This is a genomic window from Pseudomonas sp. GG8 (genome assembly GCF_052976945.1).
Window position 1 is genome coordinate 3,135,715 of record NZ_JBRIIP010000001.1, and the last position, 51,995, is coordinate 3,187,709.

Annotated in this window: 69 protein-coding genes, 3 tRNA genes and 3 pseudogenes (1 of these 75 running past the window's edge); 36 read left to right on the plus strand and 39 right to left on the minus strand. The window is 54.7% G+C overall.

What is annotated here, in order from left to right:
* From ACVBEG_RS15070 to ACVBEG_RS15080, 3 genes are all read right to left on the minus strand, one after another.
* Window positions 1–209: the 5' portion of a type II toxin-antitoxin system Phd/YefM family antitoxin gene (locus ACVBEG_RS15070; RefSeq protein WP_447107970.1), read on the minus strand. Its footprint begins 79 nt before the window's first position; 209 of the gene's 288 nt are visible here — the first part of the coding sequence; it begins with the start codon at window positions 207–209; the stop codon falls past the left edge of the window.
* 114 nt (window positions 210–323) lie between these two features.
* A complete protein-coding gene (locus tag ACVBEG_RS15075) occupies window positions 324–635 on the minus strand; it encodes a DUF1654 domain-containing protein (RefSeq protein WP_447107971.1) in 312 nt (103 codons plus the stop codon).
* Window positions 636–1,164: 529 nt separating this feature from the next.
* Window positions 1,165–1,347 (minus strand): hypothetical protein, encoded by a 183-nt coding sequence (locus tag ACVBEG_RS15080; RefSeq protein WP_447107972.1) that lies wholly within the window; start codon window positions 1,345–1,347, stop codon window positions 1,165–1,167.
* On the opposite strand from ACVBEG_RS15080, the gene csrA reads away from it, so the two are divergent.
* From csrA to ACVBEG_RS15115, 7 genes and pseudogenes are all read left to right on the plus strand, one after another.
* A complete protein-coding gene (gene csrA / locus ACVBEG_RS15085) occupies window positions 1,346–1,534 on the plus strand; it encodes a carbon storage regulator CsrA (protein ID WP_322217335.1) in 189 nt (62 codons plus the stop codon). The genes ACVBEG_RS15080 and csrA overlap by 2 nt on opposite strands.
* Before the next feature lie 69 nt (window positions 1,535–1,603).
* Window positions 1,604–2,038, plus strand: coding sequence for a tellurite resistance TerB family protein (locus tag ACVBEG_RS15090; RefSeq protein WP_322217337.1), 435 nt, complete (start codon window positions 1,604–1,606; stop codon window positions 2,036–2,038).
* A gap of 2 nt (window positions 2,039–2,040) precedes the next feature.
* Window positions 2,041–2,211 carry a hypothetical protein gene (locus ACVBEG_RS15095; protein ID WP_447107973.1) on the plus strand — a complete coding sequence of 57 codons (171 nt, stop codon included), beginning with the start codon at window positions 2,041–2,043 and terminating at the stop codon, window positions 2,209–2,211.
* A gap of 828 nt (window positions 2,212–3,039) precedes the next feature.
* Window positions 3,040–3,327 carry a hypothetical protein gene (locus ACVBEG_RS15100; RefSeq protein ID WP_447107974.1) on the plus strand — a complete coding sequence of 96 codons (288 nt, stop codon included), beginning with the start codon at window positions 3,040–3,042 and terminating at the stop codon, window positions 3,325–3,327.
* A complete protein-coding gene (locus ACVBEG_RS15105; protein WP_447107975.1) occupies window positions 3,324–3,638 on the plus strand; it encodes a hypothetical protein in 315 nt (104 codons plus the stop codon). Before ACVBEG_RS15100 ends, ACVBEG_RS15105 begins: the two co-directional genes overlap by 4 nt.
* A gap of 94 nt (window positions 3,639–3,732) precedes the next feature.
* Window positions 3,733–4,073 (plus strand): annotated as a pseudogene (locus ACVBEG_RS15110) (hypothetical protein).
* Window positions 4,074–4,110: 37 nt separating this feature from the next.
* Window positions 4,111–4,926, plus strand: a complete 816-nt coding sequence (locus ACVBEG_RS15115; RefSeq protein WP_447107976.1) for a YfdQ family protein — start codon at window positions 4,111–4,113, stop codon at window positions 4,924–4,926.
* A 207-nt stretch (window positions 4,927–5,133) separates the two neighbouring features.
* Here ACVBEG_RS15115 and ACVBEG_RS15120 read toward each other — a convergent pair whose 3' ends face one another.
* Window positions 5,134–5,886 carry a hypothetical protein gene (locus tag ACVBEG_RS15120; protein ID WP_447107977.1) on the minus strand — a complete coding sequence of 251 codons (753 nt, stop codon included), beginning with the start codon at window positions 5,884–5,886 and terminating at the stop codon, window positions 5,134–5,136.
* 116 nt (window positions 5,887–6,002) lie between these two features.
* Here ACVBEG_RS15120 and ACVBEG_RS15125 point away from each other — a divergent pair, with 116 nt between their 5' ends.
* From ACVBEG_RS15125 to ACVBEG_RS15135, 3 genes are all read left to right on the plus strand, one after another.
* Entirely contained in the window at window positions 6,003–6,857 is an 855-nt protein-coding gene (locus ACVBEG_RS15125) for a DNA adenine methylase (RefSeq protein ID WP_447107978.1), read from the plus strand.
* Between the two features lie 371 nt (window positions 6,858–7,228).
* Window positions 7,229–7,936 carry an HNH endonuclease signature motif containing protein gene (locus tag ACVBEG_RS15130; protein WP_447107979.1) on the plus strand — a complete coding sequence of 236 codons (708 nt, stop codon included), beginning with the start codon at window positions 7,229–7,231 and terminating at the stop codon, window positions 7,934–7,936.
* A complete protein-coding gene (locus ACVBEG_RS15135; RefSeq protein WP_447107980.1) occupies window positions 7,917–8,159 on the plus strand; it encodes a hypothetical protein in 243 nt (80 codons plus the stop codon). The genes ACVBEG_RS15130 and ACVBEG_RS15135 overlap by 20 nt, the downstream gene beginning before the upstream one ends.
* Window positions 8,160–8,216: 57 nt before the next feature.
* Here ACVBEG_RS15135 and ACVBEG_RS15140 read toward each other — a convergent pair whose 3' ends face one another.
* A complete protein-coding gene (locus tag ACVBEG_RS15140) occupies window positions 8,217–8,495 on the minus strand; it encodes a hypothetical protein (RefSeq protein ID WP_447107981.1) in 279 nt (92 codons plus the stop codon).
* A 95-nt stretch (window positions 8,496–8,590) separates the two neighbouring features.
* On the opposite strand from ACVBEG_RS15140, the gene ACVBEG_RS15145 reads away from it, so the two are divergent.
* The 3 genes from ACVBEG_RS15145 to ACVBEG_RS15155 all read left to right on the plus strand — a co-directional run bounded on the left by ACVBEG_RS15145 (window position 8,591) and on the right by ACVBEG_RS15155 (window position 10,527).
* A complete protein-coding gene (locus ACVBEG_RS15145; protein ID WP_447107982.1) occupies window positions 8,591–8,995 on the plus strand; it encodes a hypothetical protein in 405 nt (134 codons plus the stop codon).
* Window positions 8,996–9,202: 207 nt separating this feature from the next.
* Window positions 9,203–9,415 carry a hypothetical protein gene (locus ACVBEG_RS15150; RefSeq protein WP_447107983.1) on the plus strand — a complete coding sequence of 71 codons (213 nt, stop codon included), beginning with the start codon at window positions 9,203–9,205 and terminating at the stop codon, window positions 9,413–9,415.
* Window positions 9,415–10,527 carry a phage integrase Arm DNA-binding domain-containing protein gene (locus ACVBEG_RS15155; protein WP_447107984.1) on the plus strand — a complete coding sequence of 371 codons (1,113 nt, stop codon included), beginning with the start codon at window positions 9,415–9,417 and terminating at the stop codon, window positions 10,525–10,527. Before ACVBEG_RS15150 ends, ACVBEG_RS15155 begins: the two co-directional genes overlap by 1 nt.
* Before the next feature lie 89 nt (window positions 10,528–10,616).
* Here ACVBEG_RS15155 and ACVBEG_RS15160 read toward each other — a convergent pair.
* From ACVBEG_RS15160 to thrS, 9 genes are all read right to left on the minus strand, one after another.
* A tRNA-Pro gene (locus ACVBEG_RS15160) sits at window positions 10,617–10,693 on the minus strand.
* Between the two features lie 90 nt (window positions 10,694–10,783).
* Window positions 10,784–11,140, minus strand: a complete 357-nt coding sequence (locus tag ACVBEG_RS15165; protein ID WP_219061984.1) for a MerR family transcriptional regulator — start codon at window positions 11,138–11,140, stop codon at window positions 10,784–10,786.
* The gene (gene ihfA, locus ACVBEG_RS15170) at window positions 11,121–11,423 is read right to left on the minus strand and encodes an integration host factor subunit alpha (RefSeq protein ID WP_002553164.1); all 303 of its coding nucleotides are present in this window, start codon (window positions 11,421–11,423) and stop codon (window positions 11,121–11,123) included. The genes ACVBEG_RS15165 and ihfA overlap by 20 nt, the downstream gene beginning before the upstream one ends.
* A gap of 3 nt (window positions 11,424–11,426) precedes the next feature.
* Window positions 11,427–13,805: a phenylalanine--tRNA ligase subunit beta gene (pheT, locus tag ACVBEG_RS15175; protein ID WP_322178688.1), complete on the minus strand. Its 2,379-nt coding sequence runs from the start codon at window positions 13,803–13,805 to the stop codon at window positions 11,427–11,429.
* 36 nt (window positions 13,806–13,841) lie between these two features.
* Window positions 13,842–14,858 carry a phenylalanine--tRNA ligase subunit alpha gene (pheS, locus tag ACVBEG_RS15180; protein ID WP_322178687.1) on the minus strand — a complete coding sequence of 339 codons (1,017 nt, stop codon included), beginning with the start codon at window positions 14,856–14,858 and terminating at the stop codon, window positions 13,842–13,844.
* A gap of 105 nt (window positions 14,859–14,963) precedes the next feature.
* Window positions 14,964–15,320, minus strand: coding sequence for a 50S ribosomal protein L20 (gene rplT, locus ACVBEG_RS15185; protein WP_047275143.1), 357 nt, complete (start codon window positions 15,318–15,320; stop codon window positions 14,964–14,966).
* Between the two features lie 28 nt (window positions 15,321–15,348).
* Window positions 15,349–15,543 carry a 50S ribosomal protein L35 gene (rpmI, locus tag ACVBEG_RS15190; RefSeq protein ID WP_003442181.1) on the minus strand — a complete coding sequence of 65 codons (195 nt, stop codon included), beginning with the start codon at window positions 15,541–15,543 and terminating at the stop codon, window positions 15,349–15,351.
* 59 nt (window positions 15,544–15,602) lie between these two features.
* The gene (gene infC / locus ACVBEG_RS15195) at window positions 15,603–16,154 is read right to left on the minus strand and encodes a translation initiation factor IF-3 (protein ID WP_172668659.1); all 552 of its coding nucleotides are present in this window, start codon (window positions 16,152–16,154) and stop codon (window positions 15,603–15,605) included.
* Window positions 16,154–18,076: a threonine--tRNA ligase gene (gene thrS, locus ACVBEG_RS15200; protein WP_322178686.1), complete on the minus strand. Its 1,923-nt coding sequence runs from the start codon at window positions 18,074–18,076 to the stop codon at window positions 16,154–16,156. Before thrS ends, infC begins: the two co-directional genes overlap by 1 nt.
* Window positions 18,077–18,441: 365 nt before the next feature.
* Here thrS and ACVBEG_RS15205 point away from each other — a divergent pair, with 365 nt between their 5' ends.
* The 3 genes from ACVBEG_RS15205 to ACVBEG_RS15215 are packed head-to-tail and all read left to right on the plus strand — an operon-like array spanning window position 18,442 to window position 19,236.
* Window positions 18,442–18,741 carry a hypothetical protein gene (locus tag ACVBEG_RS15205; protein WP_322178685.1) on the plus strand — a complete coding sequence of 100 codons (300 nt, stop codon included), beginning with the start codon at window positions 18,442–18,444 and terminating at the stop codon, window positions 18,739–18,741.
* Window positions 18,716–19,051, plus strand: a complete 336-nt coding sequence (locus ACVBEG_RS15210) for a hypothetical protein (RefSeq protein WP_322178684.1) — start codon at window positions 18,716–18,718, stop codon at window positions 19,049–19,051. Before ACVBEG_RS15205 ends, ACVBEG_RS15210 begins: the two co-directional genes overlap by 26 nt.
* Entirely contained in the window at window positions 19,024–19,236 is a 213-nt protein-coding gene (locus ACVBEG_RS15215; protein WP_322178683.1) for a cold-shock protein, read from the plus strand. Before ACVBEG_RS15210 ends, ACVBEG_RS15215 begins: the two co-directional genes overlap by 28 nt.
* Window positions 19,237–19,306: 70 nt before the next feature.
* On the opposite strand, the gene ACVBEG_RS15220 is transcribed toward ACVBEG_RS15215, so the two are convergent.
* Window positions 19,307–19,624: an I78 family peptidase inhibitor gene (locus ACVBEG_RS15220; RefSeq protein WP_322178682.1), complete on the minus strand. Its 318-nt coding sequence runs from the start codon at window positions 19,622–19,624 to the stop codon at window positions 19,307–19,309.
* 193 nt (window positions 19,625–19,817) lie between these two features.
* On the minus strand, window positions 19,818–20,123 hold the full coding sequence (locus tag ACVBEG_RS15225) for a hypothetical protein (protein ID WP_322178681.1): 306 nt from the start codon (window positions 20,121–20,123) through the stop codon (window positions 19,818–19,820).
* A gap of 168 nt (window positions 20,124–20,291) precedes the next feature.
* Between ACVBEG_RS15225 and ACVBEG_RS15230 the strand changes: the two genes are divergently transcribed.
* Window positions 20,292–20,498 (plus strand): hypothetical protein, encoded by a 207-nt coding sequence (locus ACVBEG_RS15230; protein ID WP_322178680.1) that lies wholly within the window; start codon window positions 20,292–20,294, stop codon window positions 20,496–20,498.
* 25 nt (window positions 20,499–20,523) lie between these two features.
* Here ACVBEG_RS15230 and ACVBEG_RS15235 read toward each other — a convergent pair whose 3' ends face one another.
* From ACVBEG_RS15235 to ACVBEG_RS15265, 7 genes are all read right to left on the minus strand, one after another.
* Window positions 20,524–21,507, minus strand: coding sequence for a nucleoside hydrolase (locus ACVBEG_RS15235; RefSeq protein WP_447107985.1), 984 nt, complete (start codon window positions 21,505–21,507; stop codon window positions 20,524–20,526).
* Window positions 21,508–21,578: 71 nt separating this feature from the next.
* Window positions 21,579–21,983 (minus strand): D-ribose pyranase, encoded by a 405-nt coding sequence (gene rbsD / locus ACVBEG_RS15240; protein ID WP_447107986.1) that lies wholly within the window; start codon window positions 21,981–21,983, stop codon window positions 21,579–21,581.
* Complete coding sequence (gene rbsK / locus ACVBEG_RS15245; protein ID WP_447107987.1) at window positions 21,980–22,900, minus strand: ribokinase; 921 nt, start codon at window positions 22,898–22,900, stop codon at window positions 21,980–21,982. Before rbsK ends, rbsD begins: the two co-directional genes overlap by 4 nt.
* 23 nt (window positions 22,901–22,923) lie before the next feature.
* Window positions 22,924–23,946, minus strand: a complete 1,023-nt coding sequence (locus ACVBEG_RS15250) for a LacI family DNA-binding transcriptional regulator (RefSeq protein WP_322178677.1) — start codon at window positions 23,944–23,946, stop codon at window positions 22,924–22,926.
* Window position 23,947: 1 nt separating this feature from the next.
* Window positions 23,948–24,943 (minus strand): ABC transporter permease, encoded by a 996-nt coding sequence (locus ACVBEG_RS15255; RefSeq protein WP_322178676.1) that lies wholly within the window; start codon window positions 24,941–24,943, stop codon window positions 23,948–23,950.
* Window positions 24,943–26,493 (minus strand): sugar ABC transporter ATP-binding protein, encoded by a 1,551-nt coding sequence (locus ACVBEG_RS15260; RefSeq protein ID WP_447107988.1) that lies wholly within the window; start codon window positions 26,491–26,493, stop codon window positions 24,943–24,945. Before ACVBEG_RS15260 ends, ACVBEG_RS15255 begins: the two co-directional genes overlap by 1 nt.
* 49 nt (window positions 26,494–26,542) lie before the next feature.
* Entirely contained in the window at window positions 26,543–27,502 is a 960-nt protein-coding gene (locus ACVBEG_RS15265; RefSeq protein WP_322178674.1) for a sugar ABC transporter substrate-binding protein, read from the minus strand.
* Window positions 27,503–27,928: 426 nt separating this feature from the next.
* Here ACVBEG_RS15265 and ACVBEG_RS15270 point away from each other — a divergent pair, with 426 nt between their 5' ends.
* The 3 genes from ACVBEG_RS15270 to ACVBEG_RS15280 all read left to right on the plus strand — a co-directional run bounded on the left by ACVBEG_RS15270 (window position 27,929) and on the right by ACVBEG_RS15280 (window position 30,101).
* Window positions 27,929–28,972 (plus strand): asparaginase, encoded by a 1,044-nt coding sequence (locus ACVBEG_RS15270; protein ID WP_447108467.1) that lies wholly within the window; start codon window positions 27,929–27,931, stop codon window positions 28,970–28,972.
* Between the two features lie 183 nt (window positions 28,973–29,155).
* Window positions 29,156–29,407 (plus strand): DUF1654 domain-containing protein, encoded by a 252-nt coding sequence (locus ACVBEG_RS15275; protein WP_322178672.1) that lies wholly within the window; start codon window positions 29,156–29,158, stop codon window positions 29,405–29,407.
* A 4-nt stretch (window positions 29,408–29,411) separates the two neighbouring features.
* Window positions 29,412–30,101, plus strand: coding sequence for an endonuclease (locus ACVBEG_RS15280; RefSeq protein ID WP_447107989.1), 690 nt, complete (start codon window positions 29,412–29,414; stop codon window positions 30,099–30,101).
* Window positions 30,102–30,160: 59 nt separating this feature from the next.
* Here the strand turns inward: ACVBEG_RS15280 and ACVBEG_RS15285 are convergent, their stop codons facing one another.
* Complete coding sequence (locus tag ACVBEG_RS15285; RefSeq protein WP_219062004.1) at window positions 30,161–30,349, minus strand: hypothetical protein; 189 nt, start codon at window positions 30,347–30,349, stop codon at window positions 30,161–30,163.
* Between the two features lie 415 nt (window positions 30,350–30,764).
* Between ACVBEG_RS15285 and ACVBEG_RS15290 the strand changes: the two genes are divergently transcribed.
* Complete coding sequence (locus ACVBEG_RS15290) at window positions 30,765–30,992, plus strand: DUF6555 family protein (protein ID WP_322178670.1); 228 nt, start codon at window positions 30,765–30,767, stop codon at window positions 30,990–30,992.
* A 164-nt stretch (window positions 30,993–31,156) separates the two neighbouring features.
* Here ACVBEG_RS15290 and map read toward each other — a convergent pair whose 3' ends face one another.
* The 5 genes from map to ACVBEG_RS15315 form a co-directional block, all read right to left on the minus strand.
* The gene (gene map, locus ACVBEG_RS15295; RefSeq protein WP_322216896.1) at window positions 31,157–31,948 is read right to left on the minus strand and encodes a type I methionyl aminopeptidase; all 792 of its coding nucleotides are present in this window, start codon (window positions 31,946–31,948) and stop codon (window positions 31,157–31,159) included.
* The gene (locus ACVBEG_RS15300) at window positions 31,948–32,199 is read right to left on the minus strand and encodes a ParD-like family protein (RefSeq protein ID WP_322178668.1); all 252 of its coding nucleotides are present in this window, start codon (window positions 32,197–32,199) and stop codon (window positions 31,948–31,950) included. The genes map and ACVBEG_RS15300 overlap by 1 nt, the downstream gene beginning before the upstream one ends.
* Window positions 32,200–32,321: 122 nt before the next feature.
* Window positions 32,322–32,651, minus strand: coding sequence for a helix-turn-helix domain-containing protein (locus tag ACVBEG_RS15305; RefSeq protein ID WP_322216899.1), 330 nt, complete (start codon window positions 32,649–32,651; stop codon window positions 32,322–32,324).
* Between the two features lie 308 nt (window positions 32,652–32,959).
* Window positions 32,960–33,694, minus strand: coding sequence for a metallophosphoesterase (locus ACVBEG_RS15310; protein WP_322216901.1), 735 nt, complete (start codon window positions 33,692–33,694; stop codon window positions 32,960–32,962).
* Between the two features lie 71 nt (window positions 33,695–33,765).
* On the minus strand, window positions 33,766–35,454 hold the full coding sequence (locus ACVBEG_RS15315) for a sensor domain-containing diguanylate cyclase (protein ID WP_322183097.1): 1,689 nt from the start codon (window positions 35,452–35,454) through the stop codon (window positions 33,766–33,768).
* 302 nt (window positions 35,455–35,756) lie between these two features.
* On the opposite strand from ACVBEG_RS15315, the gene ACVBEG_RS15320 reads away from it, so the two are divergent.
* Window positions 35,757–35,996 (plus strand): hypothetical protein, encoded by a 240-nt coding sequence (locus tag ACVBEG_RS15320; RefSeq protein WP_322178665.1) that lies wholly within the window; start codon window positions 35,757–35,759, stop codon window positions 35,994–35,996.
* A gap of 175 nt (window positions 35,997–36,171) precedes the next feature.
* Here the strand turns inward: ACVBEG_RS15320 and ACVBEG_RS15325 are convergent, their stop codons facing one another.
* The 3 genes from ACVBEG_RS15325 to ACVBEG_RS15335 all read right to left on the minus strand — a co-directional run bounded on the left by ACVBEG_RS15325 (window position 36,172) and on the right by ACVBEG_RS15335 (window position 38,258).
* Entirely contained in the window at window positions 36,172–36,384 is a 213-nt protein-coding gene (locus tag ACVBEG_RS15325) for a hypothetical protein (RefSeq protein ID WP_322178664.1), read from the minus strand.
* A gap of 294 nt (window positions 36,385–36,678) precedes the next feature.
* The gene (locus ACVBEG_RS15330) at window positions 36,679–37,572 is read right to left on the minus strand and encodes a phosphohydrolase (RefSeq protein ID WP_322178663.1); all 894 of its coding nucleotides are present in this window, start codon (window positions 37,570–37,572) and stop codon (window positions 36,679–36,681) included.
* Window positions 37,573–37,901: 329 nt separating this feature from the next.
* Window positions 37,902–38,258: a helix-turn-helix domain-containing protein gene (locus ACVBEG_RS15335; RefSeq protein WP_322178662.1), complete on the minus strand. Its 357-nt coding sequence runs from the start codon at window positions 38,256–38,258 to the stop codon at window positions 37,902–37,904.
* Window positions 38,259–38,588: 330 nt separating this feature from the next.
* Here ACVBEG_RS15335 and ACVBEG_RS15340 point away from each other — a divergent pair, with 330 nt between their 5' ends.
* The 3 genes and pseudogenes from ACVBEG_RS15340 (at window position 38,589) to ACVBEG_RS15350 (ending at window position 41,294) form a co-directional block, all read left to right on the plus strand.
* Window positions 38,589–38,723, plus strand: coding sequence for a hypothetical protein (locus ACVBEG_RS15340; RefSeq protein ID WP_322178661.1), 135 nt, complete (start codon window positions 38,589–38,591; stop codon window positions 38,721–38,723).
* Between the two features lie 897 nt (window positions 38,724–39,620).
* Window positions 39,621–39,767, plus strand: a pseudogene (locus ACVBEG_RS15345) (group II intron reverse transcriptase/maturase); the annotation flags it as partial.
* A 1,182-nt stretch (window positions 39,768–40,949) separates the two neighbouring features.
* A complete protein-coding gene (locus tag ACVBEG_RS15350; protein ID WP_322178660.1) occupies window positions 40,950–41,294 on the plus strand; it encodes a hypothetical protein in 345 nt (114 codons plus the stop codon).
* On the opposite strand, the gene ACVBEG_RS15355 is transcribed toward ACVBEG_RS15350, so the two are convergent.
* Together ACVBEG_RS15355 and ACVBEG_RS15360 are read right to left on the minus strand one after the other, a co-directional pair.
* Window positions 41,289–41,357 (minus strand) — tRNA-Ser (locus ACVBEG_RS15355). The genes ACVBEG_RS15350 and ACVBEG_RS15355 overlap by 6 nt on opposite strands.
* A 391-nt stretch (window positions 41,358–41,748) precedes the next feature.
* Window positions 41,749–42,144 carry a helix-turn-helix domain-containing protein gene (locus ACVBEG_RS15360; protein ID WP_447107990.1) on the minus strand — a complete coding sequence of 132 codons (396 nt, stop codon included), beginning with the start codon at window positions 42,142–42,144 and terminating at the stop codon, window positions 41,749–41,751.
* A gap of 169 nt (window positions 42,145–42,313) precedes the next feature.
* On the opposite strand from ACVBEG_RS15360, the pseudogene ACVBEG_RS15365 reads away from it, so the two are divergent.
* From ACVBEG_RS15365 to ACVBEG_RS15390, 6 genes and pseudogenes are all read left to right on the plus strand, one after another.
* Window positions 42,314–42,544: pseudogene (locus ACVBEG_RS15365) on the plus strand (BRCT domain-containing protein); the annotation flags it as partial.
* A gap of 41 nt (window positions 42,545–42,585) precedes the next feature.
* Window positions 42,586–42,810 carry a hypothetical protein gene (locus tag ACVBEG_RS15370; RefSeq protein ID WP_322178658.1) on the plus strand — a complete coding sequence of 75 codons (225 nt, stop codon included), beginning with the start codon at window positions 42,586–42,588 and terminating at the stop codon, window positions 42,808–42,810.
* Between the two features lie 31 nt (window positions 42,811–42,841).
* Entirely contained in the window at window positions 42,842–43,069 is a 228-nt protein-coding gene (locus ACVBEG_RS15375; protein WP_219062022.1) for a hypothetical protein, read from the plus strand.
* Window positions 43,070–43,158: 89 nt separating this feature from the next.
* The gene (locus tag ACVBEG_RS15380; protein ID WP_219062023.1) at window positions 43,159–43,362 is read left to right on the plus strand and encodes a hypothetical protein; all 204 of its coding nucleotides are present in this window, start codon (window positions 43,159–43,161) and stop codon (window positions 43,360–43,362) included.
* Between the two features lie 131 nt (window positions 43,363–43,493).
* Complete coding sequence (locus tag ACVBEG_RS15385; protein WP_322178656.1) at window positions 43,494–43,682, plus strand: hypothetical protein; 189 nt, start codon at window positions 43,494–43,496, stop codon at window positions 43,680–43,682.
* Between the two features lie 101 nt (window positions 43,683–43,783).
* The gene (locus ACVBEG_RS15390) at window positions 43,784–44,074 is read left to right on the plus strand and encodes a tyrosine-type recombinase/integrase (RefSeq protein WP_322178655.1); all 291 of its coding nucleotides are present in this window, start codon (window positions 43,784–43,786) and stop codon (window positions 44,072–44,074) included.
* Between the two features lie 114 nt (window positions 44,075–44,188).
* Here the strand turns inward: ACVBEG_RS15390 and ACVBEG_RS15395 are convergent.
* Window positions 44,189–44,265 (minus strand) — tRNA-Val (locus ACVBEG_RS15395).
* A 183-nt stretch (window positions 44,266–44,448) separates the two neighbouring features.
* Between ACVBEG_RS15395 and ACVBEG_RS15400 the strand changes: the two genes are divergently transcribed.
* A complete protein-coding gene (locus ACVBEG_RS15400) occupies window positions 44,449–45,732 on the plus strand; it encodes an NAD(P)/FAD-dependent oxidoreductase (protein WP_322178654.1) in 1,284 nt (427 codons plus the stop codon).
* Between the two features lie 59 nt (window positions 45,733–45,791).
* Here ACVBEG_RS15400 and ACVBEG_RS15405 read toward each other — a convergent pair whose 3' ends face one another.
* On the minus strand, window positions 45,792–46,481 hold the full coding sequence (locus ACVBEG_RS15405; protein WP_322178653.1) for a PA2778 family cysteine peptidase: 690 nt from the start codon (window positions 46,479–46,481) through the stop codon (window positions 45,792–45,794).
* Window positions 46,482–46,700: 219 nt separating this feature from the next.
* Between ACVBEG_RS15405 and ACVBEG_RS15410 the strand changes: the two genes are divergently transcribed.
* Window positions 46,701–46,883, plus strand: coding sequence for a hypothetical protein (locus ACVBEG_RS15410; protein ID WP_322178652.1), 183 nt, complete (start codon window positions 46,701–46,703; stop codon window positions 46,881–46,883).
* Between the two features lie 65 nt (window positions 46,884–46,948).
* Here the strand turns inward: ACVBEG_RS15410 and ACVBEG_RS15415 are convergent, their stop codons facing one another.
* Complete coding sequence (locus tag ACVBEG_RS15415; RefSeq protein ID WP_322178651.1) at window positions 46,949–47,704, minus strand: TerC family protein; 756 nt, start codon at window positions 47,702–47,704, stop codon at window positions 46,949–46,951.
* Window positions 47,705–47,855: 151 nt separating this feature from the next.
* Between ACVBEG_RS15415 and nhaR the strand changes: the two genes are divergently transcribed.
* A complete protein-coding gene (nhaR, locus tag ACVBEG_RS15420; RefSeq protein WP_322178650.1) occupies window positions 47,856–48,758 on the plus strand; it encodes a transcriptional activator NhaR in 903 nt (300 codons plus the stop codon).
* Here nhaR and ACVBEG_RS15425 read toward each other — a convergent pair.
* Window positions 48,755–49,909, minus strand: coding sequence for an MFS transporter (locus ACVBEG_RS15425; RefSeq protein WP_322178649.1), 1,155 nt, complete (start codon window positions 49,907–49,909; stop codon window positions 48,755–48,757). The two genes, nhaR and ACVBEG_RS15425, sit on opposite strands and share 4 nt — an antisense overlap.
* A 147-nt stretch (window positions 49,910–50,056) precedes the next feature.
* Window positions 50,057–50,566 carry a DUF1993 domain-containing protein gene (locus ACVBEG_RS15430; RefSeq protein WP_322178648.1) on the minus strand — a complete coding sequence of 170 codons (510 nt, stop codon included), beginning with the start codon at window positions 50,564–50,566 and terminating at the stop codon, window positions 50,057–50,059.
* Window positions 50,567–50,684: 118 nt separating this feature from the next.
* Between ACVBEG_RS15430 and ACVBEG_RS15435 the strand changes: the two genes are divergently transcribed.
* Window positions 50,685–51,338: a YceH family protein gene (locus ACVBEG_RS15435; protein ID WP_322178647.1), complete on the plus strand. Its 654-nt coding sequence runs from the start codon at window positions 50,685–50,687 to the stop codon at window positions 51,336–51,338.
* 195 nt (window positions 51,339–51,533) lie between these two features.
* Window positions 51,534–51,920: a hypothetical protein gene (locus tag ACVBEG_RS15440; protein WP_322178646.1), complete on the plus strand. Its 387-nt coding sequence runs from the start codon at window positions 51,534–51,536 to the stop codon at window positions 51,918–51,920.
* Window positions 51,921–51,995: the final 75 nt, after the last annotated feature.

Below are 51,995 nucleotides of genomic sequence, written 5' to 3' on the forward strand. Positions count from 1 at the left end.
TCGATCCGCGCCTTAACTACTTGTGCCAACTCAAGGTCATCCAGGCGCTCAATCATCGCCTCGTAGACATCAGCCGGGACCATATAACCCATGACGCGGTTGTGGTTCAGTACAGCCACTGTCGCCCCACCCGCCCCGCTCAGCACGGCAGACGGGTTCTTTTTGAGCTCGGATACGCTGACGACCACATCAGCCAAGACGCTTTGCATAGAGAAGACTCCTGTAGAGGTCTTTATTTTGGTCTTTATTTTTCGTACGGGCAAGCACCCTGCCCGCCTGACCTGACCCATGAGCCCGCCACTGAGCGGGCTTTTTCACACCAGTCAGAAAGGGGCGGCCTCCTCCACCGGGTCGTCTACAGCCTCTATAGGACGATCCTCGTCTGCTATCGCCTCCCACTTCACCGTCACTGCGCCATCATCGTCAAAGGCGATGTCCAGCTCGTCCGTCTCCGATAAAACGCCCATCACCTCGTCCCACTCCCTGTCCCCGTCTGTATCAAGGCGATGGATCTTCACCCAGCGCTGAGCCTGCGCTGCGGGGTGATTGATCATCGATGAGACGCGCAGCCCTAGGCGCTCTACCCCGGACATCTCAACTCGTACTACTGACATCGCCTTCTGCGCCCTGCTCATGCCTATCTCCTAAAGCTGTATATCCATCCAGTCATAGCAAAAGCATACCGCACGCCAATCAAAATTAAATTAACCATCGGTATTGACGTATAAATATACCGATGGTTAACTACGTCCATCGCAGCGATACACCACCGCAGCGATAGGCCCTCATAAGGCTGCCGCTCTTTACTCAATCTGAAATCTTCGCGGATCGATCCCCGGCAACGGGCACAGCGCGAAACATAAATTTCGATCCCCATGCCAGCGCTGGAACTGGATATCGCGGGAGAACCCGCCGACTCAATGTCGTGATGAGCGCCAGTCAGCCAGGAACGCAGGGTTGGCCGCACAGGGCACGACAGAGAGACGCACCAAGGTCGCCACCTACCAGATCCAAGATGAGGGTTTTCACTGGCAAGGCGTGGACAGGTGACCAACCAATAGGAGGAACCAAGTCATGAAGTAGTTAGCGATTCACCCGTGTGACGCAGTAAGCCTGAAGGCTGCGTCCTGTACCTGGCAGGCAGCGGAAAGTGTGCCGTCGATGTCACCGCGCATCGGCCGAAAGGTAAGCCAGCCTGAGATACCCCGGATGACGACGCAACAAACCCAGGCTGTTGCCAGTAGCAAGCCTGGGCGCAACACGGACAGCTCGCTGATTCAAGCGAGCCATCTTCACCAGTACCGACGGATCGTCGGTAGCGGGAAGATAACCAAGGAGCAGGACCATGTTGATACTCACCCGTAAGCCAGGCGAAACCATCCGCATCAATGACGACATCAGCATCACGGTGATAAGCGTGCAAGGGCAGCAAGTGCGAGTTGGTATTTCGGCACCGGCGGATGTCGCTGTGCATCGCGAAGAGATCTACCAGCGCATCCAGGCAGAAAAACCAACGGCTGATAAAGCGGCCTGATTGGAAAGCATCACTAAAACGCCGGAGCGATCGGGCGTTTTGGGATGACCACCAACCAGAGGTAACACCATGTTAGGCAAATTGTTCGGCAAGAAAACCGGTCAGGCTCGCGCCGCAGTGGCCAAGCTGGCAAACCGCGATCTGATGGAGGCTGTGGTTTACGGAGCAATCTACGTCGCCGCAGCTGATGGCGATCTCGAAGAAAGCGAACTGAGCAAGGTTGAGACCATTCTCAGCAACAACCCCTCGCTGCAAGGCTTTGGCGCAGAGCTGTCGAACACCATCGACCGCGCCAAGACTGACTTCAAGTCAGGTGCACGCATCCTGCGCCAAAACGCGGAGAAAGAACTTGGCGACCTGGCTCACAGCCCAGCCGAAGCGCTGACCGTGCTCAACATCATGCTCACCGTGGCAGAAGCTGATGGCGAGATCGAACCAGCAGAAATGGTAGCGCTTGAGCGTAGCGCCAAGTTGCTCGGACTCAACCTTAAAGACCACCTGTAACCGTGCTGGGCGCGCGCAGCAATAAGGTTCGGCGCTGGGCGGCCTTCGGGCTTGCCGGTGGCGTGGTGTTCGTCGACTCGGCAAGTCGCATCTTCTCAATGGTAGGAGACCTGATCTTGGTGTCGCTTCTGCTGATAGTGCTGATGACCGGAAAGACCAAAGAGAAAACGTAAAGAGGGCGACAGCATGTTCAAGTTCTTGGCCAGGCTATTCAGCCGTAAGCCACCAGAAGCGATTCAAGCGAAACCGGAAACAAGGCAGGCGACTACACCAGTCAAGCCAACCCCACGGCCAACAGTTCGAACTGCATCACCCGTGCCGCCTCCGCCAATACGGCGTGGCGATTCACCTCGAGCCATGCCAGCAGCAGATCGGAGAAACGTAGACGACACGTTCAGCAACCCGCTAAATCCGGTGAGCACCATTATTTACAGCTCAAGCGACGATACACCGACCCGGTCGCACTGTAGCGGGTACAGCGGCGGCGACAGTTACAGCAGCAGTGACAGCTCGAGCTGTTCGTCGAGCGATAGCAGCTCTTCCAGCTCAAGCAGCAGCGACTGATCAGCCAGCGCCACGTCAGCCTGACGTTAACTGCCCGAGCACCTGGTACTCCCCAGCACCAGGCCGCATCGGAGATCGCTCGGCCCTCTGTCGTGATAGCAGGGTGGCCACCTTGCCCTGAGCTGGCGCGATAAATAGCGCCTTGTAAAGACGGGCAACACTCAGAGCGGATTCGAGCGATCTCCGATGCGGACGAAACTGCGGCCTATAACCGCCCACCTTCATCAATTCCGAACAACCCTAAGAGGATTTGCAGCCATGTAAACGTCAATTACCGGGTCCGCCATATGCGCGCCAGGTCAGGTTCACATACGGAGGTGTTAGTGAGCCAAACAGAGCCCAGTTTCGACTGGGCTTTTTATTACCCGCATTTATTCGAATGCGCCATCAGGTCGAGCCAGCATTCGAATAGACGTGAACCAACAAGAGGATCAGCCATGCACCCATCAATTCAGCAGAGAGTGGACGGCGTTAAAGCCCTTCACGTCCGCTCCAGTATCGCCACAGCAGCTTTCTACGCCTTGATTGGCAGGGACGCACCGGCACAAGCCGTTCGCTATCAGGTCACGACCAAGGGCCCGAAGGCATATCACATCATCGAGCTGTCGACCGGCAAGGTGAAGGGCTTCCGGTTTAGCTGGAAGGACGCGGTCAACTTCGCTCAGCAGCTCGAGGCAAAAGCCGACGGCGTCGTTGTTGTGCTGTCGGAAGGTGCACGGCAATGATCGGCGTACCAATGGCCGATCCTCGGCACAAGACCATCGCTGACCTCAGCGCCCAGATCGACTACTTCCTTGCTACCGGCAAGAAGATTCAGGACATACCGCGCGGCGTCAGCGCCAGCGCGACATTCTCCGGTACCACCACCTACTCCGAAAAGCTTAGGGCGCGGCGCGATGCCAAAGCACCTGAACTGAGAAAGCATGCCGATGCCGGGCTGACCGTTGCGGAAGCAGCAAAGGCCGTTGGCATCCACGTAAAAACCGTAGCCCTTATTGCCAGGGAAAACGGCTTCACCTTCAGCAAGAAGACCTGATGCGCCGGATCAACACCAAAGTGCACCGCCGTCGTCGACAACCTCAACTCAATCTTCCACCAAGCGGGCTCAACGCCCTCCCGGAGAATCATCCATGCCCATCGCAACCGATACCGCCGAGTTCCTCGAGGAGCTGAATGGCGGCGCCTTCGCCAGCCAGATCGGCCACGCCCTTTCCGAAGTCGCCGCAGGCGTTGTTGACCACGGCAAAGTCGGGAAGCTGGTCATCACCCTGGACTTCGCCCAGATCGGCGAATCGAGCCAGGTGAAGATCAAGCACAAGCTCGACTACAAGGTTCCGACCAAGCGCGGTACCCGCACACCAGTCTCGACACGCCGATGCACGTTGGCAGCGGCGGCAAGATCTCGCTGTTTGCCGAGAAGCACGACCAGCTGTTCACCCGCGAACAGGCGCCGATCAACCCGCGCACCTGATCCCTATTGCACCCCTTCCCCATAGAGACCTGAAAACATGTCGCTAACAGCAGAAGCAATTCAACTGATCACGGACACCGCGCTGATCGCCACAGCAAAAGCGCTGGATACGAACACTCCCACAGTGGTGTTGCCCGAAGGCGCGAAGATTGTCAGCCTTGAGCAGTACAGCGCAGGTCGCAGCCGTTTCCGTGGCACCTTCTCCACCAACTCGCTGCTCGATTTCGGCAAGTACGTCATCGACCGCAACGTCGCGGACGCCCAGGGCTTTATCAACCAGGACGAAATGACCTGCGCCGTGCTGTTCAACCTTGGCACGGAAGAAGTACCAGGCCACGCCGATGACCGCGCCGTGTTGAAGCTGAAAGCCACTGCTGGTTATCAGGCAGTGCAGGCGATCAGCGGCCGCGCAATGTCGCAGAAGGACATGAGCGATTGGATCGAGGACTGGCACAGCACGCTGTCGGCTGTTGGTGAAGACCTCCAGAACATCAGTCTGGTCAAAGCCATCGCGGCGGTGCGCACCATCTCAATCAAGGCCACTTCGGAAAGCGATCACACCGTCAGCGAAACCCGCGCCAGCCGTAGCGCAATGGATGCCATAGAGGCAACCAGCAAAGAAACGCTGCCCACGTCGCTGATCTTCTCGGTGGTGCCGTTCGAAGGCCTACAGCTGCGCGAGATCATTCTGCGCATTTCAGTCATCACCAGCGGTGCACAGCCAGCGCTGAAACTGCGCTGGGTTGGCGAAGAGGTTCAGCGCGAAGAGATCGCCCAAGAGTTCAAGTCGGTGCTCGAAGCGCAGGTAGGTGAAGCCGCCAAGCTGGCGCTGGGCACCTTCAACCCGAACTAATCACCACGCTGGTCATCCGTGATACGAAATACGCCTAGGCGAAAACGTAGCGCGGATGTTTCAGGATGAGAGCTTGGTAGATCTGAAGCACTATCCGGTTGGCGAAATCGTTAGTCCATCCGGACTGAAAACTTAAGTCATGCCGTAATAGAAAATCGTCATTGCAAAACTTGATACCAAGAACTTTAGAGTTAACTTTTCACTAAATCATAAAACAAACCCATCGTATAATTTCGATTGTTTAAATACGCCTTTATCAACACCATATTTTTTTGAAATCTCGATTAATGTCGATGCCAACCAAGGCTCCATAGTTGGCGACAAGTACACATCTGAAATTAACGTATTCACATTGACTTTCAAAGTCATATAAGAAAGCGCATCATCAAATATTACAGCGCGCACGCCATCACTGTTCTTGGAGCTGAGAGGATAGTGCCTGCACATCAATCTCACTTCGTTTTCATGAGTAAAACTTGCACGCTTTAGAAAAGCAGGAGCAAGCGTCATCCATGGGATAGTTATCGTCTCATCGTCGTAATCAATATACTCAACAGACCCAATAAAAACATCACCCTCACCATCAAGACTGTCTTTAATTCGACCTACAGTGCTTCTAATTGCCACACCCGATTCTCGACTACTATAGAGATCCCACATTGCCGCAGATTCGCTGTTATTTGCGTGCCAGCAATGAACAAACATACATTTTCTATTATGCTCAAGCATGAAGCGTTTTAGTTCATTAGATTCATCCTGCGAGGCCTTATCTATAGAGCGCAAGTATTTATCAAGTTGCTTTCTCGGCCAAACACCTTCCCACGGATCATCAAACCCATCCACCCGACACAAGAACAGCTCTTGACTGACTAAAAGTGAAAGATATTTCTCTATCGACATATAGCGCCATATAACCGTCGCATCTACAGGTGTTGAGATATCGTCGTGCTCTTTATACATATTAATTCTTACCTTTTCGGCTCCATGTCGGTCCAGAATAAATACGCCATTCGAAACCAAATAGCCACCACTGCCATATCCAGTTATGGAGAGTGGCGCCTGACTGGAAATCACCTATGACTATCACCGCGCCAGTCATCCGCTACCACGGTGCCAAGTTCCGGCTTGCGCCTTGGGTACTGCAACACTTCCCGCCGCATACCTGTTACGTCGAGTCATTCGGCGGTGCGGCCGGAGTGCTGATGCAAAAGCCTCGATCGTATGCTGAGGTGTACAACGACCTGGACGGCGACATCGTCAACCTGTTTCGCGTCCTGCAGGATCCGGTTTCGCGATCGGGACTCACCGAGCGTCTGGTGTTCACTCCCTACTCCCGCGAGGAATTCGAATTGTCCTGGGAGCCGAGCGCCGAGCCGATCGAACGGGCGCGTAGGACGATCATCCGCGCTCAGATGGGTTTCGGTTCAGCAGGTGCAACGAAGGGCGTCACCGGGTTTCGCATCGATACAAAGCGGCAGTACGGCACGGCCCAGTCGTTGTGGGCAACTTACCCGGAACAACTTTCCGAGGTTGGCCAGCGCCTGAGTGGTGTGCTGATTGAGAACCGACCCGCGATCGAGGTCATAGCTGCACATGACGGTCTGCAGACCTTGCACTACGTTGACCCGCCATACGTGCATGACACCAGGTACAAGGGCGCATCCAGCGGCAGATATTACAGACACGAAATGGACGATACCGCGCACCGTGAATTGCTTGGCGCTTTGCTCGAGCTAGAAGGAATGGTCGTACTGTCGGGATACCCGAGCGACCTATACGCTGAGTTGCTACCGGGCTGGACCAGCTACAGCACATCAGCGCGAATATCCGCCGGGCGAGGCACGGCAAACAGGACTGAATGCATTTGGTTAAACCCAGCTTGCATTGAGCGGGTCAGCCAGATCGGCCTGGATCTCGGCGAACGCGCCTGACCCACCCTCACCTATTGCGCCGAGAGCCGGCAGGTAACGCGCCGCACAATGGATATGCAGCGCGCCATCCGACATCAGCCTTTCTTACCTGACGGAGCATTGCCCCGATTTACGCCCGAAGGGCCTGGAGTTGTACTTGGCCAATTACCCCCTGGCCCCGGATGACTTGAAGGACCACGCGATGAGCCGCCGGCTCCTTTGCTCGCTCCACCAGAACCGCCTGAGCTTTTACCACTTCCACCTTTGGACATGATGATCTCCTCAATAATGGGAACTGCCCGTCAAGAGTAGGTCATCGCTAGCGCGCACCTGCGTCCCGCCTGTCCGGAGACCCCATTCAACGAATCACGCCACACCTGCGAGGCAATACTATGAGCCCTATTGCAGCGAGAGCCCTCGAGCGGGCGCGACAGCAACCGGCTGTCCCCGCTCCAGAACAAAAGACAAGGCCGCGGCGCTTCTGGACGACTGGAGAGGAAACTCGCCTCAAGACGCTCTATCCCGCAACGCCTATGCCGGAGCTGATCAAGTTGTTCGGCAGGCCAGACCGGGCAATCTATTCAAAGGCAAAGTTACTGGGCCTGAGGCGCTGCGACGAATATTTAGCGAGCGAGCACGCCTGCCGCCTTCGTCGCGGTGACAACACGGGAGAGGCAACGCGCTTCCGGAAAGGTGGTACGTCCTGGAACAAGGGTTTGCACTTTGTGTCCGGCGGCCGATCAGCCGAAACCCAATTCAACAAAGGGAATTTACCGCACAACCATGTTCCTGTCGGAACCGAAGTGATGGGTACGGACGGTTATCTCAAAGTGAAGGTAGCCGAGCCCAATCAATGGGAATGGACGCACCGTCGTAATTGGGAGGCGGCACATGGACCAATCGCTAAAGGGCTCGCCCTGGTGTTCAAGGATCGAAACCGCACGAACTGCGATGTCGACAACCTCGAGCTGCTGACGCGCAGTCAACTGATGCTACGCAATACCATTCACCGTTACCCGCCGGAACTCAAAGACACTATTCGCCAACTCGGCAAATTCAATAAAGCGATCGATGCCGCCCGTGAAAAACAAAATGACTGATCTGAGAAATCATCTTTTCGCCACGCTGGAAGCGCTGCAGGACCCCGAAAAACCCATGGATATCGAGCGTGCTCGAGCTGTCGCAGAAGTCGCCAAGGTCCTGGTGGACTCGGCAAAGGTGGAGGTCATGTTCATCAACGCCATGGATGGCGACGCGAAGACTACCGGATTTATTGAATCGGCCCGAGATCTTCCGCCACCAATTAGAGCTGCAGTGCAATAACCACACTCACCTATTGCACTGAAAGCCGTAGCACTATCATTTCAACGAATCACGCAACTACCTGACATCTACCCAACCAAGAACATCAGAAAGACCGGCATAGAGACTAATCAGTTTGGATGCCAGGTCAATGCCATGCAGCTTTGCATCTCTGAAGGTCTGCCACTCGCCAGTCGTTTCGCCGAGTTTTGCGTAACTCTCTCCATCCTTCACCCAAATAATAATTCCGATAGGCGCCACTTTTTGTGGCTCCCCCCAGATGAAGTCAATCCTTGTTTGCTCTCCAGTTGGGTGGATGTAATCAACCGGATAAGGCCTTCCTGCATCTGAATGCATATCGATCTCCCTAATCTGGATCCAATCTGAATTACATCAATAGACCACAACCTAAAATCACGCCAGTCCGGGCATGACCCGGCTTAGGACGCCCCATGCCCACAGAAAACAGTAATACAGAATCAACTGATATCCGCGCCATCGTCACCGATGCCCTGATCGGCATGATAGCCACCGTCACAGGTCTGGTGCCGCCGGCTAACACGGCGCCGCCTCATTTCATTCAGGCTGCTATTGATCGGGCTGTTGATCGCATCGCCCACCGTCTAGGTGAGCCAGAAAAGTTTATCTATCCGGCCGTTTCGACATGGCCTGAATGGGCCAGATGGATTGGTCTCGATGCAACCGGTTACTGGGTGTTTTACGAGAACAAGCCGGAGACGACCGAAGTCGGAAGGATTCCGCAAGGTGGGCAATGGGGCAGGCCGCGTCTAGCCGAGGCGCAGCGGGGGTGGGCTGAAATGCTTTATGAGCGGCCGACGCAACTGGTTCGCGGATGACCTATCAAGTCTACTTTTCTCCGCAATACGGCAACCGCGGCGGCTGGTACGCCTGCACAGTCGATCAGTTCGGAGTATGGCGCTGCAACGGGATGTACATGCCTGCGCCCAGCGCTGACCGAATCAAGTAACCCCCTCCCACCTTCTGCCGCCATAGGGCGGCTGGAGATACACTTTTTAGCGCCCCGGACGGGGGTGAGGTATGAAATGAAGCGCGAACTGATCAAGATCAGCGAGTTTCAGCGCAGACGCTGGGGATCAAATGGAACCCCGCAATGCCCCCAGGCAATTCGCAACCACATCCGAAATGGCGCAGTCCCCGGCGAGCAGATCGGGAAGCTCTGGTACGTTGACTGGACTGCATTCAACAAGTCCAGCGGTAACGACCTAGTCGCGATGGTATTGAAAGGAGCTGCATAATGTCCCCAAGGCCGCGCAACGCTGCGAACAAGAGCCTTCCGCAGAATCTGTACTTCGATGCGCGGCGCTCGACCTACCGTTATCGTCGGCCTACCGACGGCAAGTGGTTTCAATTCGGCGCCGACCGTATCAAAGCTATCGACGCCGCAAAACAACTGAACCTGGAGTTTATGCGCGGTGCAGATCTAGTCGGCGCCGTGATGGGCAGTTCATCAGACTCTTTTGCAGGTTTTTTGGATAAGTACGAAGCGGAGGTCCTGCCGCCCCGCGAGCTGGCCAAGGGTACGCTCGGGCTGTACGCCGTTCACTTCAGGCGCTTCAGGAAACAGTTCGAAGGCAAAGCCGTTGACCAGATATCGATTCGCATGGTCGCGGAGATGCTGGACGCACTCACACCGCGCACCGCTAACCAGTGCCGTGCACTGCTGAGCGACATCTTCAACCACGCCGCGGCCAAGGGCCTATGCCCGGATAACCCGGCAGCGAGCACGATCAATCGCATCGAGAAGAAACTGCGCAAGCGCCATACCGTCGAGGGACTGAAAGCCATCCGGGAGAAATCGCCTGCCTGGCTGCAGAACGCAATCGACTTGGCGCTGATCACAGCCCAGCGGCGCACCGACATTCTGGACATGCGGTTTGACGGAGTGCGGGAGTGCCACCTGTACGTGGTGCAGAAGAAAACGGCCAAGGCCACTGACGCAGCATGGATTCGCTTTCGGGTGACGCCGGAGTTGCAGGTAGTCATCAGCCGGTGCCGCGACGATGTTGTCTCGCCTTATCTGGTGCACCGCAAGCCGGATCGTCTGAAACAGAAGCAGGCGCAAACCAAGGACCACTGGACGAAGGTTGAAGAAAGGTATTTGACTCGAGCATTCAAGGAAGCCCGGGAGGCGGCAGAATGCTACAAGGGATGGAAGGAAGAAGAGATGCCTGGCTTTCACGAAGTGCGAGCGCTGTCGCTGCACCTGTACAAGAAAGCCGGAAAGGATGGGCAGAAAATTGCGGGGCATGCGAGCGAGGGCATGACCAAAAACTACCAGCGTGACCATGAGGAAATCGTCTGGTCGGAGGCGATTCCGGACCTGAATATCAGCGAAATCACGGGGTAGTTTTGCGCCAGTTTTGCGCGGGTTTTGCGCAGGCACAAAAAAGCCGATCTATCTGATCGGCTCAAGTGCCTGATTTTAACCAGTAAATATGGTCGGGACGGAGTGATTCGAACACTCGACCCCTAGCACCCCATGCTAGTGCGCTACCGGACTGCGCTACGCCCCGACTAGGCGTGAATCTATTATCGCAACCTGCGAAAAACGATTAGAAATATACCCTAACCGTTTGAATTATGGAAGTATCTGGACAACCGATTCACTTGCGCAATACCACCAATACATCTTCCAGCTCTGAAATCATCTGGTGGATCATTTGCTTGTATTGCGTGGTGTCGTCCTTTGCCTCATCACTGGACATGCGCAAACGCGCACCGCCGATGGTGAAGCCCTGCTCATAGAGCAAAGCGCGGATCTGTCGGATCATCAGCACATCCTGTCGCTGATAATACCGGCGGTTTCCGCGTCGCTTGACCGGATTGAGTTGAGGAAACTCCTGCTCCCAATAACGCAGAACGTGCGGTTTTACCGCGCAGAGCTCACTGACTTCACCGATGGTGAAGTAGCGTTTGCCTGGAATGGGCGGTAGCTCGTCGTTATGACTTGGTTCCAGCATAAGCCTCAACTCGGGCCTTCAACTTCTGCCCTGGACGAAAGGTGACCACACGGCGAGCCGTAATCGGGATTTCTTCTCCCGTCTTTGGATTTCTACCAGGCCGCTGGCGTTTATCGCGCAGATCGAAATTGCCAAAACCGGACAATTTGACCTGCTCGTTATCTTCCAGAGCGTGCCTGATTTCCTCAAAGAAAAGCTCTACCAGTTCCTTGGCTTCTCGTTTGTTCAGGCCTAGCTCTTCATACAGACGTTCGGCCATCTCAGCTTTCGTCAGAGCCCCCATACGCTACTTCCTTAACGTGGCGTTTAACCTTTCCTCGAGCGAGGTGAGGATTTTATGCGTCGTCGCATTTACCTCATCGTCATTAAGAGTGCGCGATGGATGCTGCCAGGTCAAGCCAACTGCTAGGCTTTTTCTATGCGGATCAATGCCTTTACCCTGATACACGTCAAATAGCCTGAGGTCCGTGAGCCATTCGCCTGCGTTTTCACGAATAACATCCAGCACCGCCGCTGCCGGAACATCACGATCAGCTACTAAAGCAAGGTCCCGACGAACTTCCGGGAAGCGCGAAAGCTCCTGGAATTTCGGCAAACGACCTTGAGCCACTTCCGCCAGCACCAGCTCAAAAACGAAAACCGGACGGTCCAGACCCAAGGTTTTCACCAATTCTGGATGGAGCGCACCCACATACCCAACTTCCCGACCATCACGCTCAATGCGAGCGGTCTGGCCTGGGTGCAGCGCGGGATGATGCCCCGGCGTGAAGCTGAACGCTTCCAGCGCACCGGCGAAACCGAGCACTGCTTCGACGTCGGCTTTGACATCAAAGAAATCAATCGCATCATGGCCTTGTGCCCAACCTTCAGGCAGTCGGCTGCCACAAATGACACCAGCAAGCATTGGCTCTTGCTTCAAACCTTCCAATTGACCGACAAACCGCAGACCGCTTTCAAACATGCGCACACGATCTTGCTGGCGATTGAGGTTGTACTGCAGGGCCTTGACCAGACCTGGCCACAAAGAAGAACGCATGGCTGCCATGTCGACCGAAATCGGGTTGGCCAAGAGCAGAGGCTCTACGCCCGGATTGAACAGCGCGAACCATTTTGGATCAATAAAGCTGTAGGTGATCGCTTCCTGATAACCACGGGCAACCAACAAGCGACGAAGCGCAGGCAGATCACCCTGCGCTTCCGCCTTGGCTTGAGGCGCCAGGCGTGCCTGCGGGTAACGAACCGGCAGGCGGTTGTAGCCATACAGCCGCGCCAGCTCTTCGATCAAGTCGACTTCCAGACTGATATCGAAGCGATGGCTTGGTACTTCTACCCGCCATTGCCCAGCTGATTCAGAGGAAACCTTCAGATCAAGACCGGTGAGCAGGCGCTCGACCTCAGCCGAATCCATTTCCATGCCCAGCATCTGGCTGATCCGTTCAGCGCGAAGAATGACCGGAGCAACCGAAGGCAGATACTGTTCGCTGACAGCTTCTACGATCGGACCCGCTTCGCCGCCAGTTATTTCCAGCAACAAGCCTGTCGCCCGCTCCATGGCTTCGCGTGCAAGCTGCCAGTCCACACCGCGCTCGTAACGGTGAGAAGCATCCGTGTGCAAGCCATAAGAGCGCGCTTTGCCAGCGACCATAATGGTGTCGAAGAACGCGCTCTCCAGAAAAATATCGTGAGTCTTGGCGCTGACGCCACTGTGTTCGCCCCCCATAACGCCGGCAATGGCCAAAGCGCGCTGATGGTCCGCGATCACCAGGGTGTCGGCACGCAGGCTGACTTCCTGACCGTCGAGCAGAACAAGCTTCTCGCCATCTTCTGCCATGCGGACGCGTATGCCGCCGTTGATTTCAGCCAGGTCGAATGCGTGCAGCGGCTGACCCAGTTCGAGCATCACATAGTTAGTGATATCGACTGCGGCATCAATGCTGCGCACATCGGAACGACGCAAACGCTCCACCATCCACAGCGGCGTCGGACGGGACAGATCCACGTTGCGCACCACGCGGCCCAGATAACGTGGGCAAGCAGCAGGCGCCAGCACCTCGATAGGACGCACTTCGTCGTGCACAACTGGCACTACAGCCACCTGAGGACGTTTGACTTCAGTGGCGTACAACGCGCCCACTTCCCGTGCCAGACCGGCTACCGACAGACAATCGCCGCGATTAGGCGTCAGATCGACTTCAATGCTCGCATCGTCCAACTCAAGGTAAACACGAATATCCTGACCCACTGGCGCATCGGCAGGCAGCTCCATCAAGCCATCGTTGCCCTCGCCCACTTGCAGCTCGGCTGCGGAGCACAGCATGCCGTTCGACTCAACGCCACGCAGCTTGGCTTTCTTGATCTTGAAATCGCCGGGCAGTTGAGCCCCAATCATGGCAAACGGAATTTTCAAACCAGGACGCACGTTGGGCGCGCCACACACGACCTGAAAGGTCTCTGCGCCATTGCTTACTTGGCACACACGCAGCTTGTCGGCGTCTGGATGCTGTTCGGTGCTCAGCACCTCGCCTACCACCACGCCAGTGAATTCACCGGCGGCCAGCGTAACGCTGTCAACCTCAAGACCGGCCATAGACAGACGAGCGACCAGCTCGTCGCGGGAAACTGGCGGGCTTACCCAGCCACGCAGCCATTGTTCACTGAATTTCATCCTGCTCTCCAAATAGATTCGTTACGGGCGTGCGACCTAGCGAAATTGCGCGAGGAACCGCAAGTCGTTGTCGAAGAACAGACGCAAATCATTGACGCCGTAACGCAGCATGGCCAAACGTTCAACACCCATACCGAAAGCGAATCCCTGGAATTCTTCAGGATCTATGCCGGACATACGCAGTACGTTCGGATGGACCATCCCGCAACCCAGGACTTCCAGCCAGCCAGTTTGCTTGCACACACGGCAGCCTTTGCCGCTGCACATGACGCACTGGATATCGACCTCAGCCGATGGCTCGGTGAACGGGAAAAAGGACGGACGGAAACGCACCGCCAGTTCTTTTTCGAAGAACACTCGCAAGAACTCTTCGATCGTGCCCTTGAGATCAGCGAAGTTGATATCGCGATCAATCAGCAAGCCTTCGACCTGATGGAACATCGGCGAATGGGTGATATCCGAATCACAGCGATAAACCCGGCCCGGGCAAACGATGCGAATAGGCGGTTGTTGCGTTTCCATGGTCCGCACTTGCACCGGAGAGGTGTGGGTGCGCAGCAGCATGCTCGCATTGAAATAGAAGGTGTCATGCATCGCCCGCGCCGGATGGTGGCCAGGGATGTTGAGCGCTTCGAAATTGTGGTGATCGTCTTCGACCTCGGGGCCTTCGGCGATGCCGTAGCCAATATGAGTGAAGAATTGCTCGATCCGCTCCAGCGTTCGGGTAATCGGATGCAGCCCACCCGAGGTCTGACCACGTCCCGGCAGGGTCACGTCAATGCACTCCGCCGCGAGCCTGGCGGTCAGTTCCGCCTGCTCCAACGACGCTTTACGCGCATTGAGAACCTCTGTGACACGCTCCTTGGCGAGATTGATGAGTGCGCCGACTTGCGGACGCTCTTCAGCAGGCAAATTACCCAGGGTCTTCATCACCTGAGTCAACTCACCCTTTTTACCAAGGAAGTGAACCCGGATTTGCTCCAGGGCATTGATATCTTCAGCGTGTTGCACGGCCTCAAGTGCTTGAGAGACCAGCGCATCCAGGTTTTCCATTTACAGACTCCAGATACGAAATAGGGGAAGAGCTTAAAAGGCTCTTCCCCTATTTATGACGTTTAACACCGAACCCGGAAACCGGGCCCGGTGATTGTCGGGGACTTAGGCCAAAGTGGCTTTAGCTTTCTCGACAATCGCAGCAAACGCCGCTTTTTCGTTCACTGCCAGATCAGCCAGAACCTTACGGTCGATCTCAATGGACGCTTTTTTCAGACCGGCGATGAAACGGCTGTAGGACAGACCGTTAATACGAGCACCAGCGTTGATACGAGCGATCCACAAAGCGCGGAACTGACGTTTTTTCTGACGACGGTCACGGTAGGCGTACTGGCCTGCCTTGATTACCGCTTGCTTGGCTACACGGAATACGCGTGAACGCGCGCCGTAGTAACCTTTAGCCAGTTTCAGAATTTTTTTGTGACGTTTACGGGCGACTACGCCACGCTTTACACGAGCCATGATCTATTTCCTCTATTCTTGACCAAAATTAGCAAAGGCGCAGCATGCGCTTCACTTTTGCCACGTCAGACGGATGCAGCAAGCTGCTACCGCGCAATTGACGCTTACGCTTGGTGGACATTTTGGTCAGAATGTGGCTTTTGAAAGCATGCTTGTGCTTGATGCCATTAGCGGTTTTCAAGAACCGCTTAGCTGCACCACTCTTCGTTTTCATCTTTGGCATGTTCGGTACTCCGCATTCAGTTGATAAACATAACCGCAAGGCCTGCCGTGCCCTGGTGGTTACTTCTTCTTTTTCGGGGCGATGACCATGATCAGTTGGCGTCCTTCCATCTTAGGATGCTGTTCGACCGAACCGTATTCAAGCAAGTCACCTTCAACCCGCTTCAACAGTTCCATCCCCAGCTCCTGGTGGGCCATCTCACGACCACGGAATCTTAACGATACCTTGGCCCTGTCCCCATCACTCAGGAAACGTACCAGGTTGCGCAGTTTTACCTGGTAATCCCCTTCCTCCGTCCCTGGACGAAACTTGATTTCTTTAACCTGAATCTGCTTCTGGTTTTTCTTCGCAGCGGCAACCTGTTTCTTCTTCTCGAAGATCGATTTGCCGTAGTCCATCAGCTTACAAACAGGGGGTACTGCATCGGCGGAAATTTCCACCAAATCCAGTTTGGCCTCTTCAGCCTTAAGAAGCGCGTCTTCAATTGACACAATCCCAAGCTGCTCACCCTCAGCCCCAATTAACCGAACCTCGCGTGCCGAGATATTCTCGTTGATCGGGGCCTTCGGTGCAGCTCGTTTATCTTGTCTCATTTCACGCTTAATAATAATTACTCCGAATCATGGCGACCACGCCGGGAAACCGCTTGAGCGAGAAATTCAGCGAATTGTGCGACCGGCATCGAGCCTAGGTCAGCACCTTCACGTGTCCGCACAGCGACAGTTTGCATTTCGACTTCCCGATCTCCAATCACCAAGAGATAAGGAACCTTGAGCAAAGTATGCTCGCGGATTTTAAAGCCGATCTTTTCATTTCTCAAGTCAGACTTGGCACGAAACCCGCTTTGAGCGAGAGTTTTTTCCACTTCAAGGGCAAAATCTGCCTGTTTATCAGTGATATTGAGGATCACTGCTTGAGTGGGTGCCAACCAGGCCGGGAAAGCGCCTTCGTAATGCTCGATCAAAATACCGATGAAACGCTCGAAGGAACCGAGTATCGCACGGTGCAACATGACCGGGTGCTTGCGACTGTTATCTTCCGAGACATACTCGGCGCCCAAACGGATCGGCAAGTTGAAATCGAGTTGCAATGTACCGCATTGCCATACCCGACCCAGACAATCTTTTAGCGAAAATTCAATCTTGGGGCCATAAAAGGCACCCTCGCCCGGCTGCAGATCATACGGCAAACCAGCGCTGTCGAGTGCGGCCGCCAATGCGCTTTCGGCGCGATCCCACAACTCGTCGGAACCTACGCGCTTCTCGGGACGCGTGGACAGCTTGAGCTCGATGTCCTTGAAGCCAAAGTCAGCGTACACGTCCAGCGTCAATTTGATGAACGCGGCGGATTCTGCCTGCATCTGCTCTTCAGTACAGAAGATGTGAGCATCATCCTGAGTGAAAGCACGCACACGCATGATACCGTGCAATGCACCTGATGGCTCATTGCGGTGGCAAGCACCGAACTCCGCCAGACGCATCGGCAACTCGCGATAGCTTTTCAAGCCCTGATTGAATACCTGTACGTGGCACGGGCAGTTCATCGGCTTGATGGCGTAGTCGCGGTTCTCGGACTCGGTGGTGAACATGTTGTCGGCATAGTTAGCCCAGTGACCGGACTTTTCCCACAGGGAACGATCGACCACTTGTGGAGTTTTGATCTCCAGATAACCGTTCTCGTGCTGAACCTTGCGCATGTATTGCTCAAGAACCTGGTACAGGGTCCAGCCGTTCGGATGCCAGAATACCATACCCGGCGCTTCTTCCTGGGTGTGGAACAACCCCAAACGCTTGCCAAGCTTGCGATGATCGCGCTTTTCAGCTTCTTCGATCCGCTGGACATAGGCAGCCAATTGCTTCTTGTCTGCCCAGGCCGTGCCATAGATTCGCTGCAACTGCTCGTTCTTGGCATCACCGCGCCAGTAGGCGCCAGACAGCTTGGTCAGCTTGAACGATTTCAGGAAGCGCGTATTCGGCACGTGCGGACCACGGCACATGTCGACGTATTCTTCGTGATAGTACAGACCCATGGTCTGTTGATCGGGCATGTCTTCGATGAGACGCAGCTTGTAGTCTTCATCGCGAGCAGTGAACACTTCGATCACTTCGGCGCGCGGAGTGACTTTCTTGATGACGTCGTAATCTTTTTCGATCAGCTGCTGCATACGCTGCTCAATCGCCGACAAATCGTCGAGCGTGAACGGACGCTCATAAGCGATATCGTAATAAAAGCCTTCGTCGATTACCGGACCGATGACCATTTTGGCCGTCGGGAACAACTGCTTGACTGCATGACCGACCAAGTGAGCGCAAGAGTGGCGAATGATCTCAAGCCCCTCCTGATCTTTGGGCGTGATGATCTGCAGGCTGACGTCGCCGTCGATTAGATCGCTGGCATCGACCAGCTGGCCATTGACCTTGCCAGCCACGGTGGCTTTAGCCAGGCCAGCGCCAATGGATAGCGCGACTTCGGCTACGGAAACCGGATGATCGAATGAACGCTGACTGCCGTCGGGAAGAGTAATGGTGGGCATGGCGCCTCCTCTCCTAGTGGTGACCCCTACCAAAGGTCACGTGGGTTGGGATGAGCCAGTACAAGATCCGGTGGTATGCCTGCCTCACAGTGGCAGGAGCCCTAGGGCCAACCGTTTAACCGAACCAGAGTGACTGGAGTGAAAATAAAATAGCTACAGGTGCGACCTGTCGAGAAACCCTTGAGACGTCGCGGATGTTCAGGCGCCGCATGTTATCACACATGTTTGACAACAGCACTTCAACTTGAGCCCAATCGGTTGCCGCGAACAAATGAAATGATCCGGTGAACTTGAGGCGACCAACACCCCTCAAATAATGAGTGGATGTTGTGACACAGCCCCCTCATTACAAGGAGCATTCAACCATGCGTCTTTATCGCTTACTCACTCTCGCCGCCCCTATCGCCATGTTGTTGCCCCTGAGCGCCCAAGCCGCCTGGCCCCCTGGCGCGCGCGATCAGTACATGAACGAGTGCATCGCCACCGCCACTCAAAGTGTCGATAAGGCCACCGCCCAGACGCATTGCACCTGCGGCGCGAACGTCATCGAGAAAAAATTCAGTACGGCAGAGACGAAGGAGTTAAACAGCCAGACTGCCGAAGGCGGGGCGTTACGTGCGAGATTGCTAAAAGAAATCGATGCGTCCTGCACAGCCAAAAAATAAACGTGACAGCTTGGCAAAACTGGAAATCCCCGGCCAATTTCAGCCATTTCCCGACAGTCCAAACAGCAAAAATGGATTTTTTTTACGAGTGACTGAAATTGGCCGCAAGCAAGATAAATCAAGGCCTCCGGGCGCATTAGCCAATGAGCGGAGCGTATTGCTTTCGCAAACTGTTTTGCGAAAGACTTCTACATCCAAACATTTCGACTATGATAGCCCGGTGTGCCCAGTTGGCCTGAGCAGCACAGCACTACTGAAAAATTATGTTCTTGGAGATACACCATGTCTAATCGCCAAAACGGCACCGTAAAATGGTTCAACGATGAAAAAGGCTTCGGCTTTATCACTCCTGCAAACGGCGGTGACGACCTGTTCGTACACTTCAAAGCTATCGAAAGCGACGGTTTCAAAAGCCTGAAAGAAGGCCAAGCCGTTTCCTTCGTACCTGAAAAAGGCCAGAAGGGCATGCAAGCTGCTCAGGTTCGCGCGGAGTAATTTCCCCGGACTAAAAAAACCCCGTCCATGTGACGGGGTTTTTTATGGGCAAGACAAAGGTCTCGTGCATTCAGCCGCAGTTGACTCGAGTGATGATCGAGCGGTCATCTGCGTTCAGATTCAAGCGATCCGACCTGTATTCCAGCGTGACCATGTCACTGGGCTTAAGCACGCGGGCATTCTGCGCACCCGACTTGACGCGAGCCTGTTCCAGCAGTTCCGCGGAGGCCTTCTGACCAATGGCAAATTCTGCTGCAGCTGCATTGCATCGGCCAGCCCCTGCTTCAGCCGCCGAAACCACAGGCTCTTTGGGCTCGGACATACTGCTGCACCCAGACAGCACGAGCGCAGCGATAACGGAACCCAATGATGCGAACTTCCAAGGCATATGCGACCTCCTCACTAAATAAATATTAACCAGAACATGTGCGACAACGGTTGCGATGCGTTTGTTGCAACGGTTACCCGCGACCCCGCTCCGACAGTGGATCAGTGGATCAGTGGATCAGTGGATCAGTGGATCAGTGGAAGTCTGCCCCAGTCGACAAACAGGCGCGCAGCCAAATCATGTCAAAACGTTTTCAGTACACGTCTACATAATCAAAACGTGGGTTAGCCCAGTTGTCCTTGAGTGCATTGAATATCTGCATGACCCAGACGCTATCACTGGCCGCCACCGGACCAACGCACCCGGAGCCTGCCGACCAGGTCTCCAAACGAAACAGCAGCCCGTCAATGGCTACGCCACCCACATGGGTAGATGAAATCCAGGCAATACCCGCCTTGCTCACACGCAGCTGGTTGTGGACATCATCGTTGGCTGCAGCAATAAGCTGGCGCACAGCATCAAGGGTAAAGCTAACGGAGTTGTTCAGATCAATTTGCACGTCGGCGTCCTCGGAAATTTGTCGACAAGTTTGGCATGAGCGTCGGCCCATGCCTAAGTCGCAGTGCCAAATGATGTCGGAAATGGTTTACTTGCCCGCCGCTGCGCAACAGCTCACCGATGGGTGCCACACGCGCAATGGCTTTTTTTCGGACAATACGGGACACAAATGGCAATCGTATCAATCGACGCTGACATCAAGGCCAAATGGCCCCAAGGGCAATGTTCTTACAGTCCGGGCAGCCCGGAAGAACTGGCAATCATAGCGATAGACTTGCTGTTCAAAGCATTGGGCACCGCAGCCGCCCAGGCATTCGTCAGCCAGGTCTTCGAAAAATACCCGCACGACCATTCCGCTGCCGATAGCAGCGAGTGAGGACTTGCGGCGACCTGAGCGGGACTTACTTCAAGCGACCCAGACGCGCGGTCAGCAGGTTGAAGAACCCTTGGGCGTCGCCATTTTTGACCCAGAACACGTTCTTATCTTGCTTGAGCGTGTCGTACCAATCGGCAAGCGTCTGACCGAAGGTGATGCCTTCGCGACTATCGATGACCACATTGATCTGCTTCCCGGTAAACAACTCCGGTTTTAGCAAGTAAGCGATCACACTGGCGTCATGTACCGGCCCACCGGGCAAACCGTAATGCGCCATGTCCGCTTTGACATACTCATTGAGAATGCCGCAGACCAGCTTGCCCGCCTGACTATTCAATCCCGCGATCTGATTGAGCCTTTGTTCGCTGGTGAGGATTTTATGGGTCACGTCCAGCGGGATGTAGGTCAGTTTTACGCCGCTGGCAAGCACGATTTGCGCGGCATGAGGGTCGGCATAGATATTGAACTCGGCCACCGGACTCATGTTGCCGCCATTGAAGTGCGCGCCCCCCATGACCACTATTTCTTTGATACCTTGCGTGATTTCCGGCGCCTGCATCAGGGCCAACGCCAGGTTGGTCTGCGGTCCAAGCATTGCGAGGGTGATGCTGTGCGGGGCTGCCTTGCTCAAGGTTTCGATCAGGTAATCCACCGCATTGCCCTTGGCCATGCCCACCTTCGACTCATGCACAGCAACACCCGGCAACCCCTCCTTACCGTGCATGTTCTCGGCATAAATCGGTGTCCGCACTAGCGGTTTTGACGCCCCGGCGTATACCGGCACCTCTTCGCGCCCAGCCCATTCACGCGCAAGCCGGGCATTGCGCGAGGTTTTATCAAGACGCACGTTGCCCGCCACAGTTGTGATGGCCAGTACGTTCAGCTCATCAGGCGATGCAAGGGCCAGTAGCAGCGCCACCACATCGTCGGCCCCAGGATCGGTGTCAATAATCAGGTCATGCCTTTCGACAGTTTGAACGACAGCGGCACTTAGTAAAGACACGAACATCACGCTCCGAAGCAGGTGCAGGTAATGGCATCGCAGCGCACAGGAAACTTCCGGTTCCGAAAGTGATGCACTTAGAACGTCACGCCAGCGACCAAAGCAATGTTGGTGTAGGGCCGACATTCGCCCGTACGGACGATGGCCCGGGCCTTGCGACTCAGGTTCTTCAGTTCGTCATGGCTGACAAGGCACTGCTGGCCCAGTTCGCCCTGCAAACTCAAACCTTCAATGACCACCAATGCCGGTGGCTGTTTGAGCAGCATTTCCTCAGCCAGTACATGTCTCTCGACCTGCATTTCCGTCAGCACGACGCGCAACACGCTGACAAAGTCCGGGGTTCCTTGTGTGAGTGCAAGATCAATAAGCTCGACACCCGGCGGCACCGGCATTCCGGCGTCGACGATCATGACAATGTCACCATGGCCGAGGGAGGCAATCAACCGCGACAAGGCGATGTTTAGCAAAGGTGTTTTTTTCATGACTGATGGAAGCCCTGCACGTCATTAAGAGTAGGAATAGAGGGCTGAGCACCGGCACGAGTGACCGATAACGCCCCTGCAATCTGACCAAACCGAATCGCTTCGACCTCGCTTTTTCCTTGCGCCAATGCCGCAGCAAACCCACCCACAAAGGTGTCGCCAGCGGCGGTGGTATCCACCGCTTGAACTCTGGGTGCAGGAAAATGCTCGACGTGCTGACCGTCGGCGAACAGTGAGCCTTGGGCGCCCAGCGTAATGATGACTTTTGTGGCGCCAGCTGCCAGAAGCCGGGTCGCGGCAGCTTCTGCCGATGCCAGCGAATCAACCGGTAAACCGCTCAACGCAGCCGCCTCGCTTTCGTTGGGAATCAGATAATCGATCAGCGAATACCAGTCAGCAGGCAACGGCGCGCTGGCCGGCGCAGGGTTAAGGATGACGATTTTACCCAACTCACGGCCGCGTTTGAGGGCATAGGCCACCGTATCCATCGGCACTTCAAGCTGACAGATGATCACATCGGCTTCAGCCAGCTTCGCATCAAATGCTGCAACGATATCCGGCGAAAGCCGACCATTGCCCCCGGCCACGATGACAATGGCGTTCTGACTGCTGGCATCTACCACGATCAGCGCAACACCACTTGAAACATCGGTCACCGTGGTTACGGCCTGACAATCGATGCGCTCGACCAACAGGCCTGCACGCAGTTGCTCGCCATAGGCGTCATCGCCAACGCAACCTATCATGGCGACACTCGCCCCCAGGCGCGCAGCGGCTACGGCTTGATTGGCGCCCTTGCCTCCCGGCACAATCGCGAACGAGTCACCCGCTAATGTTTCCCCAGCACGAGGCAGGCGCTCGGCACGGGTGACCAGGTCCATATTCAAGCTGCCCACTACCACTACTTTTGCTTGCATGCGTCAGCACTCTTTAATCTGTTTCAGCGAAAGGCGTTGAAGATATTGGCTGGGGGTGCCGTGGACTCGCGAAGGACAATGTCGGGCTTCACGATCCGATGCTCGACAGCCGTGGCAGCGGGCGCAGCGATACGCCGCAACAATATCTCGGCGGCCATTTCACCCAATTTCAGGATCGACTGCCCAACAGTGGTCAGCGCTGGATACACGTAGCGACTCATCTGAATATCGTCGAACCCAATAACCGACAAATCACAGGGGACGCGAATGTTGCGCTCGGCGGCAGCGCGCAAAACGCCGATGCCAATCATGTCGTTACCCGCAAATATCGCGGTCGGCGAATTTTGCGTCAGGAGTCCCACTGCAGCCTGATAACCAGCGGGACTGGTGAAGTCGCTTTCCACCACCCACTCGTTCGGTACAGGCACCTGAGCTTCATGCATGGCGCGACGGTAACCCGCCAGGCGCATCTGGGCGACGCTCGTTTCCGCTGGCCCACAAATGCAGGCAATATGCCGATGACCGAGCTCAAGCAAGTGGCAGGTCGCCAGGTACGCGCCCAGCTCATGATCGATGCGCACCAGATCGGCAACAATGCCTTCCAGATCTCGGTCGACAATAACCATCGGCGTACGCACGGCGGCTAATCCAGCCGCCAATCCTGGATCGCCACCCACCGACGAGACAATCAAACCATCGACACGTTTTTCCAGGAGCACGCGCAGGTAACTGCGTTGTTTTTCCGGGTTGTCATCGGAGTTGCACAAGATCACGCAAAACCCGTTGCGCTCGCAGTAGTCCTCAATCCCCCGCGCCAACTCGGCAAAGTACGGGTTGATACCGTTAGGAATCAGCAGGCCGATGGTCGACGTCGCCCTGGCTTTAAGGGATCGAGCCACGGCACTCGGCACATAGTCGAGTTGAATGATCGCCGCCTCGACCTTCCGGCGGACGTCGTCGCTGACCGGGCGCGACTTGTTCAGCACATGGGACACCGTCGTGTAGGAAATTCCTGCCAGCGCGGCTACATCTTTGATCGTGGACATATCAAGCCTTCCGACGTGCGCGATTGCTGCGATAAGTATCAAGCACCACGGCGACAACGATTACCGCGCCCGTGATGATGCGTTTGGTCGGTTCGGTCGCTCCGATCTGTGCCAATCCAGCAGCAAGTACCGAGATAATCAGGACCCCGAAGAACGTACTGATCACGGAGCCGCGCCCACCCATCAGGCTGGTGCCCCCAATAACGACCGCCGCGATCACCTGCAATTCCAGACCGGAGCCAGCGTTAGGGTCTGCGGCTTCCAGACGCGAGATCTGGAACAACGCTGCGACCCCGGCCAGCAGCCCCATCAGCGAAAACACCATAATCTTGTAGGGTTTTGGATTGATGCCGGCCAGACGAACCGCTTCTTCATTAGTGCCAATACCGATCAGGTAACGGCCGAACACGGTGCGGGTCAGCACGGCTTGGGCGATGAAGATGATCAGCAGCGCAATGATGAAGGACGGAGAGATCCCGAAAGCGACCGGGTTCGATAGCCACGCGAATGCATCACCGATATAAGCGGTTCGCGACCCCGTCATCTGGTAGGCCACACCACGGGCCATTTCCAGCACGCCGAGGGAAACGATAAACGATGGAATGCGCCAAGCCACCGTGATCGAACCGGTGATGGTGCCCGCGACGGCCGCGCAGGTCATGCCCAGCAAGGCTGCTGGCACGACGCCCCAGCCCCAGCCGAGGATTGCCACACTGACTGCAGAAGCTGCAAGTGCCAGAACAGATCCCACCGACAAGTCGATGCCGCCGATGATCAGGATGAAAGTCATGCCCACCGCCAGCACCATCAAGTCCGGTATCTGGTTGGCCAGGGTGCTGAAAGTCTCATAAGACAGGAAGTGATCACTGAGCACGGAAAACAACGCAATCATTGCGAATAACGCACCGGCCAGTCCCAGGTAGGTGCCGAGTCCGAAATAATGACTGCTGCGCTTGCCCGACGAAGGCAATGTTTGGGGTGCGGCTGAAGTTTTCATCAGTTATTCCTGGGAGCGACTTCAGTGAGCCGCGTATCACGTTTTGGGTAGCCGGCAAACGCGGCGGCAAGCAATTCATCCTGGGTCCAAGTGTCGCGTTCGAAGGTATCGATCAAACGCCCGGCCGATAGCACCCCGATACGATCACAGATCAGCATCAACTCACGCAGATCACTCGACACGACGACCAGCGCCCTGCCCTGGCGTGTCAACTCTCCCAGCAACGCATAGATATCGAATTTGGCGCCAACATCAATGCCTCGGGTCGGCTCATCGAACAGCATCACTGTGCAGTCACGCTCAAGCCAGCGACCGATGACGACTTTTTGCTGATTGCCACCAGACAACTCGGAGACACATTGCATCGGACTGGCGCTGCGAATGCGCATGGCATCGACCTGACGCTGGGCCAGACGCAGTTCATCATGACGATTGACCACGCCGGCTTTGGAAATTGCCGGCATATTGCCCAGCGCGATATTGGCGCTGATCGATTGGGTCAGTAGCAGACCTTCGCCCTTGCGATCCTCGGTAATCAGCGCAATACCCTGCTTGACGGCATCGACTGGCGAATGGATGGTCACCGACTGCAGGGGACTGCCAATCTCGATACCGCCCGTGTCGGCGATGTCAGCACCGTAGATCAGGCGCAGAAGCTCGGTGCGCCCGGCGCCGATCAATCCGGAAATACCGAAAATCTCGCCGCTACGCACCTCGAAAGAGACATCACGCACCTTGCCCGCGCGACCCAGGCCTTTAACCGCCAGGGCAACGTCGCCAATCTGACGTGGACCGAGGTCGATCTGCTCACCCAGTTCACGCCCGACCATCAGCGTGACCAGTTGCTCGCTGCTGTAGTCAGCCATCGGTTCGATACACACCAACCGGCCGTCACGCAGCACGGCAATACGCTGTGCAACCTGGGCCAGTTCTTCCAGCCGATGAGAGATATAAATGATCGACACCCCGCGGGCTTGCAGGCGAGTGATCTGCTCGAACAGCATCTCGACTTCTCGAGACGTCAACATCGCGGTGGGTTCGTCGAGAATCAGGACATGGCAGTCACCGATCAGGTTACGGGCAATCTCGATCATCTGTTGATGCCCAATCCCCAACTCGCCGACCAGCGTGTCTGGGTCGATAGCATCCAGCCCGACCTGAGCCATGGCCTGAATAGCATCAGCGCGCAGTTGCTTGCGATTGATCCAGCCCGCGCGACTCGGCAGGTTGTCCAAGAATAGATTTTCCGCCACGGACAACGTGGGCAGCAGATTCAACTCCTGCATGACCATGCGAATACCCAGCTTTTCCGCCTGGGTTCGACTGCCGGGTTCGTAGGCCTGTCCCTGAAATTGCATCTGCCCGGTTGTGGGCGAGACCAGCCCGCCGATAATCTTCGACAGGGTACTTTTACCGGCGCCATTTTCGCCCGTCAGGGCCAGCACTTCCCCGCGCAGAAGCGTCAGGTCGATGTCGCTGAGAACCGGTTGGGCGTAGGTTTTACCGACGCCGCTGACAGATAGAACAGCCGCCTGAGCAGACACAGACATAACACTCTCCACGCGCCCGCCACGATGAGCGAACGCTGCATGCGGGAAACTACTTCTTGGTGATCAGTTCAACTGGCGTTTCGATCACGCCATTGGCGGCGCCCTCGACAGTTTCACCCTTGAGCATTTTCAGCGCAGTCTGGATACCGAACACCGCCTGTCTGGCCGCGAACTGATCGGCAGTGGCCAATATGCGGCCGTCCTGCAGCATGGGCTTGATGGCGTTGATGTTGTCGTAACCAACCACTTTTACTTTACCTGCCTTACCTGCCGCCCGAATCGCCGAGACCGCGCCCAGCGCCATGCTGTCGTTACCGGCCAGCAATGCCTTGAGATTCGGGTACTCGTTGAGCATGGCCGAAGCTACGGCGTTGCCTTTATCGATTTCCCAGTTACCCGATTGCGTGGAGACAATATTCATCTGCGCGGCATCCATGGCATCCTTGAAACCCGCTGTGCGTTGCTGGGCATTAGTGGTGGTCGAAACGCCTTCGATAATGCCGACTTCATCGCCAGCTGCTAACTGCTTGGCCAGGTAGTCACCCACCAGACGTGCACCTTTGTGGTTGTCCGGGCCTACGAACGGCACGCTGATGCCTTTGCTTTTCAGCACATCGACATCCAGTTGGTTATCAATGTTAACCACGATAATACCGGCATCCCTAGCCCTCTTGATCACCGTCACCAGCGCCTTGGAGTCCGCAGGAGCAATGACCAGCGCATTGACTTTCTGCACGATCATCTGGTCGACGATAGCGATCTGGGCACTGGTGTCCGACTCATTTTTGATGCCATTGGAGATGAGATCAAAATCAGCCGAATGCTCTTTCTGGTAGGCCTTGGCGCCGTCTTCCATGGTCAGGAAGAACTCATTGGCCAACGACTTCATCACCAGCGCGACTTTGGGCTTTTCCGTGGTTTGAGCATGCGCAGCAGAAAGCGGCAGGATGGCAGAGGCTGCGGTGAGCATAGCGACAGCGAGAAGACGTGCAGCGAATGGCAGCTTCATGAGTTCACTCCGATCTTATGATTATTTTTGCATCGATTGCGCGCACGCAAACGTTTGCTTTGCCGGACTATGAGAACGGCGGCCATTTTTGTCAACCGCCACGGCGCGCCGCCATACGGGATAATAAAGTTGCGGAGCGCTATTCCTCCATTCTGCTTTCGGATAGCCGAACAGCGAAGTCTCCAATGTTCGGAAAGCCGAATACCAACACACCCACCTCTAAAAATAAATAGTTATAAATCAGTATCTTAGATCAATACATAATGATCAATTCTGTTGGTATAGATCATGCTCTTGTCTAGTGCGGCCCGGGTCAGGTGAACCTGCAACAGGTTCGCAAGGCTCATGAATCAAGCACTCCCATAACAAGAGAAATAAAAATTGAAAACTATATTCCATAGCTTTGTACCGAGCGCCCTTGCGCTGATGCTGCTGTTGCCGACAGGCGTTTCAGCCAAAGAAGCAGAACAACAACAAAAGCTCGCTAACGTCGTCATTCTTGCCACTGGCGGCACCATCGCTGGCGCTGGCGCGAGCGCTGCCAACAGCGCGACTTACCAGGCGGCCAAGGTCGGTATTGATCAGTTGATTGCGGGTGTGCCGGAGCTGAGCGCACTGGCCAATGTGCGCGGCGAACAAGTCATGCAAATCGCCTCGGAAAGCATCACCAACGAAAACCTGCTGCAACTGGGTAGACGTGTCGCCGAACTGGCCGACAGCAAAGATGTGGACGGCATCGTGATCACCCACGGCACCGATACCCTGGAAGAAACGGCCTATTTTCTCAATCTGGTAGAGAAGACCGACAAGCCCATCGTTGTCGTAGGCTCCATGCGTCCAGGGACAGCGATGTCTGCGGATGGCATGTTGAACCTGTACAACGCGGTTGCCGTTGCGGGCAGCAAAGAGGCACGAGGCAAGGGTGTTCTGGTGACCATGAACGACGAGATTCAGTCGGGTCGCGACGTCAGCAAAATGATCAATATCAAGACCGAAGCCTTTAAAAGCGCATGGGGTCCGCTAGGCATGGTGGTCGAAGGCAAGTCCTACTGGTTCCGCTTGCCCGCCAAGCGTCACACCATGGATTCGGAATTCGACATCAAGCAAATCAGCACGCTGCCTAAAGTCGATATTGCCTACTCCTATGGAAATGTCTCGGACACTGCTTACAAGGCACTGGCTCAGGCAGGCGCAAAAGCGATCATCCACGCAGGCACTGGCAACGGCTCGGTATCGTCCAACGTAGTGCCCACCCTGCAGGCCTTGCGCAAAGACGGGATCCAGATCATCCGTTCATCCCACGTTAACGCTGGCGGTTTCGTACTGCGCAATGCGGAACAACCTGATGACAAATACGATTGGGTCGTCGCCCACGATCTGAACCCTCAAAAAGCCCGCATTCTTGCAATGGTCGCGCTGACCAAGACCAACGACAGCAAAGAGCTGCAACGGATTTTCTGGGAGTATTGATCATTCCTGCACTTGCCCGCTCTGCGCGCTGCACTGCGTAGAGCGGGCAAGTGCCACTCCATCTTGTTGTCAGACCTTAGCGCGCTTTACTCCTGCACATCGAGGCAGAGACTCGACAGGCAGTTGCGAAAATCCTCACGTTGAAATACTGTATGCGCATACAGCCAACCAAGGATCTCCTCCGTGGCAAAGAATTCTGCAGCAGCACCTTCAGCCCCCAGCTCCTACGAACGACTCGGCATCCGGGTTCAGAAAGTGATCAACTCACCAACCGCGCAAAAGGCCCGGGCAGCACTGATATACCGATTGACCGACGAGGTAGAAGACGAGTGGAATCAGTTACTTGAAGAAATAGCGGAGAACGACAACGTCACCCTCGCCTACCGCGATGACGGTGGCGTGCAGATATTCTGGACCGTGCCGAAGGAAGATTAACGGCATGATTGTTCGAATAATTGCCCTGCTGACCCTAAGTTTCTGCATCGCCGCGCATGCCGACGCACCTCGCACCTTCAGTGAAGCAAAAAAGATCGCCTCGGGCCTGTATGCCCCGCAGTCGACAGAGTTCTATTGCGGCTGTAAATACAGCGGTAATCAGGTCAATCTCGCCGCTTGCGGTTATGTTCCGCGCAAAAATGCCAACCGCGCCAAGCGGATCGAATGGGAGCACATTGTACCTGCCTGGCAAATTGGCCATTTACGTCAATGTTGGCAAAACGGCGGCCGGGGAAACTGTACAAAAAACGACCCTGTTTACCAACGTGCCGAGGCTGATCTGCATAATCTGGTGCCCAGTATTGGTGAAGTGAACGGTGACCGAAATAACTTCAGCTTTGGCTGGCTTCCGGTTCAGGCGGGGCAGTACGGTTCTTGTCTGACGCAGGTGGATTTCAAAGCAAAGAAAGTGATGCCACGTCCGTCAATTCGCGGAATGATCGCCAGAACGTATTTTTATATGAGCAAGCAGTACAGCCTGCCCTTGTCCAAACAGGATCGCCGACTCTATGAGGCCTGGAACAAGACTTATCCCGTCGACACGTGGGAAACTCAGCGCAATCAACGCGTGGCATGTGTGATGGGTCGAGGCAATGCCTTCGTTGGCCCCGTTAACCTGAAAGCCTGCACATAACAGCAAAAAAGCCCGGCACGTGTGAAAGTGTCGAGCTTTTTTCGCGGCTGGACCAGATTTTATGGCGCCTCAGCCGCATCCTCTTCCGCCTGAATGCGCAGAGAACGCTGGATCATCAACTCCGAGGCGTAATCAGCGGCCAGCTCGGCAGCATCAAGCGGTTCGATGGCACCACGACTGATCAACCCGGTCAAGGCAGAGGCCGCAAACATATCCCAAATGTCTTGTTCATCATCAAGCAGTGACATGTGTACTTCCTCATTTGAATGTAGACGGCACTGTAACACCAGATGCTGACTTCACCGTCCGACTTCCCCTCAGAATCACCAAGAGCCATAAGCCACTCAACCGTTTCAGCTTTGCGCAGGCAGAGTGCCACTGATCGGATAGGCATTCTAATAGATACAAAGTAGTGCAAAACGGTGTAATTATTTTTGCGGGGTTAATCCCCACTAAAGTACGGCAATCCTGAGCCCGATATCGGGGATACACACTTCACCAAGCAATGGCATCCGCGCCGTAGCCGCTTGAAATTGTTTGCATGCCTACATCGACGTAGAAATGAAAAGTAGTGCATTACGCCTTCTGCGTGGATGCCCTACGGGTACAAGGGAACGTGCATATTTTCAGAGACGTGATACGTCTAACGAGCGGAGGGGCGATATGGATCAGTTGAAAGCGTTCGAGATTAATTATCATTTCAAGGGGCAGTGTCGGCATTTTTTTCATGAGGCCCTGCACCTGTGCGAAAGCGATGCATTGCACTTCGCTACGCTGCATGCGGGGGTAGGAAGCGTCAACGACAATGTAGCGGCAGGACCCGTTCGGCTGGCACTCCGCCAGGCTGAAGGTCTTGGTGTAACCGAAGTTCAATGGCGGCGAGCCACGTAGACTTGGTGTCCTCCCTGCACGATGCGGCTCTGATCATCTATGAGCCGGTCAGAACTGCATCGCATCAGGGGAACGGGAAGCGGGTTACAGCGGGTGTCTAATACTCGTCATCCCGACAACTGTGACTTTATTGGTCTGCCCATGTGCGTGGAGCCGCAGGACGGTCAAACAGGCGCATATTCACCGGTGCCCTCGGGCCATGGTGTCAGCAGTTCAAAACCGGTCTCAGTGACAGCAACCATATGCTCCCATTGAGCGGAGAGGGATTGATCGCGGGTGAGTACGGTCCAGCCATCGGGCAGCACCTTGGTCCCAGGCTTGCCGACATTAATCATCGGCTCAATGGTAAACACCATGCCCACCTTGAGCTTGAGCCCTTGCCGTGAGCTACCGTAATGCAGCACCTGCGGTTCTTCATGGTAGTTACGACCAATGCCGTGTCCGCAGTATTCGCGCACAACACTGAAGCCCTCGCGGTGCGCTACCGTCTGAATGGCATGACCGATATCGCCCAAGGTCGCTCCCGGTCGGACAGCGTGAATCCCGGCAAGGGTTGCCTCATAAGTGGTATGCACCAAGCGCTTCGCGGTCGGGCTGACGTCTCCCACGAAATACATCCGACTGGTATCACCAAACCAACCGTCCTTGATCACAGCCACATCAATATTAACGATATCCCCATCTTTGAGAATATCCGACGCCGATGGGATTCCGTGGCATACCACAGTGTTCGGCGAGATACAGGTGGATTTGGTAAAGCCGTGATAGCCGATGTTCGCTGGAATAACCTTTAACTCATCAACGATATACGCGTGACAAATCTTATCCAGCGCTTCAGTGCTGACACCCGCTTTGACATGACTGCCAATCATCGCGAGCACATCTGCAGCCAACCTTCCGGCAACCCGAAGCCTGACCAGATCATCTTCAGTCTTAATGCTGACAGCCGCACTCATTACAACGCCTCCTGCAAATTTTCCATCGACGGAGAGAGACCGAACGGGGTTACCGACAGGACCGTGCCACCAGCATTTTCGGCACGAATGAGCAATTGGCAGATGTCGCTGTAATTGAGTGCAGGATGCAGTTCAGCCATCATGCCGATCTTCATCCAATGCTCAGCTTGAGCGTTGATAGAGCGGCTTAACGCTGCGCTCGCGGTCCGAGCATTGGCATGCATGTGTTCCGAAATTTTTACCAGGCCCACAGGATCACCTCAGGAAAATAATATATGAATCATATACGATTCATATATCAACGATCAAGAGCGAGGAGCGGTAGAGGACGCGTTGCAGATGAAACAGGATGTAGCAACACAGTGAGACACTGCTATTCAGTCAGGCATTCCGATAGCGACAGCGCCAACTGGCTGATCGCATCCTGGTCCAGGTCGGTCAGTGTGCGGTAGTGAATGATTACATTTCGTTCCGCATCACTGAGACTGTCGATGCGCAACGGTGTTCGGCACCCGGAGAGGAGATAGAGCACATCGACACCCTTGACACCCAGCGCCGCCAAATAGTCCGAGCGCGGGGTACGCTCGCCACTTTCATACTTGCCTTGTGCATTGGCCTCTACACCGCCAATTGCAGCAAATTCCTGCTGAGAAAGCCCTAGAGTCTTTCGCTCTTCCTTCAACCGCGAACCAAGATGATTCATTTGGGTTTACCTAAAGAGGAATGTCACTCATAACGATACGCTCACTTTACTTGCGACGTTGAATAATCAGGCGAGCACGGCATGCAGCTACCTGGCAGTCGGCCGCCTTCCTCCATCAGAACACAGGGCAATCGCTGGACGCTTCGGTAGCGGCGTGCGGTCAGCCCCCGAATACCCCCATCAAAACAGCCCGACCAATGGAGATTCTAATTCCATGGTCTGAACAATTCAGGCCTGGCAATAATCAATTTTCAGAGGTGTTATCGGGGCCGCTGGCGTTTTGAAGCGACTACACGGAGGCTCACTCGTCAGCGCATGACCAAGTCTTCGTCGGGTTTCGTGGGCCGCGGCGAAATAATTTCGAGTGTAGCCAGATTCACCAGCGTGAAATAACCGCTGCCATTAAAACGCCAGCCACCCGTATCAATGTGGAAAACGTTGCCCAACAGTTCGGGTCGGCTCAAGGGAGAATGACCGACAAACAGGGCGCGCACATCGGGTATTCCACTGGAATCTCTGAGGCGAAGGCGCTCACGTGACCATTGGCAGTATTCCTCGAGACGCCCCGAATCCGGCAGATGCCCCAAAAGCGCGCCACGAAGCAATGCCCAGGTAGGTGTCGGACAGTCGGCATGCACCATGCCTATCAACCCTGACGGGGTATCGACTTCAATAGCGATGGGCATCTGCTTAAAATATGCGACGAACTTCTGCTGCTCGCTAGGGGCAAGCCTGAGAAACCAGGCGCCCCCGCTTGCCCGATACATCGGATAATCAAGATCGCTGTGCTGCACATGCTTGATAGCCAACGCTTCATGATTGCCCTGCACCGCAAAAAACCAAGGCTGGGCCAGCCAATCGAGAACCCGTTCACTTTCAGGGCCACGATCAACCACGTCTCCCACGCTAAACAAGCGATCGACCTCCGGAGCGAAACCAACTGCTTCTAACGCGGCTTGCAACCGAGTGAAATGCCCATGGATATCACCCACGACGAAGTCACGGCCCTGCGTGTTTCTTTCAAAGTGTTTGAACCTGCTCACGCCGCGCCCTCCCCTTCGTCGATCAAAATGCCCTCTTCGCCAGGCAATTCCTCAACGCTCAGAATGACCGGTCAGGGCTTAAGCGGAAACTCTTCGTCCTGTTCTGACAAGCTTTTCCCGTCATCGGGATGCTTCCAGTCTTGCGAAGGAGGAGTTTCGTCTTCGACAGGGAGGCTGTTGTCCGGATCAGGCATTCCCGATCCGGAATCAGGAGAGTGATCGCCTCTTTGTTTTTTTTGATCAGTGTTCATATGCACCTCGCTATAGAACGAACCCACGGTCGTCGCTTCGCCAAAAGACACTGACACATTGCGCCCCGATTCTTTAGCAGAATAAAGCGCTGAATCAGCACGCTCAATAAACTGCTCAATATTCCCATCGACGCCTGGAAAGCAGGTATAGCATCCAAGGCTTATGGTGAGGTTACCGAGCGGGTTACGTTGATGAATAATATGTTCACTCATAACCCCCAGTCTGATTTTTTCCGCGATGACAAATGCGCCCTTCTCATCCGTATCAGGCAGAAGCACCGCGATTTCCTCGCCCCCATAGCGCACAGCAAGGTCTGCTTCCCGCTGCAAAGACTCACGGACAACACGTGCTACTGCGGCAATGCAGTGATCGCCAGCAACGTGACCATAGGCATCATTGAAGCTTTTAAAATAATCGATATCTAACATGATAAGGCTCATTGGGAGGGTCGTCCGTGCGCCTCGCTTAAACTCAGCGTTTAAGGTTTCCTGAAAAAGCCTACGGTTCGCAAGACCTGTCAGACCGTCGTGCGTTGCCATAATCTGCAAATCGTCTTTCGCGCTGCGTAAATCGGTTTCGACACGCTGACCGTTCCGCAACTGCTGTATGAATAACACCCCGAACAGGCAATTGATAATGAGCACGGCCCCAATGATCGCGGCAGATTTGTACACATTTTTTTGCCATTCGTTAAGGATAGAATCTCTAGAGATGGCGGCTACCACTACCAGCGGATAGGTTTTCAACTGTTGGTATCCACAGAGCCTTACGGTCTGGTCAACCACTGACGTTATCATTGCGGTGCCGGAACTGGACCGTGGCAGATAGTTTTTAAATATATCCCCTTGCGCGACAGACGTCCCGATCAACGCGTCGTTGAACGGACGTCTGGCCAAGAGCGTCCCATCGGTTAGCGCAATAAACATCGCACCGTTTTTGTTGATATCAAAACCTTCAAAGAACTTATCGAAATAAGACATCTTGATGGCCGCCAACACCACACCGTTAAAATGACCTTCTCGGTCATTCACCCGACGGGAGATAGTAACAACCCACTCGCCCGTCGCTCGACTGCGGATCGCATGGCCGATCCGCGGGTTTGGATCATCATTATTTTGATGATAGATGAAATAGTCTCGATCAGAGCTGTTCATCTCAGCAGGGATGCCAGTAAACGAAGTCACGACCCATTGACCATGCTTATCAAAAAAGAATAGTCCATGCAGCTGTTCAATCGCACTCACACGATCGACAAAAACCTCATGCAAACGGTCTATTTGACCGGGGCCATAACCGTCAGCTTGCAGCCATCCTACCAATCCGGCCAGTACAATATCGGCTTCGTCAAAGGTGTCCTCCGCCTCCTGCGCCATCGAGCGCGCAAGGTTTGAAGAAGATATCTCAGCTTGCGCCAGCTCGTGGACCTTGGACTGCTGCAGTTGAAGCAAAGACAAACCGATGATGGATGAACAGACCACGATGATGAATACCACCGCGCATTTCAGCATAGGTATGCGTTTTAATTCTTCAGCGGGCAAAGCATTGATGAGTGGAGGCACTGACTAATCCTGATAATACGGTGTTGCCGTTTAATGAAACATAAGCCTGTAACAGTGGAACCAGCCCGCCTGATTCCGGATCAATTATAGGCTTGTGTGGCCATCAGCTGCATGATGCGAATTTTTTTTGAGACCTCGGTACCGTGAGTAAGCCGAAAAGAAAATTATGTCGCGACACCCTTCGATGATTCGCGCAATCTATTGCACAACCGCGAACGCATCGCAGCCTAATTTTTTCATCTGGACGTCAAATGATCCCCAACGCAGAACTCTACAATCCATCCACCGAATATGCCGACAAACTGGTCACACGCATCGGGCAGACACCTGCATGGATCGCAAAACGCATCGGCGTCACCGACAGGCGCATACGCTACATCCTTGATGGCTCACGAACCGTCAAAGGGGTAACCAGCCCTATTCAGATGACCTATACAGAGCAGTTCGCCCTTGAGTGTCTTGTGGCCGAGGTTAAAACCAAAAACAAATAATCCCGCCGCACGGGCCTCTCCGGGGTTGGAGCCCGTTTGCCTCACTTACGAGCGCCCATCGTTTTCAGGCTCGATATTCCAGACATTCAGCGCCCATTGATCGACCCCAGCATGTCGCCGGGGTCTACGCTCCAACCTGACAATTGACTGCATACCCGACGACTCAACTGGAGGCTCAAATCGGATGTCGCTTGCGCTGGTTTATGCAGAAGCTGGTGACATTGGAATTTGCCAGGCTTGCCCTCCGCTGAAGAAGCTTGAGCTCTACCTGCTTGCATCGTGTATCCATCGAGGATTCTTGCTGCAGGAACAGTTCACAGTCCGTATCTGCGGCTCTGGCGATTTCAATCAGCCTCTGCGCTTTAATCGGATCTTCAGGTTCGTACATTGTTCGCCCCTGCTTAAACCGCGCGCCCCTCTATGCAGTCCTACTCGTGAGCCATGATAGTTGCGCTCTCACATACACATATAAACACTTCTGAACCTTATTGAGCCATTTTATACACTTAATAATATTTGTCTGAACCTCTGCATGGTACAGAAATAAAGTCGCGCCAAAGTTGCTTAAAAAAAGAGATCGACAAGAGGTGCGCAGACTGCACACCGAGTAAGGGTCATGCTCACTCTTGAGAAGCACAAAAAGTGAATTCGTTCATGTCAGCGATGCTGTTGCACATGGGGATTAACGTGTGAGCGGATGGCCGAACGGAACGCTGAAGCCAGCAGCATTACGGTGGCCACCGCCACCGTAATGCTGAGCGATTACCGAGACATCCTCGCCTGCGTCTGAGCTACGCAGGCTGAAGAATCGGCCGTCCGGGGTGTCCCAGTAGCAGGCGGCGAAAGGCTCGCCCGCACACATCAGGTGCCCTGCATCGCTGGTCAGCGTATACGGGAGGTTTGCCACCGGCACGTCATGGCCGCCGATCACCATCCGGCGCTTGGTCACGCCAACCAATTCCGCGACATCCTTTTGCAGCTTACGCTCGATAGCGATGCCGTCTGATCGAAGCATGGCTAGATCAGACTCGATCAGCCTGTCCCAGACGTCGAAGTCATAGGGGTAACTGAAGACGCTGGCCTGTATCTCGCGGGTGCCGTCCAGCTTGAACAGCCACAAGTCCCGATCCTCGATGTGATTGATTAGCGCGGGGCGAGGTGTTTCTGGAAAAAAGAAGTCCCAGGCAATGCCTGCGCCCGAGCGGTTCATATCAAACAGTGCGCCTATGTGGGGGGAACCTGAGCTGATGCATTTGCTCCGGCAATCCGTTTGGAACTGCGCATAGGTGTTGCCAGCAAACGGTAGGGACTTGAGATCGTCCTGTGCCGTCTTGTGATGATCCAGGATCAAAACAGAAGCCGCAGCTTCGCCCATCGCTATCAATACCTCGGCAGGGTACGAAAAATCCACAATCACGACATGCTTGCCCGCAACGTCCGGCACCGGCTTGCCGTAAATGCCAGCATGAAACTCGATGTCGGCGCCCAAGGCTTTACGGACAACCCAGGCGGCGCCAAAACCGTCTGCACAGTGACCGTGGTAAATGCAAAGGATGGGGCGCTGATTATCGGGCATGGAGAATTCTCGTCTGGCGGCACCGGCTGCACGTATTGTAAGTGAATACCCTGCAGTGATGACGTGTGGTGTTCGGTGCGGCGTTTGAGCTCGGATTTGATCCGTATGCTCTGGCACTATAAGCCAAGCTTGATGTGGCCACCTGCGTTAAGGGGGCCTCCCGGTAGTCCGCTACTCGGTGATGCTCTCTTGATGGTTCAACTGCATTGGGCTTGATTTTTCACCTATGTGGCTCCAATGACTGTGAGGCTTTCGGGATGGCAACCAAAAATAAAAGCCTGACGCTATGATAGAGCGGACAGGGCAGGTGGTGATGTAAACAGAATGGATCAGGAGGATTCGGCGTTACCTTTCGTCTCTTTCTCATCGGAGTCAAAAAGCGTGCTAATCAAACGCTTGATGTCGTTCTGGACGTCTTCTGGCAAACCGTCCAACTCTTCCAGAACCTTGGCATCCAACGCAGTGATGCTGTCGATCGACCTGGCTTTCCTGACGCCGGTCACCACGAACAATATGTCTACGCCCACGGCTGCGATCAAGGAGAGATAGGTCGCGTTCGGGAAGCGCTTGCCTCTTTCGTACGCACCTTGCGCATTGGCTTCAATTCCGCCAGCGGCGCCCAGGCCGGCTTGAGAAAGCCCGAGTCTTTTTCGTTCTTCTTTTAGTCGCAAACCAATGCCATTCATGTGACCTCCTTTTGAAGCCGAAGCAAACATTCATAGGAGGTTAGCGCAAACCTCAGCATTACATGCATAGCTTGTCTGACGCAGGTACAAGCGATGGGCGCAGCCTCCAGGCTGACAGTGTCACACAGTGAATCATTGATCTATTTAATGGTCGTATTACTTGTTGATCGCCCCATGACTAAAAGTCACTGGCAGCGACAACTCTTCGCAGGGGTTCTGTCCTTGCTTTATCGGACGATAAAATGAAACGAACAGCTATATTTATCTTGGTGATTTCGGGCTCCCTTCTGCTAGGAGGCTGCTGGCCGTACTGGGAGGATGGAGGAGGACGTGGTCGTGATCATGACCGCGGTCATGATCACGAACGTGGTAATGACCGTGGCGATGATCGGGGATATGACCATGACCGCGGGCGTGATCGCGATGGTGGAGACCAGGATTATCGCCGGTAAGCTGCTCCAATAGCGCGAACCCGTTTTGCTGTCCGTCCCAGTATCCCGCAAAGGCTTCTGGCGGCTGCAATCCGGGTAGGTGCCAGTCGGGTTAACCGAGAGACTTCCACTTCCACCGGATGATCCATAGGCCTCCCGGGTACCTATGGCCGCAGAAATATAGTTGAGCATCTGGATGCATGTTCAGACTGTATAATCCCTGAAAAGCTCCTCTTTGATAATCAGCAACGCGTCATCGTAGTAACGCTCACCGCGAGCCTCACTTAGCGGTATGGACCTGACGCTTCCCTCACCACCAAGAGGCGTATGCTCGCAGGTGATAAAGAACTCTGCGGTTTCTGCCCTGAATTCCAAGTAGTAAAACAGCTCACGTCCCTCTCGATCCCAGTAACCTATTTCTCTTCGCATCAGTTTCCACCGCAGGACTGTAAAGTTTCCCATTCTACTGGCCGCGGCCACTGCGCCAAAATTCGCTCATGACTGAATGTAGCTTTCGAGCTATCTGTACGCAACGAATCACCCTCACCTACTCCGAAACGATTAGATGGCCCGCCATTGATCGGGCCGTCTGTACTAGCCCCCCCTTCGTCGCCTCGACATTGATTTCGCGTCACCCCGCTGCGCACACTGATCCTACTGAAGGATCAGTACCCATGTGTGAAATAGAGAGCCCGCCCAGCGCGGGCTTTTTTGTGGGTGCGTCAGGCATGACACGTTGCGCGCAAGCGTAACCAGTTTGGCTGTGGTGACCACGCGGGTGACTTGGAGATGAAAGTCCTCTACACACCCGGCAAAGGGAAGTGTTAGCCAAAGGCAAGGGTGTCGCGGGCGATTGCGAACCGGAAGGAAGCCCGAGGCAAATTACCTTGGGATATCTGAACGTTTGCCACTGTACTACCGAGCGTCCCGAGGCGACGGGATGAGCTGGCATCAACCGCCGAGGCTAAGGGTGGCGAGGATGAGCCTGCATCGCTTGCGCGACCGTCTCAGGGACCTGCTACGCAGTGCTCGGGACCACAAGATGGCGAGCGTCATCAGGCGGATAAACCGCCTTCTTCTCGACCACCTCGTTATCTTCGGTCGCTATATCCACTTCAGCGTCACAGTGCCGTCATCGTTGAAAGCCATTGCGATCAAATTCGTATCCGCCAGTAATTCACCCCCATGCAGCCCCGCACCCATGATGCGGCCCACCTTCGGCGAAGGTCGCGCATTCGACTCATGGTTTTACGAGCAAAAAGAGTTTCCAGAGGAATATGCCCAGGCACGTCCTATGCAAACCCCGGACACGCGGCTATCTTCGATATGGCTATAGCTTTGACTGATCTGTACACCGGGACGGTTGCGAAAGGTCGTGCAGAGGTATCAAACCCTGACTACCGTTATATGTGCCGGATCATCGCAGCAATACAGTCGGCTCTGCGCCAGGAATAGCAGTAGGTGGCGGCACAATTAACCTTTTTGGCACCTGATCGCCAAGCTGCTCGCTTACTCAGCGTTCCTGGAGGTCGACTATGGTAGCCGTCCTGTTTACCTTGTATATCCACTACTGCACAGCCCAAGGTTGCGAAACCAAGCCGCTCAGTCAATGGCCCACGCTTGAAGAATGCCTAGCCCAGATCGCGATGTATCACGCAGTTGTGCCCGGAAATTACTCCATGGAATGTAAACAATAAAAATCGGGGCTGGGTCGTCGAATTCAAACAGAGAACACGTGCCCCCTACAGGATGGGCCTTCATTGCTTCAACTACTGCGAAGGAGCTTGGCCGCCAATAAGGACTCGTCGATAACCTGCTGAACGCTCTCAGTGCGCCTTAAAGGCTCCCACTTGTCGTAAGTGTCCACATCGAGTTTGGCTTGCAGAGCCAAGGCATATGGGTCAAATCCGAGCTCAAACGCCGCACCGAATATTGCCACAAGCGTTTGCGCGTAAACGCTTTCTGATCGGATTGTCATATCAGCTCCCTTAGTGGCTTACAGAACCACCTTACAACCCCCCGAACAAAACAATTCGTTTGGGTGCCAAAAGCAGCATTCAACCACCCTTTTGCATACCATACAAATAGCAACGCATCGTTCAATGCTTAAAGTGACAATCGGTCATAACCACTTACCGCTCCTTCCTCTTATCCACACACCACTTACCAACACGGCGGGACATTCCCTTAAAATTTACGCTGCAGGTACCGACCACCGAGGATCACTCATGCCAGCAAACCAGCACCCAACGATCGACATTTGTCACGGCAACTGTGCGGCGGCTTCGGTGCCGACTGGGAAGATGCAGAGGGGTACGGAAATCCGGCACACCTGCGCATAAAGATGGGCCTAGACTTGCAGGAAGTGGACAGTGAGCGAGTGCGCGCCCCCTACTGCCTCCCCTCATTGGACGTCCGTTACACCGAACTACCTGACGAAGGAGTTCAGGAAGACCATACCGACAAGGTGATTGATTATGTGGGCGCGGATTGGCATTTTGAGGCGGGGCTTTGCAACAGTTTTGCAAATCGCAAACAACAAAAAAGGGCCAACCTTTCGGTTGACCCTTCTAGACCGCCAGCAGGAGCGGATTTTGTTTGGTAGGTACGACTGGACTCGAACCAGCGACCCCACCATGTCAAGGTGACTTCTAGCCACACCTAACCCATTGAATATAAAATAAAATATCCATTGTATCAACTGGCCAAAAAGCCCAAATACACGCTATAAGAATCAATAGCTTAGCGTTGTATTTTCATACAGTAGTAGCCCCTCACCGGCGTCCTACCGACCGAACACAACCCCTATTTTTTATAGGCACTCGGAAAAGGTTATTGTAAGCGCATGACCCAGCTCCAAAGCGCCGGTAACATGATGCCCACGCCCGATATGCTGTACGGGGCCTCTGAATCCGTGTCACCAACGCATAAAGCCATCAATGAGCCCCATCGCTGACCTTGAAGTCAGTTCTGAGGGTTTCTAAAGGAAATTGGCCATAGCCCACAGCACAGCCAGGAACGACCCAGCCAATAACACCAGGAACATGTGAAACTTAAAATTAGTCATGACTCTTATTTCGCAAGGTCACGGCTAATCTATTTATAATATGTTCTACGGCGTGTTTATCGGAAAAGTCCGCAGTCCGTAAAAACTTAATAAGTGCATATTCATCAGCAGAAAGTTCAGCAACAGCATACGGCGTTCGTTTGCCCGTCACGACGAACAGCACATCGATAGCCGTAGTAGACAATCGGCTCAGGTAGTCAGCCCTCGGACACCTCATTCCGCTTTCATAGAGTAATTGCGCATTGGGTTGTATGCCACCAATGGCAGCAACGGCGCTCTGGGTCAGGCTACACGCTTCACGCTCGAGTTTTAATCGCATGCCCAGATTCATCAACGCCATTCCCTTGGATATAACAATGGCGCCATTATAATGGCGCAATGACATCACTGATCAATATCCATTCGGATTAAACCAAGAGAAAATAAATATCCATTTGAATGCAATAATAACTGCACATATCAGATCAGTTGAGCAGCCAAGAAATGGAGCACCTATAACGGTATAGGGTTCGTAGTGAGATGCTGCATGGGTATCTAGGTCGTTCCCTGAACGCCGCGCCTACGGTCCACGAAAAGACTGTCAGACACTGGTAGAGGAGCGCGGCGGAATTATTGGAGGTGGCGTTAGCAAGAAAATCCACTCTCTGGTTGTCGGAAGTATCGGGAATGAGCAGTGGCGTCACAGTAATTATGGGGTGAAAATCATGAAAGCTGCAGAGCTACGCCAAGCCGGCTCCCCTATAGCTATCATCGGCGAACACCAATGGCAGCGCGCCCTGTTCAAATAAGCGCGAGCGGTGTGGCGATTTGTAAAATCAGGAGCGTGGTTGTGAGCACCGAGATTGCCAGAGCACACATGATTTCCGAGCTTTCTAGGCTCGCGGAAGAGTTCGAGTTTTCTGCAAAAGGCTTGAGCGAGCTAAGGAAAGCTGAAGGGTTAATTGATACAGAATCAACAGACCTGATAAACCAACTTCTTTACACCTCCTCCCAACTGAGGGCTCTTGCTGATGCCGCCGAAAAGGGCAGCGAGGATCAGGGCAAGGCTGAGTAGTTGGCGCGCTGGGGATTTGTAGGAGGTCGAAATGGGACTCAACAGACCAACGCAAGAGCTGAATCGCGAACTCAAAGACGCAGCGCTGAGCCTGGAGCAGGCAGCGTCTGAAGTACTCGAAATTACCAAGAGCTGCGGGGATGCCGATGTTGTCGCTGCGCTAAAGCTAATTGCGAAGCTATATGAGGAAGCAGATCGGCTGGCGGCGCTTGCGGATGAGGTGAAGGCGGGAAGGATTGTGCGGGGGAAGGCTGAATAGCTCGCGATCCTAGCCCAAGCATTTTGGTGGGCGACGTATTCGCACTAAAAATTGAAAGACAAAGCAATACCCTGCAGAAGGGTTACTGAATGCCGAAGAAACAACCGGAAAGTAAAGTTGCAGCGACTGCTGCTGAAATTGAGCGCTCTATCCAGGCCCTGAACAAAATGGCGGAACGCCTTTGGGGAGATGGTCGAGAGGCTGAGGCGAAAGCTCTCCTCGACGCCTTGGACGCATTAAACCGGGCGCTTGATCGAATCAGGATTGGAGAGAGTCGAAGGATTCTCCATTGAGCGAGGCTGGCGTTGAGGCTAAGGCTAAGGCGATCCAAAGCTTCAATGATGCCGAGGACGTGCTGCTTGGGTAGTGACACCGTGATCGCCCTCGCCTGAATGGCATGGCGCATCTACTCGGGATTGCAGTGATGAAGGCCCGCATCGAGAAGAAGCTCAGCAAGCGCCTGGTAGAAATTGCCCCATCGATATTCGCTGGTGTCTGGATCGACAAAGACGAGCCAAGCGAGCTTGCGTACAAGCAGCGCACCCGCGTGAGCCACGTATATCCCCCGGTAAAACCCAAGGTTACGAAAACCCGATACACCTTGAAATTGTAATGGGGCAGTCGTTGAGGGAGGTTGTACTGGAGTGCCTACGATCTCCTATCGTCTCTCCATTTCTCATCCATTACAAAACGAAGTCCCGGCGGCGCGAACAAGTGGAAGCCAAGGAGCATTGGTCATCAGTCACGCCTGACTATCTGACCAAGGAGTTCACCAAGGCAAGAGACGCCGCGCATGCTTACGATCACATTGGGCCGGCTGAGCGACCCACTTTCCACGAAGTTCGCGCTTTGGGCTCATGGCTTTACGAGCAGCAAGAGTTTCCTGAGGAATACGTCCAGGCACGTCTAGGGCATTCGGATGCGAAGATGACGCGGCATTATCAGGAGGGACACACCGAGAAGACTATCGAATACCAGACCGTCGGAGCAGACTTGAAATACTGATACCGCTGGTTCGTTTTTCCAAAATATTTCCAAAGTTTTTCCAAACGCCAACAACAAAAAAGGGCCAACCTTTCGGTTGACCCTTCTAGACCGCCAGCAGGAGCGGATTTTGTTTGGTAGGCGCGACTGGACTCGAACCAGCGACCCCCACCATGTCAAGGTGGTGCTCTAACCAACTGAGCTACGCGCCTGCTGTGGGTCGGCATTCTACGGATATATGGATTCGTGTCAACACCTTTTTCGCGCTAACTCCATGAATATGCGTATTTTTTACGGATCGTCCTCTGCCTGTGATCTCACCGCTCACTGGTCGAGGTTTTTTTTCTCAGGTAGCATCTCGGCATCCGTAAAAAATATAAAACAGAGGTTGCAGGATGGCGAACACTCCTTACCCACAGTCTTATTACGCAGCGTCTGCGAACGCGGTGCCTGAGCGCCCTCGACTGGAAGGTGAGGTGGAAACCGATGTCTGCGTGATTGGCGCAGGTTATACCGGGCTTTCCAGTGCGCTGTTTTTGCTGGAGCACGGGTTTCGTGTGACGGTGCTTGAGGCTGCCAAAGTCGGCTTTGGTGCATCGGGGCGTAATGGCGGACAGCTCGTCAACAGCTATAGCCGCGACATCGACGTGATCGAGCGCACAGTCGGGCCCAAGCAGGCGCAACTGCTGGGGCAAATGGCATTTGAAGGTGCCGCGATCATTCGTGATCGGGTGGCCAAGTATCAGATTCAATGCGACCTGAAGGATGGCGGCGTGTTTGCAGCCATCACCAACAAGCAGATGGGCCACCTGGAAGCACAGAAGAAGCTCTGGGAGCGATACGGACACACTCAGCTGGAACTGATGGACAAGCGCCGTATTCGCGAGGTGGTGGCCTGTGATGAGTATATCGGCGGCATGCTCGACATGAGCGGCGGTCATGTCCATCCCTTGAACCTCGCGTTGGGTGAGGCTGCTGCGGTGGAGTCGCTGGGCGGTGTGATTCATGAGCAGTCGGCGGCGATTCGAATCGAGCGCGGCGCCAATCCAGTCGTGTATACCGAACACGGTCGAGTCCGAGCCAGGTTTGTCATCGTAGCCGGCAACGCTTACCTGGGTAATCTGGTGCCGGAGCTGGCGGCCAAGTCGATGCCTTGCGGTACTCAGGTGATCACCACCGAGCCGCTGGGTGAGGCGCTGGCGAGGACGCTGTTGCCGCAGGACTATTGTGTTGAAGACTGTAATTACCTGCTCGACTACTATCGACTGTCCGCTGACAAACGCCTTATTTTTGGCGGCGGCGTGGTGTACGGCGCGCGGGACCCGGCCAATATTGAAGCGATCATCCGGCCGAAGATGCTTAAAGCCTTTCCGCAGCTCAAGGACGTAAAAATTGATTACGCCTGGACCGGAAATTTCCTGCTGACGCTGTCGCGTTTGCCACAAGTCGGTCGTCTGGGCGACAACATCTATTACTCACAAGGCTGTAGCGGTCACGGTGTGACCTATACCCACCTGGCCGGCAAGGTATTGGCCGAAGCGTTGCGTGGGCAGGCAGAGCGTTTTGATGCCTTTGCCGACCTGCCCCACTATCCCTTCCCTGGCGGCCAGTTGTTGCGTACACCGTTGACGGCGCTGGGCGCTTGGTACTACGCCCTGCGGGACAAGTTTGGCTTTTGAGCAGCCTTCCAATAAAAACGGCGCCGAGGGCGCCGTTTTATTATTTCAGTCGGTGCTATTTATCGCGCCTTTAATGCCTTGGTCGCTTCGCCTGCCGCTTGCGCTTGTCCAGCCTGGGTCAAATCATTCGCCGCGTTCAGCCAGCGCGGCTGGTCGACTTGCGCCGGGATCTGCCGTGGACCTTGCACCAGTACAGCCCAACTGCCTGCGTCTTTCCAGGCAGAAGTAAAGCTGCTGAAACTCATCAACTGACGACGGTTCATGCCCGAGTGCAGCAGGACCGTCTGCTTGTTGCGGTTGTAGCCTATCAGCACCGCGTAACGGGGCTCCGCCCACCAGGCCGAGCCATCGGTGTAACGCAGCATGACGGGGTATCCCGCCGACACCTGAGTCAGCAGGTCCTGTAATTCCCCATCGAGGGGATAGACCATAAATCCGTACCCACGCGCCACGGCCTGCATATTTTGCTCGAGCTTGGCTTCGCCACCTGGCAAATGCAGGGGCTTGTCCAGCAATCCAGGCGTGATAATCACCCCTTGTTGCGACAACATGCTGGCCAATACCCCTGGCCCGCTTTGGTAAACGTTGCCTTTGAAGAACGGTACCGAATTGAGCTCAACCCGATCAGGTAAACGCTGGATCCCAGGGGCCACGCTGCCAGCGCAGGCAGTCAGGGTCGATAGAAGGGCAAGGGCCAGGTACATCCGCTTCGAGCGAGCGGCAAGAATTCGAGGTAATACCAGCAGCATTTTCACTCACTTCAACAAGCGCCGGGCAATCCGCGACCCGGCTCGGACCCTGATCATAGGTCGGCTCAAGCCTTCGGCATAGTTCATTTAGTGCGGACTTTTGCCTTACATAGATCAAATCGATCATGCATTGCAGACCATTAGTCAATTGTTGGAAACATGCGCAGTACTAGACTGTCAGTCAGATGCACAGAGACGCTGAAAACAGCAGAGGCACGTATGGGCCCGGAAATAACAATTGCAATGCTGATAGCCGCTTGGCTGGCAGTCGCCGCAGCCATGCTGTGGGGGGTGATGCGCATTTCTCGCCGGCATCATCACCGTGAAATCGAACACGAAAACCCCGCGAATATCGAGACCAGGCACGATCACTCCACTTCAAACTCCTTCCGCTTGCGTTGAAAAAGGCCGGTAATGGAAAACTCCACACCGACCCTTGGACTTTCACCCGCAACAAACCCTCACACTCAGACAGCCACGGCCTTCGACTTCGCCTTGAGCTTCGACCTGCGCGACAGCATATTCAGACCTTCGATTACCGCTGAGAACGTCATCGCCGCGTAGACATAGCCCTTCGGAACGTGCGCACCAAAGCCCTCGGCGATCAGTGTCATGCCGATCATGATCAAGAAACCCAGCGCCAGCATCACAACGGTCGGATTGTCATTGATGAACTTCGCCAATGGCTCTGCCGCGACCAGCATCACCACAACGGCAGCCACCACAGCGATCACCATGATCGGCAAGTGTTCGGTCATGCCCACGGCAGTGATGATGCTGTCGATGGAAAACACCATATCAAGTATCAAAATCTGGCCGATGGCGGCAGCCAAGCCTAGTGTGACGCCTGAAGAGGCCACCTTCTCGTCTTCATGCCTGGCTTCGACGTTGTGGTGAATTTCGGTAGTCGCTTTCCATAACAGGAACAGACCACCGGCAATCAGAATCATGTCTTTCCAGGAGAACACCTGCCCAAACAGTTCGATCACCGGCTCAGTCAATTGCACGATATAGGCGATGGTGCTGAGCAAGCCCAGACGCAGGAACAAGGCCATGCCGATCCCCAGACGCCGTGCTTTGGCACGTTGATGCTCTGGCAGCTTGTTGGTCAGGATCGAGATGAAGATCAGGTTATCGATGCCCAGCACGATTTCCATCACCACCAGCGTCGCCAAAGCGATCCAGGCGGTAGGGCTTGCAGCCAGTTGTAATAGATATTCCATGTGAGTGAACCCTGATTCAGCCTGAAAAATTGAATGAATTTCCGGGGCGTAAGTAGACCCGGCGATAGCGCTGCATTCTAGGGAGACAAACACATCAGAAAAATTCGTATTTTTGCCGTGTATACTTCGGTTTTTACGAATCGGGCTGCTCATGCTTAATTATCGACAGCTGCATTACTTCTGGGTCGTGGCTAAAACCGGCAGCATCGTAAGGGCTAGCGAGCAGTTGAACCTGACGCCGCAGACCATCAGCGGACAGATCAGTTTGCTGGAGCAAACCTTCGGTATCGACTTGTTTCGCCGGGTGGGTAGGCAATTGGAGTTAACAGAGGCAGGTCGCCTTACCCTGCCCTATGCCGAGCAAATGTTTCAGCTTGGAGGTGAACTGGAAGCGCTGCTTCGCGCCCAGCCCAATGAGCAGCAAATCCTGTTTCGCATCGGGGTTGCAGATGTGGTGCCCAAGTCGATTGTGTACCGCCTGATTTCGCCGACCATGCAGCTGGCCGAGCCAATCCGCATCACCTGCCGCGAAGACAAACTTGAGCGCTTGCTGGCCGATCTGGCCATTCAGCGCTTGGACCTTGTGATCTCCGACAGTCCAATGCCTTCGCACATGGACATCAAAGGCTATAGCCAGAAGCTGGGCGAATGCGGGATCAGCTTTTTCGCGACTCAGGCGCTGGCCGAGCGCTATGGGCCGAATTTCCCTCACGGCTTGCAAGGCGCGCCACTATTGATTCCGGGACAGGAAACCGTAATCCGCAACCGCCTCATGCGTTGGTTTGCCGAGCAAAATGTGCAACCACGGATTATCGGCGAGTTCGACGACAGCGCGCTGATGAAGGCTTTCGGAAAATCCGGCAGTGGGATTTTCATCGCCCCGAGCGTGATTGCCGATGAAGTTCAGGTGCAGTACGGGGTGCAAATGATCGGTCAGACCAACGCCGTAACCGAGTCTTTCTACGCGATCTCAGTCGAACGCAAGGTCAAGCACCCAGGCATTGTTGCCATTACCGAGGGCGCTCGACGCGGATTATTCATCCAGTCTGATTAAGCCCAAACAGGTACGGGCTTGGCGGACATCAACAGCAGCGCCAGCAGAATCGACAGCAGGATAATCCCCGCCGCCGCAAACCCCAGACTGCCCAGACCGAAGTTGTCGATTACCTGCCCACCGATGATCGCGCCAATGCCAATCCCCAGATTCGCCCCGGCAATGTTCAACGAAGCCGCAAAAGCGGGCGCATGGGGAGCCGCCTTCATCAACCGAACGTGGCTGACGAGGAACAACGCTGCCTGCGTGATGCCCCAGACGGCTAACGCCAGACCAAGACCAAGCGTCGAATGCATGCTAGGCACCACGGCCACCATGCCGGTGATCATGAACGCACTGAAGAACAGGCTGGCAATCAATGGGTGGTGGTCAACCATGCGCCCACCCAACGAGTTACCCAGCAAGCCGACCGCGCCAAATCCCATCAGACACCAGCCCACCACCGTGCCATTGAACCCGGCCAGACGTTCCAGCATGTCCGCCAGATAGGTATAGGCTGTGAACATGCCACTGAACACCAGCACCGACAACAGCACATGCCCGAGCATCAATGGGCTACGTAAAATCTTGAACTGCGCGAGCAATGAAACCGGCTCTTTGTGCTTATTCGTCGTGGGCAGGTAGATCAACAACAGCAATGCTTTGGCGAACGCTACCACCGCCAGGATGGCGAACGCGCTACGCCACCCCCAGGCATCAGAAATCAATGTCCCGACCGGAATGCCGAATACCGTCGCACAGACGATGCCGAAACCAATCTTTGAAATGGCTCGCCCGGCGTATTCCGGACCCACAATATCCACTGCTGTCTCACTGGCCAGCGCCCAAAACACTGGCAGCCCGAGCGCGGGAATCAGTCGCGCCACCGCCATCACGGCAATGTTGGGTGCCAATGCCGCCAACAGGTTGGAAAAACCGAACATGATCAAAATGGTGATAAACAGACGTTTGCGCTCAAAGCGCGAAAAATACGCCGTGAGGAAGGGCCCGAAAGCGGCCACGGTGAAAGCAAACAACGTCACCAACAAACCGGCCTGAGACACCGAGATATCCAGGTCACGGGCTATCGCAGGCAACAGGCCGACGATGACGAACTCTGTGGTCAATACCGTAAAACCGGCAGCCGACAACAGCAAAATAGGCAACAACATGAACACTCCAGAACAACGAAGCAGATCAAGCCATAAGGACCGATCTGTCAGTAAATACATCTACACGTGACACGGGGCATAAAAAAGCCGCGGCACGAAACATCTCGTGCAACGGCTTGGCGTCAATCCAACAGGTCGCTCAACGAATCAGTACGCGCCCATGTAATCGCGCTTGCCGACTTCAACGCCGTTGTGGCGCAGGATGGCGTAGGTCGTGGTGATGTGGAAGAAGAACTGCGGCAGACCATAACCCAACAGGTAGGTCTGAGCGTCGAAGCGCTTCTCTTTAGGAGTGCCCTGACGCGTGACGATCTCGCGACCTTCCTGGCCATTGATTAGCTCAGGGCTGATGCTACCGATGAAGGCCAGGGTCTTGGCGATCAAGGCTTGCAGGTCGGCGAAGGTTTTTTCGGTGTCGTCAAACTTCGGTGGCTCTATACCCGCCAGACGGGCGGATACGCCTTTGGCGAAATCAGCTGCGATTTGTACCTGACGGATTAGTTGGAACATGTCCGGGAACAGGCGAGCTTGCAGCAAGGCGTCAGGTTCAATGTTTTTTGAAGTGGCATGGGCTTCAGCCTTGGCCAGTACGTCACTCAAAGCAGTGAGCATTTGTTTGAAAACCGGGACGGAAGCGGCGTACAAGGAAATAGTCATGGCAGATCCTGAATTGAAGGTGACGTGATTATAGTCATGGAGGGCGCACGAAAGCGGCTTGTCTTTTATATCACTGAGCCCCTAGGCTAGTTGCCTTCAAACGCCCAGGGAAAGCGCCATGTCTACCGAGCCCGTGTCTACCGACTCCGCCGATAAGCTGCAACTCAACAATGTGGAAGTTCGCATCCTCGGCTGCCTGATCGAAAAAAAGGCCACCAACCCCGAAACCTACCCCTTGACCCTTAATGCGCTGGTCACTGCCTGCAATCAAAAAACCAGCCGCGAACCGGTGATGAGCCTGACTCAGGGCCAAGTCGGCCAAAGTCTGCGCGCCCTCGAAGGCCGTGGCTTAACACGGTTGGTGATGGGCAGCCGTGCTGATCGCTGGGAGCATCGCGCTGATAAAGCCCTGGAATTAGTGCCTGCACAAGTTATCTTGAGTGGTTTGTTGTTCCTGCGAGGCCCGCAAACGGTCAATGAATTGCTCACTCGAAGCAACCGCATGCACGACTTTGAAGATATCGAGCAAGTCGCCCATCAACTGGAACGCTTGATCGCCCGAGGGCTGGCGACGTTGTTGCCGCGTCAATCCGGCCAGCGTGAAGATCGATATATGCACTCACTCGGTGACCCGGAAGACATCGAGGCTATTCTCGCGGCCCGACAAAATCAGCCCGAACGCGCCGGTGGCGGGTCGGCCTCGACAGAGCGTCTGGACGAACTCGAAGCGCGGATTACGGCGCTGGAAGAGCGTTTGGCAAAGCTTGAATAACCTCGCCCTGCGGCGCACAGAATGGCCTTTGCCAACGCGGCCAAGTCCGCGATAATAGCCGCCGGACACACTTACACAATCTTTACTCACGCGATTCGCAGATTTCTCCGAAACCGCTGTCTTAGTAGTATCCCGTGGCAGTGCCTGAGCGTAACGCAGGCTCGCGACAACGGGGTTGAAAGCCGAGGAATACTCATGATTCGTCACATCCCCAAGGTTGCCTTGTTGTTAGGTGCCCTAGCCATCGCAAGCCAAGCGTCAGCAGACGGGCGAGGTTGGGGTGGTCCAGGTCTAGTGGTAGGCGCCGTGGTCGGGGCCGTCGTGGCGGGTGCCGTGATGTCATCCAACCAACCCCGGACAGTCTATGTGGAACCGCAACCGGTCTATGCACCACAACCGGTTTACTATCAGGCACCGCCGCCACCGGTGTACTACCAGCCGGTCGTAGTGGCTCCAGCCCCGGTTTATTATCGTCCTGGGTATTACGGCCCACCGCCAGGCTACTACGGTCGTCCACATGGCTATTATGGTCATGACAGGGATGAACGAGGCTACCGGGGTGACGGCCCTGGGCGCTGGTAACATTCTGAAAAATAGCCCTGCCCCCAAAAAGGCGGGGCTGTTTTTTTAGCGTCTACATCAGTTCGATGGAGGTCG

What these genes read in the sequence shown, in the direction of transcription:
- ACVBEG_RS15075 (WP_447107971.1), bottom strand. Translation starts at nt 635, where the DNA reads ATGAGCAGGGCGCAGAAGGCGATGTCAGTAGTACGAGTTGAGATGTCC.
- csrA (WP_322217335.1), top strand. Translation starts at nt 1,346, where the DNA reads ATGTTGATACTCACCCGTAAGCCAGGCGAAACCATCCGCATCAATGAC.
- ACVBEG_RS15080 (WP_447107972.1), bottom strand. Translation starts at nt 1,347, where the DNA reads ATGGTCCTGCTCCTTGGTTATCTTCCCGCTACCGACGATCCGTCGGTA.
- ACVBEG_RS15090 (WP_322217337.1), top strand. Translation starts at nt 1,604, where the DNA reads ATGTTAGGCAAATTGTTCGGCAAGAAAACCGGTCAGGCTCGCGCCGCA.
- ACVBEG_RS15100 (WP_447107974.1), top strand. Translation starts at nt 3,040, where the DNA reads ATGCACCCATCAATTCAGCAGAGAGTGGACGGCGTTAAAGCCCTTCAC.
- ACVBEG_RS15105 (WP_447107975.1), top strand. Translation starts at nt 3,324, where the DNA reads ATGATCGGCGTACCAATGGCCGATCCTCGGCACAAGACCATCGCTGAC.
- ACVBEG_RS15115 (WP_447107976.1), top strand. Translation starts at nt 4,111, where the DNA reads ATGTCGCTAACAGCAGAAGCAATTCAACTGATCACGGACACCGCGCTG.
- ACVBEG_RS15120 (WP_447107977.1), bottom strand. Translation starts at nt 5,886, where the DNA reads ATGTATAAAGAGCACGACGATATCTCAACACCTGTAGATGCGACGGTT.
- ACVBEG_RS15125 (WP_447107978.1), top strand. Translation starts at nt 6,003, where the DNA reads ATGACTATCACCGCGCCAGTCATCCGCTACCACGGTGCCAAGTTCCGG.
- ACVBEG_RS15130 (WP_447107979.1), top strand. Translation starts at nt 7,229, where the DNA reads ATGAGCCCTATTGCAGCGAGAGCCCTCGAGCGGGCGCGACAGCAACCG.
- ACVBEG_RS15140 (WP_447107981.1), bottom strand. Translation starts at nt 8,495, where the DNA reads ATGCATTCAGATGCAGGAAGGCCTTATCCGGTTGATTACATCCACCCA.
- ACVBEG_RS15145 (WP_447107982.1), top strand. Translation starts at nt 8,591, where the DNA reads ATGCCCACAGAAAACAGTAATACAGAATCAACTGATATCCGCGCCATC.
- ACVBEG_RS15150 (WP_447107983.1), top strand. Translation starts at nt 9,203, where the DNA reads ATGAAGCGCGAACTGATCAAGATCAGCGAGTTTCAGCGCAGACGCTGG.
- ACVBEG_RS15155 (WP_447107984.1), top strand. Translation starts at nt 9,415, where the DNA reads ATGTCCCCAAGGCCGCGCAACGCTGCGAACAAGAGCCTTCCGCAGAAT.
- ACVBEG_RS15165 (WP_219061984.1), bottom strand. Translation starts at nt 11,140, where the DNA reads ATGCTGGAACCAAGTCATAACGACGAGCTACCGCCCATTCCAGGCAAA.
- ihfA (WP_002553164.1), bottom strand. Translation starts at nt 11,423, where the DNA reads ATGGGGGCTCTGACGAAAGCTGAGATGGCCGAACGTCTGTATGAAGAG.
- pheT (WP_322178688.1), bottom strand. Translation starts at nt 13,805, where the DNA reads ATGAAATTCAGTGAACAATGGCTGCGTGGCTGGGTAAGCCCGCCAGTT.
- pheS (WP_322178687.1), bottom strand. Translation starts at nt 14,858, where the DNA reads ATGGAAAACCTGGATGCGCTGGTCTCTCAAGCACTTGAGGCCGTGCAA.
- rplT (WP_047275143.1), bottom strand. Translation starts at nt 15,320, where the DNA reads ATGGCTCGTGTAAAGCGTGGCGTAGTCGCCCGTAAACGTCACAAAAAA.
- rpmI (WP_003442181.1), bottom strand. Translation starts at nt 15,543, where the DNA reads ATGCCAAAGATGAAAACGAAGAGTGGTGCAGCTAAGCGGTTCTTGAAA.
- thrS (WP_322178686.1), bottom strand. Translation starts at nt 18,076, where the DNA reads ATGCCCACCATTACTCTTCCCGACGGCAGTCAGCGTTCATTCGATCAT.
- ACVBEG_RS15205 (WP_322178685.1), top strand. Translation starts at nt 18,442, where the DNA reads ATGCGTCTTTATCGCTTACTCACTCTCGCCGCCCCTATCGCCATGTTG.
- ACVBEG_RS15210 (WP_322178684.1), top strand. Translation starts at nt 18,716, where the DNA reads ATGCGTCCTGCACAGCCAAAAAATAAACGTGACAGCTTGGCAAAACTG.
- ACVBEG_RS15215 (WP_322178683.1), top strand. Translation starts at nt 19,024, where the DNA reads ATGTCTAATCGCCAAAACGGCACCGTAAAATGGTTCAACGATGAAAAA.
- ACVBEG_RS15220 (WP_322178682.1), bottom strand. Translation starts at nt 19,624, where the DNA reads ATGCCTTGGAAGTTCGCATCATTGGGTTCCGTTATCGCTGCGCTCGTG.
- ACVBEG_RS15230 (WP_322178680.1), top strand. Translation starts at nt 20,292, where the DNA reads ATGGCAATCGTATCAATCGACGCTGACATCAAGGCCAAATGGCCCCAA.
- ACVBEG_RS15235 (WP_447107985.1), bottom strand. Translation starts at nt 21,507, where the DNA reads ATGTTCGTGTCTTTACTAAGTGCCGCTGTCGTTCAAACTGTCGAAAGG.
- rbsD (WP_447107986.1), bottom strand. Translation starts at nt 21,983, where the DNA reads ATGAAAAAAACACCTTTGCTAAACATCGCCTTGTCGCGGTTGATTGCC.
- rbsK (WP_447107987.1), bottom strand. Translation starts at nt 22,900, where the DNA reads ATGCAAGCAAAAGTAGTGGTAGTGGGCAGCTTGAATATGGACCTGGTC.
- ACVBEG_RS15250 (WP_322178677.1), bottom strand. Translation starts at nt 23,946, where the DNA reads ATGTCCACGATCAAAGATGTAGCCGCGCTGGCAGGAATTTCCTACACG.
- ACVBEG_RS15255 (WP_322178676.1), bottom strand. Translation starts at nt 24,943, where the DNA reads ATGAAAACTTCAGCCGCACCCCAAACATTGCCTTCGTCGGGCAAGCGC.
- ACVBEG_RS15260 (WP_447107988.1), bottom strand. Translation starts at nt 26,493, where the DNA reads ATGTCTGTGTCTGCTCAGGCGGCTGTTCTATCTGTCAGCGGCGTCGGT.
- ACVBEG_RS15265 (WP_322178674.1), bottom strand. Translation starts at nt 27,502, where the DNA reads ATGAAGCTGCCATTCGCTGCACGTCTTCTCGCTGTCGCTATGCTCACC.
- ACVBEG_RS15270 (WP_447108467.1), top strand. Translation starts at nt 27,929, where the DNA reads ATGCTGCTGTTGCCGACAGGCGTTTCAGCCAAAGAAGCAGAACAACAA.
- ACVBEG_RS15280 (WP_447107989.1), top strand. Translation starts at nt 29,412, where the DNA reads ATGATTGTTCGAATAATTGCCCTGCTGACCCTAAGTTTCTGCATCGCC.
- ACVBEG_RS15285 (WP_219062004.1), bottom strand. Translation starts at nt 30,349, where the DNA reads ATGTCACTGCTTGATGATGAACAAGACATTTGGGATATGTTTGCGGCC.
- ACVBEG_RS15290 (WP_322178670.1), top strand. Translation starts at nt 30,765, where the DNA reads ATGGATCAGTTGAAAGCGTTCGAGATTAATTATCATTTCAAGGGGCAG.
- map (WP_322216896.1), bottom strand. Translation starts at nt 31,948, where the DNA reads ATGAGTGCGGCTGTCAGCATTAAGACTGAAGATGATCTGGTCAGGCTT.
- ACVBEG_RS15305 (WP_322216899.1), bottom strand. Translation starts at nt 32,651, where the DNA reads ATGAATCATCTTGGTTCGCGGTTGAAGGAAGAGCGAAAGACTCTAGGG.
- ACVBEG_RS15315 (WP_322183097.1), bottom strand. Translation starts at nt 35,454, where the DNA reads ATGCTGAAATGCGCGGTGGTATTCATCATCGTGGTCTGTTCATCCATC.
- ACVBEG_RS15320 (WP_322178665.1), top strand. Translation starts at nt 35,757, where the DNA reads ATGATCCCCAACGCAGAACTCTACAATCCATCCACCGAATATGCCGAC.
- ACVBEG_RS15325 (WP_322178664.1), bottom strand. Translation starts at nt 36,384, where the DNA reads ATGTACGAACCTGAAGATCCGATTAAAGCGCAGAGGCTGATTGAAATC.
- ACVBEG_RS15330 (WP_322178663.1), bottom strand. Translation starts at nt 37,572, where the DNA reads ATGCCCGATAATCAGCGCCCCATCCTTTGCATTTACCACGGTCACTGT.
- ACVBEG_RS15335 (WP_322178662.1), bottom strand. Translation starts at nt 38,258, where the DNA reads ATGAATGGCATTGGTTTGCGACTAAAAGAAGAACGAAAAAGACTCGGG.
- ACVBEG_RS15375 (WP_219062022.1), top strand. Translation starts at nt 42,842, where the DNA reads ATGGGACTCAACAGACCAACGCAAGAGCTGAATCGCGAACTCAAAGAC.
- ACVBEG_RS15380 (WP_219062023.1), top strand. Translation starts at nt 43,159, where the DNA reads ATGCCGAAGAAACAACCGGAAAGTAAAGTTGCAGCGACTGCTGCTGAA.
- ACVBEG_RS15385 (WP_322178656.1), top strand. Translation starts at nt 43,494, where the DNA reads ATGAAGGCCCGCATCGAGAAGAAGCTCAGCAAGCGCCTGGTAGAAATT.
- ACVBEG_RS15400 (WP_322178654.1), top strand. Translation starts at nt 44,449, where the DNA reads ATGGCGAACACTCCTTACCCACAGTCTTATTACGCAGCGTCTGCGAAC.
- ACVBEG_RS15405 (WP_322178653.1), bottom strand. Translation starts at nt 46,481, where the DNA reads ATGCTGCTGGTATTACCTCGAATTCTTGCCGCTCGCTCGAAGCGGATG.
- ACVBEG_RS15410 (WP_322178652.1), top strand. Translation starts at nt 46,701, where the DNA reads ATGGGCCCGGAAATAACAATTGCAATGCTGATAGCCGCTTGGCTGGCA.
- ACVBEG_RS15415 (WP_322178651.1), bottom strand. Translation starts at nt 47,704, where the DNA reads ATGGAATATCTATTACAACTGGCTGCAAGCCCTACCGCCTGGATCGCT.
- nhaR (WP_322178650.1), top strand. Translation starts at nt 47,856, where the DNA reads ATGCTTAATTATCGACAGCTGCATTACTTCTGGGTCGTGGCTAAAACC.
- ACVBEG_RS15425 (WP_322178649.1), bottom strand. Translation starts at nt 49,909, where the DNA reads ATGTTGTTGCCTATTTTGCTGTTGTCGGCTGCCGGTTTTACGGTATTG.
- ACVBEG_RS15430 (WP_322178648.1), bottom strand. Translation starts at nt 50,566, where the DNA reads ATGACTATTTCCTTGTACGCCGCTTCCGTCCCGGTTTTCAAACAAATG.
- ACVBEG_RS15435 (WP_322178647.1), top strand. Translation starts at nt 50,685, where the DNA reads ATGTCTACCGAGCCCGTGTCTACCGACTCCGCCGATAAGCTGCAACTC.
- ACVBEG_RS15440 (WP_322178646.1), top strand. Translation starts at nt 51,534, where the DNA reads ATGATTCGTCACATCCCCAAGGTTGCCTTGTTGTTAGGTGCCCTAGCC.